Genomic DNA, 57,671 nt, shown 5'->3' with positions numbered 1-57,671 from the left:
CGCGGCCATATTTCTCCTGCACGTATTTTATCACCTCTTCGCGGCGATCCATGCAGAAGTCGATGTCGAAGTCGGGCATCGACACCCGTTCGGGGTTGAGAAAGCGTTCGAACAGCAAGCTGTAGCGCAGCGGGTCAAGGTCGGTAATCGTCAGCGCATAGGCCACGAGCGAGCCCGCACCGGAACCCCGCCCCGGCCCCACCGGAATGTCGTGATCCTTGGCCCATTGGATAAAGTCCGCAACGATCAGGAAATAGCCGGGGAACCCCATCCCCTCGATGATGCCCAGCTCAAAATCCAGCCGCTCCTGATACTCCTCGACGCTGACGGCATGGGGGATCACGGCGAGACGTTTTTGCAGCCCCTCATTGGCGATGCGGCGCAATTCGGCCACCTCGTCATCGGCAAACTTCGGCAGGATCGGATCGCGCCGATAGGCCATGAAGGCGCAGCGTTTTGCGATCTCTACGGTGTTTTCCAGCGCCTCGGGCAGGTCGGCAAACAGCGCGACCATTTCCTCCTGGCTCTTGAAGTAATGCTGCGCGGTCAGCCTGCGGCGCGGCTCCACCTGATCGACATAGGCGCCTTCCGCGATACAGATCATCGCATCATGGGCCTCATACATTTCCGTGTTGGGGAAATAGACATCATTGGTGGCAACCAGCGGCAGGTCCATCGCATAGGCCATCTCGATATGGCCCCGCTCGGTCAGCTGTTCAGCTTCAGGCTGGCCGTGTTCGCCCGGATGGCGCTGCAACTCCACATAAAGCCGATCCGGAAAGATCGCTTTCAGCCGCTGCATCAGGGCCTCTGCCGCCGGGCGCTGCCCCTGCTGCAACAGCCGCCCCACCGGCCCATCCGGCCCGCCGCTCAGACAGATCACATCGCCTGCATATTGCGCCAGCTCCTCCAACGTCACATGCGGCAGCTCGCTGCCCTGCCGCAGATAGAGGCAGGAATTGAGCTTCATCAGATGCTCATAGCCGGTCTCGCTCTGCGCCAGCAGCACCAGCGGCGCTGGCGGTTTGGGCCGCTCGCCCGGGGCAGGCTCGGCAGACCGCAGATCGACCTGGCAGCCGATGATCGGCTGCACCCCCGCGCCACTGGCCGACACCGAAAACTCCAGCGCCGAGAACAGGTTGTTGCTGTCGGTCACCGCAATCGCGGGCATCTCGTGCTTCTTGCACAGGTCCGGCAGCTTCTTCAGCCGCAATGCGCCTTCCAGAAGCGAATATTCGGTATGGGTGCGCAGGTGAATGAATCGGGGAGAGCTTGTCATCCCGCCAAGCTAGCGTCAGCGCCGCCAAGGTTAAAGCGGTTCCGCACCGGAGGAGCTGCGACCCTGCCCGTCCCCCGTTCCGCCGCGCAGGTTTCACCCGATGCCGTAATATTCAGCGATTATTATTCTGCTTTCTTTGAAAGTCTTATCGAACCCAACCATCAACGCCGCGACAATCTGACCTAAAGTCGTTCAAAAAGAACAGCATACGCCGGTATTCAGCAAGGATCTTGCGCCCCGCATCGACTCCATGGCAGAGTCACTTTTCCTTGCCAGAACAACAGCCTGCTTTCTAGGCTATCGGCAACGGAACCACCAAGGCCCGCCATGTCTTCTACGTCGCATCGAAGGGATGGCACCAAGGGAAAACCAGAGTAACGCGACGGGTTTCTGACATGACAATCACCTTTCGGCTGAACGGTGAAGAGGTCGCGCTGACGGAGGTTTCTCCGACGGCGACGCTGCTGGACTGGCTGCGCGAAGAACGCGGGCTGACCGGCACCAAAGAAGGCTGCAACGAGGGCGACTGCGGCGCCTGCACCGTGATGGTGACCGACGCCAAAGGCGCCAAACCGCTCAATGCCTGCATCCTGTTCCTGCCGCAGCTGCACGGCAAATCCATCCGCACCGTCGAAGGCGCGGCCGGCCCCGATGGCCAGCTGCATCCGGTGCAGGAGGCGATGATCACCCACCACGGCAGCCAATGCGGTTTCTGCACGCCGGGGTTCATCATGTCGATGGTGACCGCCCACAAAAATGGCGCCTCGGATCACGACGACCAGCTGGCAGGCAATCTCTGCCGCTGCACCGGCTATGCGCCGATCATCCGCGCCGCCGAGGCCGCCAGCGCCGAACCCGTCCCCGACTGGATCCACGGCGAAGATGCCATCAGCCTGCCTGACACAGGCGGCGATGCCACGTCTCTGCGCCCCACCTCCGCCGACCAGCTGGCCGCCGCCTATGCTGCCCGCCCGGACGCGACGCTGATTGCAGGCGCCACGGATGTCGGTCTCTGGGTGACCAAACAGCTGCGCGATCTGTCGGATGTGATTTTCCTCGATGGCTGCGATGACCTGAAAGGTATCTCCGAACAGCCCGACGGCAGCCTGCGTATCGGTGCGATGGTGGATATGAACCAGCTGCGCAGCGCCCTCGCCGCGCGGCATCCGTCTTATGGCGAAATGCTGCGCCGCTTTGCCAGCCAGCAGGTGCGCGCCGCCGCCACCATCGGCGGCAATATCGCCAACGGCTCCCCCATCGGGGACAATCCGCCTGCGCTGATCGCACTTGGTGCAACGCTGGAGCTGCGCAAGGGCGACAGCCGCCGCAGCCTGCCGCTTGAGGATTTCTTCATCGACTATGGCAAGCAGGACCGCCAGCCCGGTGAATTTGTCGAGGCGATCACCCTGCCCGCATGCCCGAAGGGGCAGACCGATGGCTTGCGCGTCTATAAGCTCTCCAAACGGTTCGATCAGGATATCTCCGCCGTTCTGGGCGCCTTTAACCTGACGGTCGACGCCGGCCGGATCACCGCCGCGCGCATCGCCTTTGGCGGCATGGCGGGCGTGCCCAAACGCGCCAGCCACGTGGAGGCCGCCCTGATTGGCCAAGACCTGTCGGCCGCAACACTCGCCACCGCGCGGGGCGAATTTGCCCGCGACTTCACCCCGATGAACGATATGCGCGCCTCTGCCGACTACCGGCTGGAGGCTGCGGCGAATATGCTCGCACGCTACTTTGACGATCTGGGCCAGACAAGCGCACCCACACATGTGCTGGAGGTGAAGTGATGGCTGTTGCAAAACCCCTCCCCCATGATGCGGCACGGCTGCATGTGACCGGTCAGGCGCGCTATGTCGATGACATCCCGACCCCGCGCGACACCCTGCATCTGGCCTTTGGCCTTTCAACCGTGGCCCATGGTGACATCACCGCACTGGAGCTGGACGCCGTGCGCCAGAGCAATGGCGTGGTTGCCGTGCTGACGGCAAAAGATCTGCCGTTTGACAATGACGTCTCGCCGTCTGCCCATGACGAGCCGCTGCTGGCCAAGGGGTCTGTCCACTATATCGGCCAGCCGGTGTTTCTGGTGGTGGCAACCTCCCATCGTGCTGCGCGGGTGGCCGCGCGCAAAGGTCAGGTCAGCTACGCCGAACGCCCGGCCCTCCTGACGTTGGAGGATGCGCTGGCCGCCGACAGCCGGTTTGAAGACGGCCCACGCATCTACAGCAAAGGCGACGCAGGCAGCGCCATCTCCGCCGCCGCCCATGTGGTCGAAGATACGTTCGACATTGGCGGGCAGGAGCATTTCTACCTCGAAGGTCAGGCCGCCCTCGCCCAGCCGCAGGAAGATGGCGGCATGCTGGTCAACTCCTCGACCCAGCACCCGACCGAGATCCAGCACAAGGTGGCCGAGGCCATCGGCCTGCCGATGCACAGCGTACGGGTTGAGACCCGGCGCATGGGTGGCGGCTTTGGTGGCAAGGAAAGTCAGGGCAACGCGCTGGCCGTCGCCTGCGCCATCGCCGCACGCGCCACCGGTCGGACCTGCAAGATGCGCTATGACCGCGACGACGACATGACCATCACCGGCAAACGTCACGCGTTTCGCATTTCCTACCGCGCGGGCTTTGACGCCGAGGGGCGCATTCTGGGGGTTGAGTTCACCCATCTGGTCGATTGCGGCTGGGCGCAGGATCTGTCGCTGCCGGTGGCCGACCGCGCCATGCTGCACAGCGACAACGCCTATGCAATCCCCGCGATCCGCATCGAAAGCCACCGGCTGAAGACCAACCGGCAGAGCGCCACCGCCTATCGCGGCTTTGGCGGTCCGCAGGGGATGGTCGGGATCGAGCGGGTGATGGATCACGCGGCCCATAAGCTGGGGCTGGATCCGGTCGATCTGCGCATGAAGAACTATTACGATGCCCCCCAAACGGCGGGCGACGGGGGCGCTGCCCCCCGGCCTGCGGCCTCCCCCCGGGATATTTCCGGCCAGAAGATATCCGGCCAGAAGACGGACAATACCACGCCCTACGGGATGGAGGTCACCGATTTCGAGCTGCACGGGATGACCCGGCAGCTGCTGGAGAGCGCGGATTATGCCGCGCGCAAGGTCGAGATCGCCAAATGGAACGCCGGGAATGAGCGGCTCAAGCGCGGGATTGCGTTTTCTCCGGTCAAATTCGGCATTTCCTTCACCCTCACCCATCTCAATCAGGCGGGTGCGCTGGTGCATGTCTATCAGGACGGCTCGGTCCATCTGAACCATGGCGGCACCGAGATGGGGCAAGGCCTGTTCCAGAAGGTGGCACAGGTGGCCGCCAGCCGTTTCGGCATCGGGCTGGAAAAGGTGAAGATCACCGCCACCGACACGGCCAAAGTGCCCAATACCTCGGCCACCGCCGCCTCCTCCGGCACCGATCTGAACGGGATGGCGGTAAAGGCCGCCTGCGACAGCATTCGCGACCGTATGGCCGATCATCTGGCCGAGCGCTATCAGGTCACCGCAGCGGAGGTGGTGTTTGCCGATGATGAGGTGCGGATCGGCGCCGAGGCCCTGCCCTTCGCCCGTGCAGCACAGATCTGCTATGAGGGGCGTATCAGCCTGTCGGCCACCGGGTTCTACAAGACGCCGAAACTGGAATGGGACCGCATTCAGGGCAAGGGGCGGCCGTTTTTCTACTTTGCCTATGGCGCTGCGATCACCGAAGTTGTCGTCGACCGCCTGACCGGCGAAAACCGCATTCTGCGCGCCGACGTGCTGCATGATGCCGGCGCCTCGCTGAACCCGGCGCTGGATATCGGCCAGGTCGAAGGCGCCTACGTGCAGGGTGCAGGCTGGCTCACCACAGAGGAACTGGTCTGGGATCAGACCGGCAATCTGCGCACCCATGCGCCCTCCACCTACAAGATCCCCGCCTGTTCGGATCGCCCCGATGTGTTCAACGTCGCCCTCTGGGATGGGCAGAACCGCGAGGACAGCATCTATCGCTCCAAAGCGGTGGGAGAGCCGCCCTTTATGCTGGGGATTTCCGCCTGGCTGGCGCTTGGTGATGCGGTCGGGCACTTCGCGCCCGCCTATCCTGCGCTCAATGCCCCCGCCACGGCGGAGGAGATCTGGCGCGCGGTGCGTCGCATCGCGCCGGGGGCCTGAGCCATGGGGTTCGATCTTCAGGATCTGCGCCGCAGGATCGGCGCCCATGGCACGGTGGTGCGGGTGGTGATTGCCGCCATCCGCGGCTCTTCCCCGCGTGAGGTGGGCGCCGCCATGCTGGTCTGGGACGACGGCCAGTCCGGCACCATCGGCGGGGGCGCGCTGGAGCATGAGGCCGCCGAGGCTGCCCGCCGCCAGTTGCAGGATGGCAAGACCCGTTTGCAGACCATCCGCGCGCTTGGCCCGGATCTGGGGCAATGCTGCGGCGGCTCCGTCACCCTGTGGAGCGAGATCTACCGCGCTGCCGATCTGGACCGGCTGGATGGCGATGTGATCCTGCGCGCCCTGTCCACCGAGCTGGGCGAGCCGGGCGAGCCACCCCTGAGCCTGCGCCGCAAGCTGGCGCTGGCCCGCAGCCAGGGGCAGCGGCCCGACGCGCAGCTGGCTGACGGCTGGCTGCTGGAACCGGTCCATCGTGCCGAAACCCCGCTGTGGATCTGGGGGGCGGGCCATGTCGGCCGCGCTCTGGTTGATGTGCTGGCGCCGCTGCCGGATCTCGACATCACCTGGGTCGATACCGGCCCTGACCGTTTTCCCGCCCAGATCCCGCCCTCAGTCACCATGGTTCCGGCGGCGGAACCTGCGGCACTGGTGCCGCATGCCCCTGAAAATGCACGGCATTTGGTGCTTACCTATTCCCATACGCTGGATCTGGCGCTATGCCACGCCTTATTGCTGCGCGGCTTTGCCTTTGCCGGGGTGATCGGATCTGCCACCAAATGGGCACGGTTCCGGTCGCGGCTGGCGGATCTTGGCCACCGGCCCGAGCAGATCGCCCGGCTCACCTGCCCGATCGGGGATCCCGGCCTTGGCAAACATCCGCAGATGATTGCGGTCGGGGTCGCGGCAGAGCTCTTGCGGATGGGCGCAACAGACGAGTTGAAGAAGGACAGACGCGCGTGACCCAACCTCTCCTGAGCCTGCAAGGTTTGACAAAGGCCTATCCTGGTGTTGTTGCCAACGATACGGTCTCCTTTGATATCGGCGCGGGAGAGGTTCATGCCCTACTCGGCGAAAACGGCGCCGGGAAATCGACGCTGGTCAAGATGATCTACGGGCTGGTGAAACCGGACAGCGGTACCATGCTGCTGCGCGGCGCCCCCTATGCCCCGGCCGAGCCGCGACAGGCACGGGCGGATGGCATCGCGATGGTGTTTCAGCATTTTTCGCTGTTTGACGCGCTGAACGTGGCGGAGAACATCGCCCTTGGCATGGAACAGCCGCCTGCCCTGCGCGATCTGGCCAGCCGCATCCGCGAGGTTTCGGAAACCTATGGCCTGCCGCTGGATCCCTATCGCACGGTGGGCGATCTCTCTGCCGGCGAACGCCAGCGGGTGGAGATCATCCGCTGCCTGTTGCAGGACCCCAAGCTGCTGATCATGGATGAGCCGACCTCGGTTCTCACCCCGCAGGAGGTGGATATCCTGTTCCAGACCTTGCAGAAGCTGCGCTCCGAGGGCACCTCGATCCTGTATATTTCGCACAAGCTGGAAGAGATCCGCACGCTCTGTGATCACGCCACCATCCTGCGGCTGGGCAAGAATGTCGGCGAATGTGTCCCCTCTGAAACCTCGGCCCGCGATATGGCCGAGCTGATGGTGGGCACCGCGCTGCAGACACCGGAGCGCGCGGGCCGCGATCTGGGCGATGTGGCGCTGGATATCACCGGCCTGTCGGTGCCTGCGCCCTCGGCCTTTGGCACGGCGCTGAAGAATGTGCATATGACCGTCCGCCAGGGCGAAATCCTCGGCATTGGCGGGGTGGCGGGCAATGGCCAGGACGAGCTTCTGGGCGTGCTGTCCGGCGAAACCACCACCGCTGCCGATGCGGTCAAGATGCATGGCGCGCCGGTCGGCCACCTTGGCCCTGTTGCGCGTCGTCGCCTGGGTATTCTGGCCGCGCCGGAGGAGCGTCTCGGCCATGCCGCCGCACCGGATATGAGCCTGACGGAAAATGCCATGCTGACCGCCGCCACCCGCGAAGGCCTGTCCAGCAACGGCTTTCTGAAATGGGGGCTGGCCAAGGAATTTGCCGAGAAGGTCATCAAGAATTTCGACGTGCGCACCCCCGGACCTGAAAACGCGGCGCGTTCGCTGTCGGGGGGCAATCTGCAGAAATTCGTCATTGGCCGCGAGGTGCTGCAAAACCCGGAGGTTCTGGTGGTGAACCAGCCGACCTGGGGTGTGGATGCCGCCGCCGCCGCCGCGATCCGCCAGTCGCTGCTGGATCTGGCCGCCGGGGGCACTGCGGTAATCTGCATCAGCCAGGATCTGGATGAGCTGATGGAGATTGCCGACAGTTTTGCCGCCCTGAACGAAGGCCGCCTGAGCGCGCCGCGCCCCACAACCGGGCTGAGCGTCGATGAAATCGGCCTGATGATGGGGGGAGCACATGGGATGGAGGTCGCGCATGTCTAGCCTCGCAGCCGGGCGTGCCCATCCCGGCCGCAGCGCGGGCTGCCGGGTCGGGAGTGTGAGTATTTTTGGAAAGATGACAGGCACGCAGGCACAGATCTGCGACCGGGGGGGACAACAACAATGATCCGGCTAGAAAAGAGACCACAGCCCTCGCGGGTCTGGTCGATGGCGACGCCGCTGGTGGCGGTGCTGGCGACCATGATCGCGGGCGGGCTTTTGTTTGCGGCCCTTGGCAAGAACCCGGTTGAGGCGATCCGCACCATTTTCTGGGATCCGCTGTTTGGCGAATTTGCTTTTTACTACCGCCCGCAGCTCTTGGTGAAGGGCGCACCACTGGTACTGATCGCCATCGGCCTGTCGCTGGGCTTTCGCGCGGGTATCTGGAACATCGGCGCAGAGGGCCAGTATATCATGGGCGCCATCTGTGGCGCCGGGGCTGGCCTTGCCTTTTACCCTACAGACTCAGCACTGATCTTTCCCTTGATGGTGGTGGCAGGCGCGCTGGGGGGCTGGGCCTGGGCGATGATCCCCGCAGTGCTGAAAACCCGCTTTGGCACCAATGAAATCCTGGTCTCGCTGATGCTGGTCTATGTGGCCGAGCAGTTCCTCGCCTCGGTCTCGCTGGGATTGCTGAAAAACCCCGAGGGCTTTGGCTTTCCCGGCTCGCGCAACCTGCAATCCTGGGACAGCGCCCATAACGCCGAGCTGATCACGGGCACCGGCATGCACTGGGGTGTTGTGGCGGCGCTGATCGCGGTGATCTTTGCCTATGTGCTGCTCAACCGTCACATGCTGGGTTATCACATCCGCCTGACTGGCGAGGCGCCACGTGCCGCGCGTTTTGCGGGCGTGAACCCCACCCGGCTGGTGCTGTTCTGCCTTGGCACCTCCGGCGCGCTGGCGGGTCTTGCGGGTCTGTTCGAGGTCTCCGGCCCCTCTGGCCAGATCTCCATCGATTTCAACGTCGGCTACGGGTTTACCGCCATTATCGTGGCCTTTCTGGGCCGGTTGCACCCTGTCGGCATCCTGCTGGCGGGTGGTCTGATGGCGCTGACCTATATCGGCGGCGATATCGCGCAGTCCAACATGGGCCTGCCTTCGGCGGCGATCCAGGTGTTTCAGGGGATGCTGTTGTTCTTCCTTCTGGCGCTGGATCTCCTGACCAATTTCCGCATTGCGCTCAGCAAACCCGAGGTGGTGTGACATGGATCTTTCTGCAATCAACCCGGTCCTGCTCATCGCCTCGCTGATGGTGGCGGCCACACCGATCCTGATCGCTGCCATTGGCGAATTGGTGGTGGAGAAATCAGGCGTTCTGAACCTTGGCGTCGAAGGCATGATGATCACCGGCGCCATCGCAGGCTTTGCCACCGCGGTGGAGACCGGCTCGCCCCTGATCGGGTTCCTTGCCGCCGCTGTTGCCGGGGCAGCGCTGTCGGTTCTGTTTGGCTTTCTAACCCTTGTGGCGCAGGCCAATCAGGTGGCCTCCGGTCTGGCGCTGACGCTGTTCGGCCTCGGCCTGTCGGCGCTGATGGGGCAATCCTACGTCGGTGTGAAACCGCCACAGATGAGCGACATCCACATCCCAGTCCTGAGCGACCTGCCGGTGATTGGCCCGATCCTCTTTGGCCATGACATCATCCTCTATTTCGGCATCGCGCTGACCGCCGCAGTCTGGGCGCTGCTGAAATTCTCTCGCGCCGGACTGGTGCTGCGCGCAGTGGGGGAAAACCACGATGCTGCCCATGCGCTGGGGTATAAGGTGATCCGCATCCGCCTGATGGCGATCATGTTCGGTGGCGCCTGTGCCGGTATCGGCGGGGCCTACATCAGCCTTATCCGGGTGCCGCAATGGACCGAAGGCATGACCGCGGGCGTGGGCTGGATTGCGCTGGCGCTGGTGGTCTTTGCCAGCTGGAAACCCTGGCGCGCACTCCTTGGTGCCTATCTTTTTGGCGGCGTCACCGTGGTGCAGCTCAATCTGCAAGCGGCAGGCGTTGCCATCCCGGTGGAGTATCTGGCAATGTCGCCCTACGTGATCACAATTATCGTGCTTGTCATTCTTTCGGCGGACAAAAGCAGCGCACCTGCCGCCCTTGGCCGCAACTTCCACGCCTCCCGCTGACGGGGGGCTTTTCACTGCCCCGCTGTCGGGGCCAATAGATGCAACTGGGGAGAACCTGATGAAACTGACCAACCTTCTGACCAGCGCCGCCGTGGCGCTTGGCCTGGCCACCGGTGCGGCCTTGGCCGAGGACAAGACCAAAGTGGGCTTTGTCTATGTCGGCCCTGTCGGTGACGGTGGCTGGACCTATGAACACGATCAGGGCCGCAAGGCCGTGGTTGCGGAATTCGGCGACAAGGTCGAAACCGTCTATGTCGAGAACGTCGCAGAAGGCCCCGATGCCGAGCGCGTGATGACCCAGATGGCGCTGGAAGGTGCGGATCTCATCTTCACCACCTCCTTTGGCTACATGGATCCCACCATCAACGTCGCCAAGAAATTCCCGAACGTGAAGTTCGAGCACGCCACCGGCTACAAGCGCGCCGACAACGTCTCGACCTACTCCGCCCGCTTCTACGAGGGGCGCGCGGTTCAGGGCCACATTGCCGGCCAGATGACGGAGTCGAACATCATCGGCTACATCGGCTCCTACCCGATCCCCGAAGTGATCCGCGGCATCAACTCGGCCTATCTGCACGCCAAGAAGGTGAACCCTGACGTCCAGTTCAAGATCGTCTGGGCCTTCACCTGGTTTGATCCCGCAAAAGAGGCTGATGCCGCCAAGGTGCTGATCGAACAGGGGGCTGACGTGATCCTGCAGCACACCGATTCCACCGCACCGCAGGCCGCCGCACAGGCCGCAGGCAATGTGATCACCTTTGGTCAGGCGTCTGATATGGCCGAATACGGGCCCAAGCCGCGCGTCTCCTCGATCATCGACAATTGGGCGCCCTATTACATCGCCCGCACCAAGGCCGTGATCGACGGCACCTGGACAAGCAGCGACACCTGGGACGGCATTGGCGCCGGCATGGTTGGCATCGGTGAAATCTCCGATGCGGTTCCCGCTGATGTGAAAGCCTCCGCACTGGAGCTGAAAGCTGCGCTGGCCGATGGCTCCTACCACGCCTTCACCGGCCCGATCAAAAAGCAGGACGGCTCCGACTGGCTGGCCGAAGGCGAGACCGCCGATGACGGCACCCTGGCCGGCATGAACTTCTACGTCGAAGGCCTGGAAGGCGACATTCCGCAATAAGCGGCCACCGCCTTCAGATGACCCGCAGCAGAAAGGCCCGCCAGTCCGGCGGGCCTTTTTCATAGCGGCCGTCGCTGTTCCTCTCGCGCGACCGCAGGGCAAATGCCGCCGTCTAGATGCTGCCCGCCGTTTCAATGACAAGCGCCCGCACCGGCCCGTCGGGATGCGCCAGATGTTCATCGCCGCTCTCGGCATGAAAGATGTCACCCGGCAGCAGGCGCAGGATACGCTCGGCCCCGTCGATGCGAACATGCATGTCGACCTCACCGTCCAGCACGACAAAGACCTCAGGGCCATCGTTGACATGCCATTTATACGGCGCGTCGGTCCAATGCAGCCGCACGGTTGCATCGCTTATGCGTTCGATATCCAGCGCGTCCCAGGCCTTTTCGCCCGTAAACGCCGTTGCGGTGATCTTCTTCATGCCCTACCCCCGGCTGCTGTGGTTGATGTGGTTCATCTCAACTGCGATGTTACGGCTGCGGCAACGGATCGGATACTTGCGGTCCGACGTGATCAGCCTGCCAATCGGGGAATTCAACGTGGATCGGACGGACAAACGGATATTGGCGGTTCTGGAACGGAACGCCCGCACCAGCGCTGCCGAAATCGGGCGCCAGATCGGCCTGTCCCGGACCGCGGTTCAGGACCGGCTGTCGAAGCTTGAGACACGTGGCGTGATCAGCGGATATCGGGTTCAGCTATCAGAGCCTCAGGACGACCTGATCCGGGCGGTCCTCTTCGTCAGAATTGCGGTCCGCCCATGCACCGATGCGCTGACCTGGATGGCCTCGCTCGAGGGCGTGCAGGAGGTGCTGTCTCTGTCCGGTGAGATCGACGCCATCGTCAGATGTGCCGTGCCGGATGTCGCCGCGCTGACGGCGCTCAATGACAGGATCGGGGCCAGCGACTGGATTGCCGGTTCGAACTCGAACGTGGTGCTGCGCACCCTCCGATAATCCCGCGCAGATGCCGGCCGCAGATCTCGGGTCCGCTCCCGTGTCCGTTCATGGGCCGAACCTCAAAGCGCGCGCGGCCCTGCCCGTCATCTTTCCATAAATACTCAAACCGCGCCGGCAGCGGTGCTGCCCATCAGTCGCGGCGGAACACCCGCAGCGCCAGGAGCACGCGGGAGGTGGCGGTCACCAGACAGAGCGCGCCAAACACCCAGGCCATCGGTGCAAACCACGCAGGCAGCAGGCACAAGAGCACGAAAAAACCGATCGTCTCCGCCCCCTCCAGCAGACCGCCGGTGAAATAAAGCGTTTTGACCCCGCGCGCCGTGCTTGTCATCTTGTGTTTCTCCGCCAGCACCGCATAGCCGAGGAAACTGGTGCCATTCACATAGAAGGTCATCAGCAAGAACGCCCCGGCCACGCCATTCTGCACAGGATCCGCCAGCACAAAAGCAAGGGGGACCGCACCGTAGAACAGGAAATCGCAGGTGATATCGAGATAGCCGCCAAAATCGCTTGGCTCGCTGGCGCGTGCCACCGCGCCGTCCAGACCATCGGCCAGCCGCGACAGAAGCAGCGGCAGCAGCGCCAGCGCAAAGAGCGAACAGGCGATCATCCCGGCCGCCAGCAGCCCCAGCGCCAGCCCAAGAAGCGTCACCTGATTGGCACTGATGCCCGCGCGCGCGATGACCTGCCCCTGGGCATTCAGCATCGGGTCGATCAGCGGGCGAATTTTTGAATCGAACATACTCTCCCCTACCCTGCGCACCGGGGCTTTGCCACTCACGATTATGATAGGGCAGAGCCGGTGTCTCGCGCAGATCTCTTTATGCCCCGCGCCGATATTTTGCGCTTTTGATTGCCGCAGATGCGTGCCACCCTCCGCCGCATGAGCACCGAACTGATCAGCCTCGACGGCACCCCCGCAAGCCCCCTTGCCTTTGGCACCATGCAATTTGGCGGCCGCGCCGATGCTGCCCAGTCGGCCGAAATGTACCAGGCCTGCCGCGCTGCGGGGGTGACCCATTTCGACACCGCCTGGGTCTATACCGAGGGCCGTAGCGAGGCGCTGCTGGGCCAGCTGATCCGGGAAGACCGTGACAGCCTGCTGATCGCCACCAAGGTCGCCTATACCGGCGGCGCAGGCCCTGACAATATCCGGCGCCAGCTCGATCAGTCGCGCGCGCGTCTGGGGCAGGACATGGTCGATATCCTCTACCTGCACCGCTACGACGAAGAGACGGACCTGCGCGAGACCCTTGCCTGTCTCGCCGAGCTGCGCGACGCCGGGCAGATCCGCTATCTGGGGCTGTCGAACTTTGCCGCCTGGCAGGTGATGAAGGCGATCATGATCGGGCAGGAATTCGACCTGAGGCCCGCCATCCTGCAACCGATGTATTCGCTGCTGAAGCGTCAGGTCGAGGTGGAGATCCTGCCGATGTGCGCTGATCAGGGCCTGCATGCGGCCCCCTATTCGCCACTGGGCGGCGGGATGCTGACGGGCAAATACAGCAGTGCCCAGCAGGCGGGTCACAGCCGGGGACGGCTGGACGAGGATCCGCGTTACGCCGAACGCTATGGTCAGCCCTGGATGCAGGAGAGCGCCCGTGCCCTGGCCGATCTTGCCGCCGAACTGGAGGTTGATCCGGCCAGCCTCGCCGTGGCCTGGGCCGCCGCCTATGGGCGCAATGTGACCCCCATTATCTCAGCCCGGTCACTCGCACAGCTGCGCCCCTCGCTGGCGGCGCTGGAGATCGAGGTGACGCCGGACCTCTACGCCCGCATGTCGGCGCTGTCACCGCGTCCGGCGCCCGCAACCGACCGGCTGGAGGAACAGCAATGACAGCGGTCGACTATCTGATCATCGGCGGCGGGCTTGCCGGTCTGAGCGCCGCCGCCGCCCTTGCGCCACGGGGGCGTGTTCTGGTGCTGGAGCGGGAAGAGGCGCTTGGCTATCACTCCTCCGGGCGCTCTGCGGCGATGTTTGAGGCCAATTACGGCCCCGCGCCGGTACAGGCGCTGAGCCGGGCCAGTGAGACCCACCACCGCGCCCATGGCTGTCTCAGCCCGCGCGGGCTGCTGCTGGTCGGGCGCGCCGATCAGGCCGCGCGTTTCGAGGCCGATTGCGCCGAGCTGGATCTGACGCCGATTTCGGTTGCGGCGGCCTGCCAGATGGTGCCGGTGCTTGATCCCGAGCAGGTCAAATTTGCGGCCAGCCATGATGCGGCGCAGGATCTGGATGCGGACCTGTTGTTGCAGGGCTTTGCCAGAGAGCTGCGCGCCCATGGGGGTGACATCCGCACCCGCGCCGCTGTCACCGGTCTGGACCGCAGCACCGCGGGCTGGCAGGTGAGCTGCGGTGACGATGTGATCACCGCCACAACGATTATCAATGCGGCCGGGGCCTGGGCGGATGAGCTGGCGCAGATGGCCGGGATCGCGCCCATCGGATTGCAACCCAAGCGCCGCTCCATGGCGCGGCTGCCCGCGCCCGGTGGCCACGATGTCACCACCTGGCCAATGATCATGGGCGTCGGTGAGAGCTGGTATGCCAAACCCGATGCCGGCAAGCTGCTGGTCTCGCCCGCTGACGCCGATCCGGTGCCGCCGCAGGATGCCTACGCCGATGACATGGTGCTTGCCCAGGGGCTGGCCCGCTATGAGGAGATGGTGAAAACCCCGGTCACCCGAGTTGAGCACAACTGGGCCGGCCTGCGCAGTTTTATAGCCGATGGCGTGCCGGTGCTGGGGCCGGATCCGGCGGTGGCCAGTTTTGTCTGGTGTGCAGGTCAGGGCGGCTATGGCGTGCAGAGTTCCCCCGCCGCCGGGCGGCTGATTGCCGATCTGGTCACCGGGCAGACACCGGACATCGACGCCACGAACGTGGCCGCGCTCAGCCCGGAAAGGCTGCGCTGATGGTTGTGCGCACGGTGCCCGGAGAGGCCTCCGTCACGCTGCCGGATGCAGGGGCAAAACTCTTTGCCCCGTCGGCGGCGCGCAATCTGGAGCCGATCGCGGATCTTCTGGCCCGGATTGCCCCGCAACCCGACAGTGCGGATGGCCCTCGCCCCCGCGCGCTGGAAATTGCCAGCGGCACCGGGCAGCATGTGGTCGGCTTTGCCGGCCGCTGCGCGCATCTGGACTGGCAGCCCAGCGATGTGAACCCGGCACGCCTGACCAGCATCAATGCCTATACCGGTGACAGCGGCTGTGGCAATATCGCGACGGCGATCCAGCTCGATGCCACCGAAGCCCCCTGGCCCGACGGGCTGGGCCGCTTTGATCTGATCGTGCTGTGCAATCTGCTGCACCTGATCAGCACGCCCGAGGCCCAGACCCTGATCCGCGAGGCCGCGCGCCATCTGGCGGCGGGCGGGCACTTCCTGATCTACGGCCCGTTCATGCGCGGCGGTGAGCTGACCAGCGAGGGCGACCGCAGCTTTCACGCCAAGCTGACCGCCCATGACCCGGAGGTCGGTTACAAGGATGATTTCGACGTGATGGACTGGCTGCAAGACAGCGGGCTGGAGATGCGCCAGGTGATCGAGATGCCCGCCAACAATCTGGCGCTGGTGGCGATACGTCAATCGAGGTGAGAGCTGGCACATAGGTGACCGCGTCGGCCCTGCGCCACGTCAGGCACCGGTCAGATATTCAGCTGCATCGTCGACTTGGTGCGGTCCATAGTGACAAAGGTGCGGAACTTCCGAATATTGTCATTCGGAAAAAACAGCCGTTGCGTCAGCGCTTCATATTCCGACATGTCCCCAACGATCACCACAAGGATGAAATCCACTTCGCCGGTGACATAGTAGCATTGCTGGATTTCCGGAGCGTCTTGGAAGCTGCGCTTGATATCGTCGATCCGGCCCGCTGTCTCGGCCCTCAGTTCGACCTCCACAAGAATGGTCAGCGGCAGGCCGACCGTCTTCGGCTCGATCTGGGCGGCCTGGGTCGAAATCACGCCATCCGCCTCCATACACCGGATACGCCGCTGGACCGATGCAGTCGACAGATTGACCATCTCGCCGATCTGACGCTGTGGCTTGGTGCAGTCCTGTTGCAGGATCCGCAGGATCGCCAGATCATAGGAATCCGGCCCCTGTGATAAATTTTCTTTTCCCATGCCATATCTGTGCGCAATTTTTGCACGGCGGTCCATGATTCCGAAGCCATAACCCATGTAAAGCGACGTATTTTTGCGCAGGCGCAAAAAAGGATCGTATGATGCTAGACATATTCAGAACCACCAAACCAGATGTCTTTACCACCCAACCAAGGTTGGGGCCGAAGGTACAGGACGCTCTGCCTCGTCGCGGATTTGACGAGGCTGCCCGCGAAATCGGCACCTGGGACGGCTACCAGCCGACCCCGATGCCAAATTTGACCAGCCTTGCGGACAGGCTGGGCATTCAGGCGATCCACTACAAACACGAAGGACCGAGGTTCGGTCTGGGCAGCTTCAAAGCCTTGGGTGGGGCCTATGCTGTTCTGCGCGTGCTTCAGCGCGAGCTGTCAGAGACCACGGGCCGGGCCATCACCGTCGAAGACCTGCACAGCGGCAGTTTCGCAGATCAGATTTCGGAGATCACCGTGATTTCGGCAACCGATGGCAATCACGGCCGGTCGGTGGCCTGGGGCGCGCAGCGGTTTGGCGCGACGTGCCGAATTTACATCCATGCCGAAGTGAGCCGCTTTCGCGCCGAAGCGATGCAGGCGCTGGGAGCCGAGGTTATTCGCGTCGATGGCGACTATGATGCAACGGTTGCGCAGACCCGTATTGATGCCGCGAAACACGGCTGGAAAATTGTGTCGGACACCTCCTGGCCCGGTTATAGGCAGCCACCGCTGGATGTCATGGCCGGCTACGGTGTGATGGCGCGGGAAATCGTGAGAGACCTGCCTGAACCGCCAACCCATGTGTTCCTTCAGGGCGGCGTTGGCGGGCTGGCTGCATCGGTGATTGCGGTTTTCCATCAGGAATGGGGCAATGCCGCTCCACGCAGCATCATTGTCGAGCCGGAACTGGCGCCCTGTCTGTTTGCCAGCGGCAAGGCCAATGCGGCGACCGCTGTTTCGATCACCTCGGAAACGCTGATGGCAGGATTGTCCTGCGGCGAGCCTTCGCAGATTGCCTGGGAGGTTCTGGGCGAGTCCGTCGATAGTTTCATGACCATTCCCGAAAGCCTGGTCGCCCCAGCCGTCCGATTGCTCGCAGGTGGAGCATGTGGCGATCCCGGCATCGACGCTGGCGAAAGCGCGGTTGCCGGTCTTATCGGGTTGATGTGCGGAGCGCTGGACCACGACCTGCGTGATGAGCTGAAGCTGGATACTGCGTCACGTGTTGTGATCATCGGCTCCGAAGGGATCACCGATCCAACTGTGGTCAAGGCGATCATGGAGGGACGTGTCTGACGGGGTTTGTCAGCCCTGTCAGGATCGCGCTGTTGGGTCCGGTACACATGAAAAAAAGCCCCGGCACAATGGCCGGGGCTTTCTCATCTCTTCCGTCAGACCTTAGCCATTCATGCGGATGGTTTCGTTCTTTGGATCATAGGGGCTGTCGCAGGTGACAACCGCATCCCACAACTTGTCCTGGATCTTCACCTTCAGCTTGGTGCCTTCCACCGCGTGCTCAGGCTTTACGTAGCCCATGCCGATGGATTTCTCGAAGGCCACCGAATAACCGCCGGAGGTCAGGCGGCCCACACGGGTGCCGTCTTCAGCATAAAGTGCCTCACGGCCCCAGGGATCGGCATCTTCCGGCCCGTCGATCAGCAGGGTGCAGCATTTCACGCGGACGCCGGTCTCGACCAGCTTGTCCTTGCCGTGGAAGTCCTTCTCCAGATCGACAAAGCGCGGCAGGTCGGCTTCCAGCGGGGTCGCGTCGCGGCCCAGCTCGTTGCCGAAGGCACGGTAGGATTTTTCCTGCCGCAGCCAGTTCTGGGCGCGGGCGCCGACCAGCTTCATGCCATGCTTCTCGCCCGCCTTCTCCAAGAGGTCGAACAGGTAGTTCTGCATCTCGATCGGGTGATGCAGCTCCCAGCCCAGCTCACCGGTGTAGGCCACGCGGATCGCATTGACCGGGCACATGCCCAGTTCGATCTGCTTGGCAGACAGCCAGGGGAAGCGCTTGTTGGACAGTGCGGTTTCCGGATCGGCGTCGACGATCACCTCTTTCAGCACATCGCGCGACTTGGGGCCTGCGATGGCGAAGACGCCCCACTGGGTGGTCACGTCCTGGATCTCGATGTAGCCGAACTCCTCCATCTTGTCCTCGGCCGCCTTGCGCAGGAAGTCGGCGTCATACTCGGACCAGGCACCGGCGGAGACCAGGTAGTAGTTGTTCTCGCCGTTGCGCACGATGGTGTATTCGGTGCGGGTGGTGCCGAAAGCTGTCAGCGCATAGGTCAGGTTGATGCGGCCGATCTTCGGCAGCTTGTTGCAGGTGAACCAGTCGAGGAACTGGGTCGCACCGGGGCCTTTGACGACATGCTTGGTAAAGGCCGTTGCATCCACCAGACCAACGCCTTCGCGGATGGCCTTGGCTTCGTCCACAGCGTGCTGCCACCATTTGCCACGACGGAAAGAGCGGCTTTCCTCGTCGAAATTGTCGGGGGCATCCAGCGGGCCGAAGTAGTTCGGGCGTTCCCAGCCGTTGACCCAGCCGAACTGTGCGCCGCGCGCTTTCTGGCGCTCATATGCGGGCGCGGTGCGCAGCGGACGGGCGGCGGGGCGCTCTTCATCCGGGTGGTGCAGGATGTAGACGTGCTCATAGCACTCTTCGTTCTTGCGGGCTGCGAACTCGGTGGTCATCCAGTTGGAGGAGTAGCGTTTCGGGTCGAGCGACGCCATGTCGATCTCGGCCTCGCCGTCCACCATCATCTGCGCCAGGTAGTAGCCGGTGCCGCCGGCGGCGGTGATGCCGAAGGAGAAGCCCTCAGCCAGCCACATGTTGCGCAGGCCCGGTGCCGGGCCAACCAGCGGGTTGCCGTCGGGGGTGTAGCAGATCGGGCCGTTGAAATCGTCCTTCAGGCCGCTCTCGGCGCAGGAGGGCACGCGTTCCGCCATCGCCATATACTGGTCGGCAATCCGGTCCAGATCCAGCGGGAACAGGTCGGCGCGGAAGCTGTCGGGCACGCCATGCTCAAAGCGCGCGGGCGCGCCGTGCTCATAGATGCCAAGGATCCAGCCGCCGCGCTCTTCGCGGGCGTAGGATTCATTGTCGGCGTCGCGGATCACCGGGTGCTCGGGGTTGCCGGCTTCGCGCCATTTGACCAGCTCGGGGTCCTTGTCCATGACGATGAAGGTGTGCTCGACCGGGATCGCAGGCATCTTGATGCCCAGCATCTTGGCGGTGCGCTGTGCGTGGTTGCCGGAGGCAGTCACGACATGCTCGGCGGTGATCACGACCTGCTCGTCGCTCTCCACCAGGTTGCCGCCTTTTTCGATCATCTTGGTGCAGGTGACTTCCCAGTGGGTGCCGGTCCAGTGGAAGGCATCGGCCTGCAGCTTGCGGTGGATCTCAACGCCGCGCTGACGGGCGCCCTTGGCCATCGCCTGGGTCACGTCTGCCGGGTTAATGTAGCCGTCTTCGGTGTGGTAGATCGCGCCTTTCAGGTCGGAGGTCTCGATCAGCGGCCAGCGCTCCTTGATCTGATCCGGGGTCAGCCACTCATAGGCCACGTCACAGGTCTCTGCGGTGGAGGCATAGAGCATGTATTCGTCCATGCGCTCCTGGGTCTGCGCCATGCGCAGGTTGCCCACCACGGCGAAACCCGCGTTCAGGCCGGTTTCCTCTTCCAGGGTCTTGTAGAAATCGACCGAGTACTTGTGGATGTGGGTGGTCGCATAGGACATGTTGAACAGCGGCAGCAGGCCGGCTGCGTGCCAGGTCGAGCCGGAGGTCAGCTCATCCCGCTCGATCAGCATGACATCGTCCCAGCCTGCCTTGGCGAGGTGATAGGCAATAGATGTCCCGACGGCACCACCGCCGACGACCAATGCTTTGACTTGGGTTTTCATGGGCCCGCTCTCCGGAAAATGATGACTCGTTTGCAGGGAGTTATGCCCCGCCTGCAAATTCCGCGCCAAATCCATCCGACCCAAAACATAACAAAACCGACCTAGCATCGCCCTGAATGCAGGTTTCTGCCCACCCCCTGTCGGTTTTCGCGGTCATGGCCGCGATTTGCCTCTTTGGGTTTGCACAGGCCGCGATGCGCATGGATATGGTCCGGTCGGGGCATATTGCCCTGCCGGAGTGTCCTTTTCTTGTTCTCTGCTGCGGCTGTTTGGTCGGTGGTGATATCCGGCCAGAACAAAGAGCAATAACAAGTGGCGGCGCCGCCAGAAGCGGAGGCGGGACGGAGCACTCTGCCCCGCACGCAAAACGTCGTCTGTGCGTGCCCATGCCAATGGGCCCTGTTCCATGGTGCCGGGGGTGTCAGGCCCGGCGGTGATCGCGATCAGTACAGATCCTGCCATTGCGCCATTGAGCAAAGGTAAGCCGACCGTGCGGCGGCTTCGCAACGGGCCAACTTCTGCCCCTGCGAGGGCAGCGCCGTGAGTATTTCAGGAAAGGTGACAGAGCGAGGTCCATCCCGTCACCTTTCTTCAAATACTCAAATTCCGCCGCCAGCCCGGCGCGGTGGCGGCGGCGGGCAGTCCTCAGATCTCCAGTATCTTGCCGGGATTGAGGATATTTTCCGGGTCCAGCGCCGCCTTGATCGCAGCCATATAGCGGGTGGTCTCGCCAAGTTCCTGCGTCAGATAGGGGCGTTTGCCCTGTCCGATGCCATGTTCGCCGGTGCAGGTACCCTCCATCGAGATCGCCAGCTCATTGAGCCAGCCCACATAGGCATCGGCTTTTTCGCGTTCTTCTGCGCTGTCCATATCTATCAGCAACAGCGCGTGGAAATTGCCGTCGCCGACATGGCCCACCATCGGTGCCAGAAGCCCCATCTCCTCGGCCTTTGAGCGCGCAGCGCTGACACATTCCGCCAGTTTCGAGATTGGCACGCAGACATCGGTGGAGATCCCCTTGGCACCGGGGCGCAGCTGCAGGCAGGCCCAATACATATCGTGGCGCGCCTGCCAGAGCTTGCTGCGGTCCTCCGCCGTTGAGGTGGCCGCGATGTCAAAGCCGCCGTACTCCTCGGCGATGGAGGCAAACATGTCGCTCTGCTCAACCACACCGGCCTCGGAGCCGTGGAATTCCAGCAGCAGCAGCGGCATTTCCGGCAGGTCGAGACCGGAATAGGCATTGGCCGCCTGCACGCTGAGCGCATCCAGCAGTTCGATGCGGGCGACGGGAATGCCGTATTGGATGGTCATCATCACCGCACGACAGGCATCATCGACGCTGCGAAAGGCGCAGCGGGCCGAGCGGATCGCCTCCGGGATGCCCTGCAGACGCAGGGTGAGTTCGGTGATCAGACCCAGCGTGCCTTCGGAGCCAACCAGAAGCCGTGTCATGTCATAACCGGCCGAGGATTTCCTGGCGCGCTGAGCGGTGCGGATCACCCCGCCGTCGGCCATCACCGCCTCAAGCGCCAGCACATTGTCCTTCATGGTGCCATAGCGCACCGCGTTGGTGCCGGAGGCCCGCGTCGCCGCCATGCCGCCGAGCGAGGCATTGGCGCCGGGATCGATCGGAAAGAACAGGCCCTGGTCGCGCAGGTAGGTGTTGAGCTGCTCGCGGGTGACGCCGGGCTGCACCACCACATCCAGATCCTCGGCATGGACGGCAAGGATCTGATCCATCCGCATCATGTCGATGCAGATGCCCCCGGCGGGGGCGTTTACATGCCCCTCAAGCGAGGTGCCGGTGCCATAGGGGATGACCGGCACGCCGTGGTCCACGCAGATCTTTACGATCTCGGCCACCTCGGCGGTGGAGGTGGGAAAGACGACCGCATCCGGCGCCTGATTGCTGATCCAGGTGGTGGTGTGGCCGTGCTGTTCGCGGATCGCCTGCCCGGTCTGTAGCTGTGTGCCAAAGCGCGCCTTCAACGCGTCAATGACGGCGGCAATCCCGGCGTCGTTGCGCGGCAGTCTTGTGGCTTGCACCATGGTTCAGTCTCCCCCCGTTCAGCGGCCGGGCTGACGCCCGGACCTGTCACCTGTCAACCTAAAGTCGGCGCGCGAGCCCGGACAATACCCAGAACAGGGTAGTTGCGGGATTATCCGCAAAAGACAACGCCCGCCCCGGTGTCCGGGGCGGGCGCGCAGTGTGCGGGCCCTGAGGCCCGGAGAGCCGATCAGCCCCCCAGCGCGATGCCTTCGCGGCGCGGATCTGCGCCGCCTTTCAGCCCGTCACCGATCTCGATGGCATGCAGGCCGGAGGTCAGATCGCGGGCGTTGACCTCAAACCCCATATCCATCAGCGGCTGGGCCATCTCCTCGGCGCTGGTGCCGACCTCGACATCATAGGTGCCAAAGCGGTTCACCGCATGGGGCAGTGCCACGGCCTGCTGCACATCCATGCCCCAATCCGCCCAGGCGACGATGGTCTTGGCGACATAGCCGATGATGCGGCTGCCGCCGGGGGAGCCGATGGCCAGAGCGGGCTTGCCGTCCTTCAGCACGATGGTGGGCGCCATCGAGGAGCGTGGGCGTTTGCCCGGTTCCAGCCGGTTGGCAATCGGCACGCCGTCGCTGTGGGTGCGGAAGGAGAAATCGGTGAGCTCGTTATTCAGCAGGAACCCAGCCGCCATCAGCCGCGAGCCAAAGCCGTTTTCAATGGTCGTGGTCATCGACAGAACATTGCCATACTGGTCGACGATGGAGATATGGGAGGTCGAGGGCAGCTCAATCGACTCATCATCGGCCAGCAGCAGCGCGTGATCGAACTCCGGCGCGCCTGCGTTCACCGCCGGCAGGGCGGCATCGCCCTCAAGCAGGGTTGCGCGGGTCGCGAGGTAATCCGGCGCCACCAGACCCTGCGTGGGCACCGGCACGTAATCGCTGTCGGCCATGTAGCGGCCGCGATCGGCAAAGGCGAGGCGCGAGGCATCGCCGATCAGGCGCCAGGACTGCGGGTTGTCGGCGCCCAGTTCCGCCAGGTCATAGTTGCCCAACATGCCGAGGATCTGCCCGACGGTCAGCGCCCCGGATGACGGCGGCCCCATGCCGCAGGCTTCGAACGCGCGGTAGGTGACGCAGACGGCGGGCCGCTCCTTTACCTGATAGAGCGCCAGATCCATCGCCGACAGCACGCCGGGGTTGCCCTCGGCGTTGCGCACCGCATTGGTGATCGCCTCGGCCACCGGGCCGGTGTAGAAACCGCGCGCGCCCTCATCCGCGAGGCGGCGCAGGGTATCGGCATAGGCCGGGTTCTTCAGCGTGCTGCCCACCGCCAGCGGCGTGCCGCCGGGCAGGAAGTAATCGGCGGTATCCGACCAGCGCGACAGCCGGTCGGCGTCATTTTCGATCAGGCCGGCCAGCCGGGGGGAGACGGCAAAGCCCTCTTCGGCCAGATCAATCGCGGCGGTGAACAGGCCCGGCCAGGCGGCACGGCCCCAGCGACGATGCGCCGCCTCCAGCAAGGCAGGCGTGCCCGGTGTGCCCACGGACCGGCCCCCGACCACGGCATCGTAGAATTTCAGCGGCTCGCCCGCGTCGTCCTGAAACAGGGTCGGCGTCGCTGCCAGTGGCGCGGTTTCGCGCCCGTCCAATGTCGTGACCTCGCCGCTGGCCGCATCATACCAGACCAGGAACGCGCCACCGCCCAGACCGGAGGATTGCGGCTCAACCAGCCCCAGCACGGTCTGCACCGCAACCATGGCATCGGCAGCGGTGCCGCCTGCGCGCAGCACCTCGGCACCGGCAGCCACCGCATGGGGATTGGCAGCGGCAATCATCCAGTTCTCGGACTCGACCGGGGTGCCTGCGGATTTGGCCTCAAGGGCGGCGGCGACATCGGCGCTGATGGCCGCAAAGCCGGCATCGGCGGTTTCTGCCGCGCCCTCTGGCGCCACGGCATCCGCCGCTTCCTGCGCCATAAGCGGCAGGGCAGCGCCCAACGTCGTGATCCAAACCCCTGCAATCAGTGTTCGTTTCATCGTCCCTCTCCTCTCGTCTGTGGTGATCTTCTGCGCATGCTGGCATTTCACAGAGCAACCCGGCAATGCTGAGATACCGCCATCGGCGCACAGATGCCTGTGCGTCCGCGACATATTGACATAGGGATGATGTTCCGAATCGAAAAGATAAACCGGAACACTATTCCAATAATTGAACTTCATTAAGGACGTTGATCCAGCCAGATCGCTGCAGATGGATACATTTCCTTCCTGAGATCCCTACAGCATGGAGGGGACAACCTGATCTGGTGGTCGATGGCCGTCCTCGAATGTCTTGATATTCAGCAGAACTTTCTCGCCCATCTCCAGACGTCCCTCAAGCGTGGCGGAGCCCATATGCGGCAGCAGCACGACGTTTTCCAACTCGCGCAATCGCGGGTTGATGTCAGTGCCATGTTCATAGACGTCAAGACCGGCGCCGGCGATTTCACCGGAGCGCAACATACGGGTCAGCGCGTGTTCGTCGATCACTTCCCCGCGCGAGGTGTTCACGATCACCGCATCGGGCTTCATCAGTTTCAGCCGCCGTGCGTTCATCAGATGAAAGGTCGAGGGCGTCGAGGGGCAGTTGATCGACAGCACGTCCATGCGGGCCACCATCTGATCGAGGCTCTCCCAATAGGTGGCTTCAAAGCGCTCTTCGATCTCCGGGCGCAGGCGTCGGCGGTTGTGGTAATGGACCTGCATACCAAAGGCCGCAGCCCGTTTGGCCACCGCCTGCCCGATGCTGCCCATGCCCAGAATGCCCAGACGCCGCCCGGCCAGCCGCCCGCCGAGCAGGGCTGTGGGCGACCAGCCCTGCCAGTCGCCTTTCTGCATGATCGCAAGCCCTTCGGGGATTCGGCGGGTCACCGCCATGATCAGCGCCATTGCCATATCGGCGGTATCATCGGTCAGCACGCCGGGCGTGTTGGACACCAGAACTCCCCGCTGGCGCGCAGTGGCCACATCAATGTGATCGACCCCCGCGCCATAGTTGGCGATCAGTTTCAGACGCTCACCGGCCTGCGCCAGCAAGGCGGCATCTATGGTGTCGGTCACGGTTGGAACCAGCACATCGGCGTCCTTCATCGCGGTGGCCAGCTCGGCGCGGGTCATCGGCGTGTCGTCCTCGCGCAGACGCACATCGAACAATTCGCTCAACCGGGTTTCGACCGGCTCCGGCAACCGTCGCGTAACGACAACACTCAGACGTTCTCTTGCCACTGCTGCTCTCCCTCGGCTTTGCAATCTCTCTGGCCTCATGGCATCGTGGCGCAGGACGCGGGCAGGCACAAGAACCCATCCCGCCCTCCGGCCTCTCTGACGCGGCTTTCTTTTTCCAGATGATCGGCACCCGGACATCAGATCAGGGGCAGGTCGGCAAAAAAACGCAGCGCTTTTGGATTGGTCAGGCAGGTAACAGGCAGCGACAATAAGAAGCGAGCAGGCAGTGAAAATTTCGGCATCATATCTGCGGTCCCGGCTGGCCGTGGTCGGCATGATCCTGATTGGCGTGACCGGTGCGGTGGCCCCTGCCCCCGGCCATGCCCGTGACGAACGCGGGCCGGTGACCAACCTGCCCCTGCCCCGGTTCGTGTCGATGAAGGCTGCCGAGGGCAACGTACGCCGGGGTCCGTCGCTGACGCATAAGATCGACTGGGTGTTCAAGCGGCGCGGGATGCCGCTGGAGATCACCGCCGAATACGGGCACTGGCGCCGCGTGCGTGATCGCGACGGGGCCGGCGGCTGGGTTCATTATGCGCTGCTGTCAGGGTCACGCACCGTGCTGATCGAAGAGGACATGCTGACGGTCCATGCCCGCCCGGACCCTAACGCCCCTGTGACCGCCGCCTTTGAGCTGGGCGTGGTGGCGCGGCTGGGCAAATGCGACATCAGCTGGTGTTCAATCTCTGCCGGTGGCTATCGCGGCTGGGCGCCCAAGGAAAAGCTCTGGGGGGTGGCCCCGGATGAGCTGCGCGACTGAGCCATCAGCCCGTCAGTCGCGGCGGGCGGCGGGGCGGATCGCAAGGCTGGTGCCGCCCAGTTCGCGAAAGCTCTTCTGACGGCAGGAAAACACCAGAATTTGCAGATCATTGGCCTGTAGCGTCAGCGCGTCAAACAGCGCCTCGATGCGGGCATCGTCGGTATAGGCCAGCGCATCATCCAGAATGACCGGGATGCCGCGCCCGGATTTCGCCAGGAGCCGGGCAAAGGCCAGCCGCACCATCAGCGCCAATTGTTCCTGTGTGCCACCGGAGAGCTGGGTCAGCTGCTCCTCTGCGGCGCCGCGCGCCAGCTGGCTGGGCAGCACGCTGTCGGCATCAACCTGCACCTGTGCCTCCGGCCAGAGCCTACGCAGCAGCGGCGTCAGCTCGGCCATCAACGGCCCCAGATATTGCGCCTGCGCGCCTGCTTGCGCGGCTTCCAGCGCCTGATCCAGACGGCGCAGGGTGGCCACTTCGAAATGCAGCGCCGCCAGCGTGGTTTCGGCAACCGCCAGCTGATCGGTGACCTCGGCCAGTTCTTCCTCCACCGCGTGGCTGGCATGGGCGCTGACACGCGCGTCCAGAACCGCCAGATCGCGCGCCAGCGCCTGCAGGCGCGCCTGCGCCGTCTCGACCACCGAACGGGCACGCTGGCAGGCCGCCTGAGCCTGTTCCAGATCCGGGGCCTCGGCGGTCAGGCGGGCCTCTTCGGCGCGGGCCTCAGCCACGGCCTGCTCCAGCGCGGGCAGCCCGGAGCGGAGGGTTGCCAGCTCTGCCGTGGCCGCCTCGGCATCTCCCAGCGCCACGGTGGCGCGGGCCAGCTCGGCCTCGGCAGCCTCGGCATGGGCCAGCGCGCCATGGGCCTCTTTCTGAGCGGCGGCCTCTTCGGTGCGGCGCTGTGCAAGTGTGGCATCTGCGGCCAGTTCGCCAGCCTCGGCCCCGGCATGCGCCGCGTCCAGGTCGGCCCGGTCCGGCTCGGCCTCGCCCTCCGCATCGGCCTGCCCATCCGACCCAACCGGCAAGGCTGCGATCGCCGCGACCAGCGCTTCGCGCCCCTCCGGCGCGAGCGCCCGCTGGGTGGCCTCGCCCTCTTTCAGGCGGGCCGTTGCGGCATTGCGGGCATGATGCGCCCTGCGGGCCTGTTCCAGCGTTTCGAAACCCTGGTCGGCCAGAGCCCGCGCCAGGGCGATTTCGGCCTCGGACAATGCGCCGCTATCGCTGCCGCGCGCGGGATGCAGGGTCACGGTGGCAAGGCCCGGGATCTCCAGCCTGCCGCCATCGGGCAGGGCCACCTCTGCCCCCTCGTGCAGCGGTTCACCGTCAAGGCTCAGCCGCGCCTCGGCGCCGGGCAGATAGGCAACGCTGAGTGCGGCAGCGGAGGCGGCGCGGGCGTGGCGGGCCAGAGCAACCGACTGTGCCAGATCTTCCAGCCGGGCCATCGCGGCGGCTGTGACAGCCTCCTTGGCCCGCTGGCGATCGCCCACCAGATCTGCCTCTAGCGCATCGAACTGGGCCAGACGCTCGGTCAGCTCGGCACGGCGCAATTGAGCCTGCTGCGCAGCCTCGGCGCGCAGGGTGGCGGCGATGGATTTGCGGATCGCGGCAACGGCATCGCGCGCCTTGGCGGCGGCGAGTTCGGCGGATTTCAACTGTGCGGCGGCCTGTTCGGCGGTGCGGGCGGCGTCCTCCCGCCGCTCCGTTGCCTGCGTCAGCGCCTTGCTGGCGCGGGCATGATCCGCGAGGCGCGCCGTCTGGGTTTCGATCCGCGCCGCCTGCCCGTCGCGGCGCGACAGCGCCAGATCAAGCGCGCGGCGAGCCTGTTCGCATTGCTCTCGGTGCCGCTTGGCGGCGAGCAGCGCGGCTTCGGCAGCTTTCAGCCGGGACTGGCGGGCCGCCGTTTCCTGTGGTGCCGAGAGATCGGCCTGTTCGCGGCGCAGGAGCTGGCGCTGGTTCAGCAGCTGGCGCAGATCGGCGACCTGCCCTGCCAGAGTGTCGCGCTGTTCAGCCAGCGCCGCGACGCGGGCCTCGGCCTCGGCCAGCGGGCCGCCCTTGCGGGCACCGCGACTGGTCACCAGCCGGTCCAGATCGGCGCGCAGGCGGCGGCGCAGGCTCTCCATCTGCTGACCGCCGGTCACCGCCTCGACCTCGCCGCTGAGCGAGGACATCAGATCGCGTCGCGCCTCCAGCGTGTCCTTGGCATCGGCAAAATCGGTCAGCCCCTGTCGCAGCCAGAGCATCCCCACCGGGCCGTCCTTTGGCGGTGCAATGAGGTCGCGCAGCCAGGCCTCGGCGGCATCGGCCTGATGCAGCAGCGCGCCCTCCCGCCAGATCCGCGCGGCGCCTTTGCCGGAGGCTTTGGTAAAGGTCTTGGCGATGCGGTAGTGGCTGCCCTGATGGTTCAGCTCGACCTCCACCTCCGGGTCGCCGCCGGCATAGGGGGCCAGCGCGCGCACGTCCTTGTCCCAGGATTTCGCGTCCTTGAAAAACAGCGCCTGAAGCGCGTCGAAGATGGTGGATTTGCCCTGCTCATTAGGCGCGCTCAGCAGGTTGAGACCGGGGCCGATGCCGGTGATTTCAACCGGATCGACAAAGCGGCGCACATTGGTCAGGCGAACGGCCGTCAGCTTCATTCCGCGCCCTCCTGCACCGCCGCATAAAGCCGGTTCAGCGCCGCTGCGGCCACGTCGCGGTCGTCCTGCGCCAGCGCGCTGTTCCGGCTTTCCGCCATCAGGGTTTCGGCGGCGACCCGCAGCGCGCCGGCGGTGGCGATCTGGTCCAGATCCTCGGCCCGGTGTTCGATCCGCAGCGCCTCCTCGTCGAGGCTGAGATGGCAGAAGGCCGGGGCCTGCTCGGCCACGAAACGCCGCAGCTGCATATGCTGATCGGCGGTGACCCAGCCCCGCGCGCGCAGGCGGATCAGACAGTCGGGCCAGTCCGGCGGGTCGGCGGGCAGCGCGGCCCTGATCAGGGCGGTGATATCCTGCCCCGGAGCCAGATCCAGCGCCAACTCCTGCCAGTGGTACTGGCCGATCTCGATCTGGCGCAGCTGTGGTGGCTGACCCGGCCCCGGCAGATCCACCAGCAGGCAGCTGCCGCGGCCCGGATGTTTGAAGCGGTCCCGTTCCGGCGTGCCGGGATAGCGGCTATGGGCATTGAGGGTAAAATCGCCATGCCAGTCGCCAAGCGCCAGATAATCCAGCCGCGCGCTGCTGGCGCGGGTGGTGGCGATGGTCTCGGCACCGTTCTGGTCGCGGTCGAAATCGAGCACTGCGCCATGGGCCAGCCCGATGCGCAGGTGGCCCTCGGGCGTCTCGGCGCTCTCCATCCAGATGGTGCGATCCTGACCGGCAAAACGATGCTGACAGGGGGCGGGCAACAGCGTGGCACCGGGAGCCATCTCGACCGGGTCGGGCTGCATCAGCAGATGGACATTGTCCGGCGCATGGCGCGCCATCTCCGCCCAGAGCGGCTCGGCCGCGCCGCTGTCGTGATTGCCGGGGATGATCCACCACTGCACCGGCTCGGCGGCGGCCATCGCGGCCAGCGCCTGCCGGATCACCCGCGCCGAGGGGGTTTCGGTGTCAAAGAGATCCCCCGCAATCAGCACATGTTCCGCGCCCTGCTCTGCCGCCGTCTGCGCCAGCCGGGGCAGGATCCCCTGCCGGGCCTGTTGCAGCGCGGCGCGGGTTTCCTCATCGAACTGGCCAAAGCGTTTGCCCAGGTGCAGATCGGAGGTGTGCAGCAGGCGCAGGCTGGTCATGCGGAATGGGTCCTCTGGTGGTGGGCTTCACAGGTGAGTGACGTTCAGAAGTGACAGAGCCGCGCCGGGGCGTCAACGCGGGTCTGCACGGCGGGCTCAGGGCAGGTGTCGGGCGGTCGGCAGGCTGGCGGCGGGCAGCCACGCGGCGGGCAGAAGGATTGACAGACCCGCAATCACCCGGCAAAAATATTGGAGATTTTCCAAAATAGGGATCAAAGCATGTTTGGTCGGCGCCCCCGCTCGGAGGAAGATACGGTTGTCGCCGTGCTGGCGGCAGCGCTGCGGCGGGATATTTCCTTTGGCGTGCTGCGACCGGACCAGAAGCTGAAGATCGAAGCGCTGCGCCAGAGCTATGGCGGCTCCAACCATTCGATGCGCGAGACCCTACGGATGCTCAGTGCCGAGGGGCTGGTGGAGGCCACCGCCCAGCGCGGTTTTCGCGTCACCTCGGCGACCGAGGATGATCTGCGAGACATTCTGTTCATGCGACTGGAGGTGGAACGGCTGGGCCTGAGGATGGGGCTGGAGCGCGGCAACGTCCAGTGGGAGGGCCGGGTTCTGGCGGCGCATCACGCGCTGCGCCGCACCGAGGAAGCGCTGGTTGAGGAGGCCAATGACGCGCTGGCGCTGGATTGGGACATGGCCTGCCGGAACTTTGCCGCGGTGCTGGTGGAGGCCGCGCAATCGCCCCGGCTGTCGGATATGCAGCTGAAATTCTACGATCAGTCCCGCCGGTTCCGACTGGCGCAACTGCGCGAGGGGCGGCTCGATTTCGCCACCCGCGCGCGACAGCAGCAGGTGCTGGTCGAGGCTGTGCTGGCCCGCAATACCGAGGCCGCCATCGCGGCGCTGGAGATCTATGTGACCGGCGATATGGGCGGCTAACAACGGGCTGCGGTCAACGTGCGCCGGAAACCGAGACTAGATATCAGCGGGCCTGACGGACCCGATGGGACACCAACATAAGAGGGAGGATTTGAGAGATGACCAATTGGACACGCCGCCGCACGCTTGCAGCACTTGGCGGTGCTGCCGCAGCTGCGGGGCTGGCGACACCGGCGCTGGCAAGCAATCGCAAGATCGTGCTGGGCGCGCTGCGCTTTACCAGCCATTCAGCCAGCTTCATCGCGCAGGAGCGCGGATATTTCGCTGATGCGGGCCTTGACGTGGAGCTGCGGTTTTTCCAGGCGGCCTCGCCGATGTCGGTGGCGATTGCCTCGGGCGATGTGGATTATGCGATCACCGCGATGTCGGGCGGGCTGATCTCGCTGGCCGATCGCGGTGCAATCAAGGTGATCGGTGGCGCCTTGTCGGAGGAGCCGGGTATCGACGGGCAGAAGATTCTGGTCTCTGACGCCGCCTATCAGGCCGGGGTCACCAGCCCGGCGGCGCTGGACGGCAAGAGCTTTGGCATGACCACCGCCGGTTCCTCGTTCCACTATATGGGGTCGCGGATGGCGCAGAAGGAAGGTGTCTCGCTGTCCTTCAAGCCGCTGCAAAAGGTCGGTGCGATCATCGGCGCGCTGAAATCAGGGCAGATTGATGCCTGGTCGATCGTGCCTCATATCGCCAAGCCGCTGGCAGGATCGGGCGCTGTGCATATCATCGGTGATGTGGCGGACTATCTGCCCGACTATCAGGTGACGACCGTGTTCACCTCGGCCAGCAATGCCAGCGGTGAGCAGCAGATGACCCGCGATTTCCTGAGCGCCTACAGCCGCGGTGTCTCCGATTACAACGCCACCATGATCGACCGGGCCAGCGGTGATGCAGGCGTCGACCAGATGGTCGATCTGATCCACAAATATGTCTACGCAGATCGCCCCCGCGAGAAAGCCGCCAAGTCGATCATCAATGGCACCATGCGTCTGAACGAAGGGGCGGCGATGAACACCAGATCGCTGGCGGATCAGCTGGCATGGTTCCAGGCCGAAAAGCTGGTGGATGCGGATATCACGCTGGAGACGATCATCGACTCCAGCTACGTCGACACCATCGGCTGATCACCGGACCGGTGACGCACAACTGACTGTGCCGGTGACCCAGACCGGCACCAGCGCCGGGGCGGCCTGCCCCGGCCCTCTCATGCGCGGAGCAAGACTATGGATATTCGCCTGTCCGGGGTGGGCCATGCCTATGACGACATCCCGGTCCTACGGGACATCACGCTGGAGATCCCCAGCGGCAAGATCGTCTGTATCGTCGGCCCCTCCGGCTGTGGCAAATCCACCCTCCTGCGGTTCATCGGCGGGTTGGAACGCCCTAGCCAAGGCGAGGTCCTGCAGGTGGGGCAGCCGCCCGAGGGCAGTCTTAATCCGCTGACTTATGTGTTTCAGGATTTTGCCCTGCTGCCATGGCGCACGGTCCGGGGCAATATCAGCCTGGTGCTGGAGGATCACGGCATTCGCGGCGCGGCAGCGGCACGGATCATCGACGATGTTCTGGCGCGCACCAAGCTGAGTGATTTTGCCGAGGCGCTGCCCAAGCAGCTGTCGGGCGGGATGAAACAGCGGGTGGCAATAGCACGGGCGCTTGCCGTGAACCCGGCAGTGATGCTGATGGATGAGCCGCTGTCGGCGCTGGACAGCCAGACCCGCGAACTGCTGATGGATGATCTGGTCGCGCTGTGGACGCGCACGCCCTTCACCGCCGTCTATGTGACCCATAATCTGGCCGAAGCGGTGCGGCTGGGTCATGCCATCGTGGTCTTGTCCCGCCGTCCCGGCCAGATCCGCGAGATCGTGGAACTGGACACACCGCTGGCCGAGCGCGAGTTTGGCGATGCTGAGCTTGAACAGAAACAGAAATACCTGTGGCAGCTGATGCGTGACGAGGCGCGGGCGGCGGATGCGGAGCTGATGAATGTCTGACACCCAATTGGCCGGGGCGCAGCCCGGCAAGACGGCGGGCACCCCCGCAACACCGACGATCCGCCCGGTCCAGTTTCGCGGCGGCGGCTTTGCCCCTCGCGGCGGGCGCTGGGTGGGCGGGCTGGTCTTTGTGCTGCTGTTGCTTCTGGCCGAACTTGGCACCCGTCAGGGCTGGATTTCCAACCTCACCCTGCCGCGCCCCAGCGATGTGCTGGCGACGTTGCAGGAACTCTATGCCACCGGCCTGCTGTGGACCCACGTCAGCGTCTCGCTGTCGCGATTGGTCGTGGGCGCGGCCTTGGGGGCCAGCGTCGGTATTGGCGTCGGGCTGATGATCGGGCTGTTTTCCTATGTGCGCGCTGGGCTGGTGCCCTTGGTGGCGGCGCTATTTCCGATCCCGAAGATCGCGCTTTTGCCGCTGTTTGTGATCTGGTTCGGCATTGATGAGGGGTCCAAATATGCGCTGATCGCCTTTGGCACCTTTACGCCCACCGTCGTGGCCACCTATGGCGCGGTGGACAATGTCGACCGCTCGCTGATCCGCATGGGGCAGAGTTTCAACCTGTCGTGGCTGTCGATTGTCCGCAAGATCGTGCTGCCGGGGGCGATGCCCGGTATCCTGTCCGGCCTGCGCATCAGTCTGGCCATTGCCATCATCCTGCTGGTGGCCGCTGAAATGCTGGGGGCGGAGCATGGCATTGGTGCGTATATTCTGGAGGCCGGGTCGCTCTATGATCTGGAGCGGCTGTTTGCCGGTGTGGCGATCCTGTCGGTGCTGGGGGTGCTGGTCAGCAGCCTGATCGGGCTGATCGAACGCCACCTGCTGCGCTGGCGCAGCTGAGCGCGACCGAGTCGCGCATGTGACCCGCCCCTGCCTGTCGCAATCGCATAGAATCGAGGCCAATGGCGCCAAAACGCGCCAATAATCTCAAAAGCGCGGCAATCTGCGCCTCACAAAGCCCATGCCGGCAATTGCACCCGCGCGCGACCTGATTTACACGGGGGCCATATGAATGGCTGTTGTCCTTGCGGGCTGCCGGTCTGTCAGACCAGTTCTGACCCAAGATGACCGCCCGCCGCATCCTCACCGGGCAGCAGCACCCCGTCCATCAGGTGCAGCGCCGACCGCTCACCCAAGTTTCCGATATCGCTGAAAAAAGGTTGTGGAATATGGCAGAAAATTCGACCCCCGACATTTTGTATACCATCGTAGACGAAGCCCCTGAGCTGGCCAGCGCCTCTCTGTTGCCGATCATCCGCAGCTTTGCGAATGCGGCGGGCGTCTCCGTCGGGACCAAGGACATTTCGCTGGCGGGCCGCATCCTTGCGACCTTCCCCGAAGCGCTGAGCGACACCCAGCGTCAGAGCAACGATCTGGCCGAACTGGGCGAGCTGGTGAAGACCCCCGAAGCCAATGTCATCAAGCTGCCGAATATCTCGGCCTCGGTGCCGCAGCTGACCGCCGCGATTGCCGAGTTGCAGGCGCAGGGGTTCGACATCCCCGACTATCCGGCGGACCCGGTGACCGATGCGCAAAAAGAGATCCGCGCGCGCTATGACACCATCAAGGGCTCGGCTGTGAACCCGGTTCTGCGCGAAGGCAACTCGGACCGTCGCGCCGCCCGCGCGGTGAAGAACTTTGCCCAGAACAACCCGCATTCGATGGGCAAATGGTCTGCTGACAGCAAGACCAAAGTCTCCTCGATGCCGGGCAATGATTTCTACGCCAACGAAGTCTCCGCCACCATCTCCGCCGCGCAGGCCGGGACCGCGAAGATCGAGTTTGTCGGCAAGGACGGCGCCGTTACCGTGCTGAAGGACAGCTGGCCGCTGGAAGAGGGCACCGTTGCCGATGCAACCTTCATGTCGGCCAAGGCGCTGTCGTCCTTCCTGACGGATGCGATTGAAGACACCAAATCCGATGGCACCATGTTCTCGCTGCACATGAAAGCCACCATGATGAAGGTCTCCGACCCGATCATCTTTGGCCACGCGGTGAAGGCATGGCTGGGCCCGGTCTGGGACAAATACGGCGCTGAAATCGAAGCGGCTGGCGGCTCGGCGAACTCGGGCCTTGGTGCGGTTCTGGCAACCATCGACGGCCTGCCCAATGGCGATGCGATCAAGGCAGAGATCGCCGCGCTGGACCGTCCGTCCATGTATATGGTGGACAGCGACAAGGGCATCACCAACCTGCATGTGCCCTCCGATGTGATCATCGACGCCTCCATGCCTGCGGTGATCCGTGCCGGTGGCAAGGGCTGGGACGAAGCGGGCAACAAGGGCGACACCAACTGCGTGATCCCCGACCGCTGCTATTCCACCGTCTATGACGAGAGCATCAATTTCTTCAAAGCCAATGGTGCGCTCGACGTGACCACCGCAGGCTCCGTCGCCAACGTCGGTCTGATGGCGCAGAAGGCAGAGGAATACGGCTCGCACCCGACCACCTTCGAAGCGGCCGCAGATGGCACCATCCGTATCGTGCTGGCAAATGGCGAGACGCTGCATTCGCACGAGGTCGAGGCCGGTGATATCTGGCGCGCCTGCACCGTGAAAAAGGCCCCGATCGAAAACTGGATCCAGCTGGCGATGGACCGTCAGCGGCTGACCGGCTCCGAGGCGATTTTCTGGCTGGACGCCAACCGCGCCCATGACGCCGAGCTGATCAAATACGTGCAGCCCGTGCTGAACGCAGCCGGCGTTGCGGACAAGTTCCAGATCCTGGCACCGCGCGAAGCGACCCGCCAGAGCCTGGAAACCATCACCGCAGGCAAGGACAGCATCGCCATCACCGGCAACGTGCTGCGCGACTATCTGACCGACCTGTTCCCGATCCTGGAGCTGGGCACCTCGGCCAAGATGCTGTCGATTGTGAAGCTGATGAACGGTGGCGGGTTGTTTGAAACCGGGGCCGGCGGCTCTGCGCCCAAGCACGTGCAGCAGCTGGTTGAGGAAAACCACCTGCGCTGGGACTCGATGGGCGAATTCTGTGCTCTGGGTGAATCGCTGAACTTCCTCGCCGACAGCAAGGGCAACGCCAAGGCTGGCGTGCTGGGTGCCGCTGCCGAGGCGGCGACGCAGGGCATTCTGGATCACAACCGCTCGCCCTCGCGCAAGGTGGGTGAGCCGGACAACCGCGCCAGCCACTACTGGTTTGCCCGCTACTGGGCCGAAGCGCTGGCCGCACAGGGGGATGACGCCGAACTGGCCGCGCATTTCGCGCCCATCGCCGCAGAGCTGGCGGCCAAGGAAGAGCAGATCCTGTCGGAGCTGGCCGAGGTTCAGGGCAAGGCGGTTGATCTGGGTGGTTATTTCCACACCGATCCGGTGAAAACCGCCGCCGTCATGCGCCCCAGCGCCACGCTGAACGGCATTATCGGCTGATCACGCATCGGCGTGTTCGGGCGACATGCTGCCCCTAGACCATAGAAAACGCCCGGAGTGATCCGGGCGTTTTTTTCGTTCAGACTGCAAAGCCTCGGGGAAAGTGTCAGGGCCGATCAGCCGGCCAGGTCCAGCGCTTCGACCGGGTCGTCGCGTTTCGATCTCGCCGCCTCGACCAGCGCGCGAAAGAGGTTCAGATGGGCGGGCTGGTAGAACAGATGCTCAGGATGCCACTGCACCCCGACTGCAAACCGACGGCCCGGATCCTCGATCGCCTGCACCATGCCGGACTGATCGCGCCCGGTGACACGCAGCCCCTGCCCGAGGCTGCTGACCGACTGACTGTGCAGCGCGTTGACCTTCAGCTCAGGCACCCCGAGGATACGCCGCAGTGTGCTGTTGTTGGTAATCGTGACCTTCTTGCGGGGGAGCACTGTCTTGTAGTTTTTCAACCCGTAAAAGGCATAGGCATCCTGGTAGAGCGCGCCCCCGCGGGCTACATTCAGCATCTGCGCCCCGCGACAGATCCCCAGAACCGGAACATCCTGTTGGGTTGCCTGCCGCACGATATCAGCCTCAAGCGCGTCGCGCTCGGGGTCCAGACGGACCTCCGGCATGATCTGCCCCTTGTAGAGCGTTGGGGCGATGTCGTCTCCGCCACCGATGACCACACCATCCACCTGCGCCAGATCGGCGGCGCGGCCGCTTTGCCAGCGCACGGCGCGGCCACCGGCCAGCCAGATGTTCAGGGCCATCAGCGGAAAGATCCGCCAGCCGCTGCGGCGCGAAACGGTGACTGCAATGACCGGTTTCATGCGGCATCTCCTCGTGCTGCGGTGTTCAGGACGTCGGCCGCGTGTTTGGCCCATTCGCGGTTCAGCAGCTGTTCGCTGCGCGGGCGGCTCCGCCAGGCCTTGATCAGCTGGTCGAGCCGACCGTCGCGGGCGATCTGTTCCAGCTCGGCCCAGCGGTTCCATTCCTGGCTGATGGACCACCCTGGCTGGCCCAGACGGCAATCCGGCAGACGGTAGTGATAGGCCGGACGGGCGGCGGTTTTGTCATCCTCGCCCAGCGCGGCGCGCACGCGATCGGGCGCGTAATCGGCCAGCAGTGGCAGCAGATCCAGCGCGTGGTTTCTATCCGCCGCATGGTCGAGATAGAGGTCGCAGAGCGCCTCCATCGTCTGTGGCGGGTGCTCACAGAGGGCATCAATCAGCGCCGCCGGATAGGGCGCGATAAAGGGCTGCACCCGGCGCGACACGTCGATGCCCGGGCTGCGGCGCAGCACCGGATCCAGCAGAGCAAAGGCGGTAAGCACCGGGACGATGTGATCCGCCGTCATATCCGCTACTTCGACATTCAGATGTACGCCGAAGCCGTTCAGCACGCCGTCCTGCGTGCCCGTGGCCCCCGCCTCTGCCAGTTTGGAACACAGCCGATCCAGCTGCGGCAGCTGCGATTGCGCCAGCGGCGGGGTCACGATTTCAACAGGGATTAGCGGCTCTGCGAGGGAGAACAGCGCCTTGCCCAGCCCGTGGACTTCGGTCCGGTAGCGGCTGTCCAGATAGACCTCGATATCGCCCAGCCGGGTGTTCTTGACGTGCGGTTTCGGGCCATCGGTATCATCCTGCGCGTAGATGTCGCCGCCAAGTTCGCGCTGGACAATGTCCTGCGCCTCGGCGGCGGAGAGGCCACCGAACTCGATCTCGACGCCGACCTTGCGATCATCGGCGGCGGTGCGGGCCCCAGACATCTGCGGCAGCGATTTGACAGCGTCCTGCGCATCCGCGCGTCCCGCCGACCGGCCGTCAAGGGGAGAGGCAAAACCCGCCTCGGTACTCAGATCACTTTCCAACATAATGGGCTCCGTGCTCGCTCACAGACCCAACGTCACCGATGCAAAAATGTTCCACCCCTGCGGGCGCGGACACGATCCTCTCACGTTTTTTACGCTGCTTTGTTGATCGGGCGATCGGTCGAAATCCGCCGCGGGCAAGACAGGCCCCGCCGGATTAGCAGTCAGATCAACAGCATCCAGAGGCCGACAGCCGCCAGCAGCAGGGCAAACCCCCGGTTCATCTTGCGCGCCCGATCATCGCGGAAGATCCATCGTGCAAGCCCCTCGCCGATCCATGTCCAGATCGAAAACGCCACCAGATTGTTCAGCGTGAAGATCAGCGTGATGATCATGACCAGCCCCAGCTGTCCCGAAAAAAGAAGGGGCGCTGCATCATCGGCGGTGCGCGCAGGATCAGCGGGCGCCAGAAACTGGCTGAACATCACCGCAATGATCACATAGGCCTTCGGGTTCAGCAGCAGCAACACCACACCATCACCAAAGCGCGCCGGTCGCGCCTGCGCCCCTGAGGCCGCCCCGTCGGCGCCCCACATGCCCCAGGCCAGCCACAGGACATAGGCCGCCCCGGCCAGCGTCAGCCATCGAAACACCTCCTGCGAGACCGCCTGAGCCAGCAGGGCGCTGGATCCGATCAAGAGGGTCACCAGCGCCGTGGCGATATGATAGCCGGCCGTGGCCGGGATCATGGCGCGCATCCCGAACCGCGCGCCGTTGGCGGCAAAGAACAGATTGCCCGGTCCCGGGCTATAGGCCAGCGGGAACAGAAACACGAGCAGGGCAAGCGTCGTCTCAAGGGTCATATCAGCCTCACATGGCAATGCTGATCCTGACCTAATTGCACCGGCCATGGGTCGCGACCCGGATCCTGCGTATAATATTGCGGTCTGCGGGAACACTCCGCCCGGCTGCGGCGTTCTTTCCCTGTCTCCCGGCGGCCAGAGCCCTGGCGGGGAGGCTCAGCCCAGATAGGTCAATCAACCGGAGAGCCGCTATGCCATCCATCTATGACGCCATCAAACAGGACCATGACGCCCACCGCGAGTTGCTCGCCTCGATCGAGGACAGCAAGGTTGAGGCGCGCGGCGCCCTCTGGAAACGCTTCTACGAGGATGTGAAAAGCCACGCCGCCGCCGAGGAAGAAACCTTCTACTCAAAGCTGATCAGCCAGACCTGGGGTCAGGATGCGGCCCGCCATTCCGTGCATGAGCACCAGCAGCTCGACGATCTGATGGAAGAGCTCAACGTGATGAAAATGTCCTCCGACCTGTGGATGAGCAAGTTCCAGCAGCTGAAGCACGACTACGAACACCACATGGAGGAAGAGGAAAACGAGGTGTTTACCCGGGCCAAGGAGATCATCTCCGATGAGGAGATCGAAGGCTATGGCACACGTTTCCAGAAGCGCAAGGAAGAGGAACGCGGCCTGATTGACGAAAAACGCGAGGATAGCCTCGAAGACTGACGGCAGCGATCCCGGGCAGCCCGGCGTCAAGCCCGACGTCCAGCCCGGTGCAGGGAGGCAGATCCGGGCGGGGACCTCTCGGCGCCGCGCGCATCATACCGCCGACAAGAGAGAGCCGGCTGCCGCGCGGCTCTCTGTGTTGTCTATCCATGAGAGCCTGCGGGTCGGCGGGCAGGACTGCCTCGGCCTTCAGCGGCGATCAGAGCTGTCGCGCAACCGCCAGCGTTGCCATGGCGGGAAGCGTCAACAGCTCTTTCGCCTGCGCAACCCGCGCCTGCGTGTAGTACCCCGGCTCGTGCAGGATATTGATGGTCGCGGCCAGTTCCCCCTCCAGCAGAACCGGCAGGTTGATCACCGCGCCACAGCCCAGCGCGCCGATCAGCTCAGCGTCGGGAAACACCGCGTCGATCTCTTCCAGCGTATTCGCAACGAAACTGCGGTGCTGACCGTGGACGATATCGAACCAGCTGTTCATCTCGATCGGTTTGGTGCCGGAGGTCGGGTAATTCACACTGTCGTCGGTATAGGTGCGACAGGCCAGCATCGCGCCCATATCCACCGTCATCACGGTGAACAGCTTTGCCCCAACGGTGGCCTTGGTCAGCGCGCAGATTGCATCATAGGCCGCCTCGGCCGTTGTGGCGGCGGCCAGCGCGTTGGTGAAATGGCGCAGCGCCTCGGCGGAGGCATCGTCTGTTCGGCGGCTGCGCATGTTATCGTCGGGCATCGGGTCTGTCCTTTGGCATGGGGTCGGGTCTGCTGTCGTGATTGATGGTCAGTCCGGCAGCTGTTACACGGTCAGCTCCGCGCCACCGCTGGCGGCATAGAGCGCCTGAGTATAGGGATCGCGAAAGGCGCCGTCATGCAGCGCCTCTGCCGGGGCGATCTCGACAATGCGCCCCTTGTTCATCACCGCCATACGGTCACACATGAAGCTGACAACCGGCAGGTTATGGGTGACCATCAGATAGGTCAGCCCCTGCGCATGGCGCAGCGCCTTCAGCAGGTTCAGGATCTCCGCCTGCACGGACACATCCAGCGCCGAGGTCGGCTCATCCAGGAGCATCACCTTGGGCTCCAGCATCAGCGCCCGCGCAATCGCGACCCGCTGGCGCTGCCCACCGGACAGTTGATGCGGATAGCGAAAGCGGAACCGCTGGTCGAGGCCAACAGCGGCCAGCACCTCTGCGACGCGGGCGTCACGCGCGCCGATGCCATGCACCCGCAGGGGCTCCCGCAACACCCAGTCGACCGGTTTGCGCGGGTGCAATGATCCGTAGGGATCCTGAAACACCATCTGGCAGCTTCGCGAAAAGGTGCGATCAATCCCGTGGCTGCGCGGCTGGCCCAGAACCGAGATCTCGCCGGTCCAGTCAGGCGCAAGCCCGGCAATCGCCTTCAGCACGGTGGATTTGCCAGATCCGCTTTCGCCGACCAGGGCAAAGCTCTCCCCCTCGGCCACATCCAGGGTGACGCCCTGCACCACCCTCGTGTCGCCGTAGGAAATATCGAGGTTTCTTAGAGATATCGCTGTCATGTGCCACTCCAGCTTGACCGGTCGAGCACAGGCAGCGTGTCGCGGGTTTCCTTCATCCGGGGCACCGCTGCCAGCAGACCTTGGGTATAGGGGTGGCTGGCCTTGTGCAGATCAGCAGCGGCGCAGCTTTCGACCACGCGGCCGGCATTCATCACCATGATCCGGTCGCAGTAGCGCGCCACCAGATTGAGATCATGGCTGATCAGGATCAAGCCCATTCCCTTGTCCCGCACCAGATCGTCGATCAGATCCAGCACCTGCGCCTGTACCGAGACATCCAGCGCCGAAGTCGGCTCATCCGCGATCAGCAGATCCGGGCGCGGGATCAGCATCATCGCGATCATCACCCGCTGCCCCATGCCGCCCGAGACCTGATGCGGATACATCTGCGCCACCAGTTCGGGGTCGTTGATGCGCACCGCCTCCAGCATCTCCAGCACGCGGGCGCGGGTGTCGCGGCGGCTGAGACGTTCGTGGACATCCAGCGCCTCGGCGATCTGTGCGCCGATGGTCATCACCGGATTGAGCGAGAATTTCGGATCCTGCATGATCATCGAAATCCGCGCGCCGCGGATATTGCGCATCTGACGTTCGCTGAGTGTTTGCAGCTCCTGCCCCTCCAGCGCCAGCCGGTCCGCCGTCATCTGGCCCGGGCGGCGGATCAGCCGCAGGATCGCACGGCCGGTCATGGATTTGCCCGATCCGCTCTCGCCCACGATACCCAGGCGTTCGCGGCCCAATGTGAAGCTCAGCCCCTTGACCACCTCTACCCGCCCCTGGGGTGTCGGGAAGCTGACGCGGAGGTTGTCGACCTCCAGCAGGGGTGTGGACGTGGATTGGCTCATGACTTGCCCCCCTGTTTGGGGTCCAGCACATCGCGCAACCCGTCACCAAGAAAACAGAAGCCAAGGCTGACAACGATGATGGCAATGCCGGGCATGGTCGCCACCCACCATTGGTCCAGAATGAACACCCGCCCGCGCGAGATCATCGCGCCCCATTCCGGCAGCGGCGGCTGCGCGCCCAGACCCAGAAACCCAAGACCCGCCGCCGTCAGAATGATCCCGGCCATATCCAGCGTCACCCGCACGATCATCGAGGAGGTACAGAGCGGCAGCACGTGGTGCAGGATGACCCGACTGTGTGAAGCCCCCAGCAGGCGCGTCGCGGCGATGAATTCGGCGTTGCGGAAGGTCAGTGTCTCGGCCCGTGCGATGCGGGCATAGGCAGGCCATGCGGTGATCGCGATGGCGATGATCGCGTTTTCGATCCCCGGCCCCAAGGCGGCAACAAAGGCCAGCGCCAGGATCAGCTTGGGCATCGACAGGAAGACGTCCGTGATCCCCATCAGGATGCGGTCGATCCAGCCGCCGAAATAGCCCGAAATCGCCCCGATGATCAGCCCCAGCGGCGCCGAGATCACCGCCACCAGCGCCACGATCATCAGCGTGATGCGCGCTCCGTAAACCACGCGGGAGAAGATATCGCGCCCCAGCTCATCGGTGCCCATCCAATGGGCGGCAGAAGGCGGTAACAGGCGCGAGGACAGGTCCTGCCCCACCGGGCTATGCGGCGCGATCCAAGGCGCCAGCGCCGCTGCAAGAATAAGGATCGTGATGATCAGTGCCCCCAGCACTGCCAGCGGGTTGCGCATCAGCGCCAGCGTCATACGATAGGCGCGCCCTGCGGTGGCCTGGGTCCGTGTGGTGGGGGAGTCGTCCAGCAACCAGTCGCGGCTCAGCATCACAGGCTCCTTGGATCAAGAACCCGGTACAGCACATCCGAGATCTTGTTGATGAAGATGAAGACCGCGCCAATCACCAGCGTCGAGCCAAGCACGGCGTTCATATCCGCATTCAGCAGCGCCACGGTGAGGTAATTGCCGATGCCGGGCCAGCTGAACACCGTCTCAATCATCACCGACCCTTCCAGCAGAGCGGCATAGGAGAGGCCGATTACCGTGATCAGCGGCACCCGGATCGGTTTGAACCCATGCACCCAGATCACTTTCCATTCCGGCACGCCTTTGACGCGGGCGGTGGTGATGAACTCCTGACTGAGCTGGTCCAGCATGAAGCTGCGGGTCATGCGCGCGATATAGGCGAGGCTGAAAAACCCGAGGATGGCCGCAGGCAGCACCAGATGCGAGAGCGCGTTCCAGAACACCTCGGTGTCGCCGACCAGCAGACTGTCCACCAGCAACAGGCCGGTGACCGGCTCAATCAGCCCATCATAGAAGATATCGACCCGCCCCGGTCCGGCGACCCAGCCCAGACCCGCATAAAACACCGCCAGACCAACCAGCCCCAGCCAGAAGGCGGGCACCGAATAGCCCAGCAGCGCAAAGACGCGAATGATCTGATCGACCCAGGTGCCCTGACGCGCGGCGGCCCAGACGCCCATGGGCACGCCCATCATCACACCAATCAGTATGCCCAGCGTGGCCATCTCCAGCGTGGCGGGAAACACCCGCGCGAGGTCGGACACGACGGGCCGGTTGGTGGAGACGGAACGCCCCAGATCGCCCTGAAACACATCGCCCACATAGGATAGGAACTGGATCACCAGCGGCCGGTCCAGCCCCATGGCAACCCGCGCCGCGTCATATTGATCCTGTGTGGCGCGGTCGCCGACCACGGACAGAACCGGATCAATCGGCACCACACGGCCAATGAAAAACGTGATCGCCAGAAGCCCGAGAAAGGTCAGCGTCGACACGATGGCAAAACCGGCAAGCCCCTGCCCCCAGCGCAGAATTGCGCGCCGTCTCTGTGCTGCTCTGGTCAAGATATCCTGCCCTCCACATGGTCGATCCGCACCGCATCCGATCGGCGGACGGTCGGCGCGACACCATCAGGCATAAATATTATTTTTCTCGATAGCAAAATTTTTTTGCTTCACAATAATTTTTTTTCCTAAGCTGCCCGAAGCAAGCCCAAACCGAGAGCCACCGATGACCCCTGCCAGCCCTGCCGCCAAACCCGCCAAGACCCGCAGCAGCACGGGGCCGATGCTAGGCGCGCTGATCCGCAAGCGGCGCAAGCAGATGGGGCTGACGCTTCAGGCGCTTGGTGATACCGCCGGGGTTTCGGTGGGCTATCTGAGCCAGGTGGAGCGCGACAACGCCACCCCGACGCTGGGCACGCTGGCGCAGATTGCCGCAGCGCTGGAGGTGGGGCTGGAGTATTTCATCGCCACGCCCAAGCCGTCGGATGCGCTGACGCGGGCGGCAACGCGCACGCAGTTTTCACTGGCGGGATCGTCACTCACCTATGAGGCGCTCGGCGCGCAGTTTCCGGGTGCGGAGCTGTCCAGCTACATCCTGTATGTCCCGCCCGGATACGTCTCCGAAGAGGTCAGCCACGAGGGCGAAGAGATGCTTTATGTGCTGGAGGGCGAGATCGACCAGTCGCTGGACGGGCAGGTGTTCCGCCTTACCGCCGGCGACAGCCTGCATTACAGCGGCCTTACCTCACATTCCTGGAGCAATCCGACCGAACAGCCCGCGCGGCTGTTGTGGACCGGCACGCTCAGCGTTTTGCACAGCAAGAATACCCCCAACCTGCCGTAACCCGGATCGCTCCCCAATGGGCAGAGCCGATGCGGCAGACAACAAGACATCAAAACAGGGAGACTGACATGAACCTCGTAAAATCCGCCTTGCTGGCCAGCGTGATGGCCCTGCCCCTGGCGAGCGGCGCTGTTGCAGATACGCCCGCCAATGCGCTGATCGTGGCGCAGAACATCGACGATATCGTCGCCATTGACCCCGCACAGGCCTATGAGTTCACCTCGGGCGAGCTGGTGACCAACCTCTACGACCGGCTGGTGCAATATGACGCCGAGGATCCCACCGTTCTGGCGCCGGGCCTTGCCAGCGCCTGGGACATCGACGCGGAAGCCAAGACCATCCGCTTTTCCCTGCGCGATGATGCGGTGTTCCACTCGGGCAATCCGGTGCGCAGCGAGGACGTGGTGTTCTCGCTTGCCCGGGTGATCAAGCTGAACCTGACCCCCGCCTTTATTCTGGCGCAGCTGGGCTGGACGGCGGAGAATGTCGATCAGATGGTCACCGCAGATGGCAATAGCATCACCATCAAATACGAAGGCGATTTCTCACCCGCCTTTGTCATGAACGTACTGGCCGCCCGCCCCGCCTCGGTGGTGGACAAAGAGGTGGTGATGGCCAATGCCGTGGACGGTGACATGGGCAATGGCTGGCTGAATGAAAACGCCGCAGGCTCCGGCCCGTTCAAGCTGCAGGGCTACCGCCCGGCGCAGATGGTGCGGCTGGCGGCAAACCCCGCCTATTTCAAAGGCGCGCCGAAGATGGAGAGCGTCATCATCCGCCATGTGGCCGAGGCGGCGACGCAGGAACTGCTGCTGGAATCCGGCGATATCGACATGGCCCGCAACCTGACGCCCGATCAGATCCGCGGCTTTGACAGCGACGCCATCAAGGTGGAGACCTACCCGCAGGCCGCGGTGCATTTCCTGTCCTTCAACCAGAAAACCGACAGTCTGACCGATCCGGCCGTCTGGGAGGCCGCGCGCTATCTGGTGGATTACAAGGGGATGACCGATACCATCATCAACGGCCAGATGGAGATCCATCAGGCGTTCTGGCCCAAGGGCTTTCCCGGCTCCTACGATGAGACCCCTTTCGGCTATGACCCGGAGCGGGCCAAGTCCATCCTCAGCGACGCCGGGATCAAAACCCCGATCACCGTCTCGCTGGATGTGATCAATGCAGCCCCCTTTACCGATATGGCGCAGTCCCTACAGGCCAGCTTTGCCGACGCGGGGATCAACTTTGAAATCCTCCCCGGCACCGGCAGCCAGGTGATCACCAAATATCGCGAGCGCAGCCATGAGGCGATGCTGCTCTACTGGGGCCCGGATTTCATGGACCCGCATTCCAACGCCAAGGCCTTTGCCTATAATTCCGACAACTCGGACGACAGCTATGCGGCGACCACCACCTGGCGCAACGCCTGGGCTGTGCCGGAGGAGATGAACGCCAAGACCAAGGCCGCCCTCACCGAGGCAGATCCTGAAAAACGGCTGGAGATGTACCGCGAATTGCAGGCCGACGTGCAGCAAAGCTCCCCCATCGTGATCATGTTCCAGGCGGCCTATCAGGTGGCGATGGACGCGGATGTCTCGGGCTATGTGAACGGTGCGACCTCTGATTTTGTTTTCTACCGTCTGGTGGAAAAGAACTGATCCCCGGCGCCCCCTGGTGCCTAGGCCTGTCCCCTGTCTGACGGGGGCAGGCCGCTCGGGGCCGGTGCTGACATGAGCCGGCCCCCTTTTTCCAATGTCGACCGCAATCAAGACGCCCCGCCCCTCACAACCGGGCGCGCGGCAGGAGCCAGATAGATGACAACGCCCCCCTATGCAGACCGGCTGAACCGGCTGCGTCACCGCATGACAGAAACCGCCACCGATCTGGTGGTGCTAGGCCCCTCCAGCCATATGATGTGGCTGTCGGGTGTGAACCCCCATGGCGACGAACGCCCGGTGATGCTGATGGTCAGCCAGAACCATGCGGGATTTCTGATGCCGGCGCTTAATGCTGATGCCGCGCGCACGGCAACCGACCTGCCATTTCGCTGCTGGTCGGATGACGAAGGCCCGGATGCGGCCCTTGCCACGCTGCTGAGCGACTGCGATGCCACAGCTGGCGGCCTGTCGGTGGTGCTGGATGAAACCATGCGCGCCGATTTTGCCCTGCGGGTTTTGGATGCGATGGACGCGCCCAGCCGCCGCTTTACCGATGATACAGTTGGCCTGCTGCGCGCGATGAAGGACGCCGCAGAATATGACGCGCTGAAGGCCGCGCATCTGTTGAATGATGCCGCCGTGACCGAAGCGTTCTCCCGTCTCGAAGAAGGCATGAGCGAGCTGGATGTGCAGGCCATCCTGCATGAATATTACAAGGCCCATGGCGCCAGCGCGGAATTCACTATCGTCGGCTTTGGCGCCAATGGCGCCTTCCCGCATCACCACACCGGGGACACAAGGCTGAGCCGCGATATGGCTGTGCTGATCGACACGGGATGCCGTCTGAATGGCTACCCCTCTGACATGACCCGCTGCGGCTGGTTCGGCACACCGGAAGCGGAATATGAGCAGGTGTTCGAAGTGGTCGAGGCCGCGGTAAAGGCAGCTGTTCAGGCGGCAAAACCCGGCGTGCGCGCCAGTGAGGTCGACCGTGCCGCCCGCGATACCATTGCCGCCGCCGGCTATGGGGCGCACTTCCTGCATCGCACCGGCCACGGGCTGGGCATCGACGTGCATGAACCGCCCTATATCACCGCGACATCGGAGGTTGAGCTGCGCGCAGGCAATGTGTTCTCCATCGAACCGGGGATTTACCTCAAGGACCGTTTCGGCGTGCGTCTGGAGGAGATCGTGATCCTGCGCGAAGATGGCGCCGAGATCCTGTCAGAGATGCCCCGCAGCATGCAGCGGCGCTGACTGATCAGGCTCCGAAAAAACGGTCGGCGCCCCGGTTTCTGGTGGCGCCGATCAGACTTCGCTCTCCAGCAGCTCGTCGATCAGGGACAGCAGCTCGATTGGTTCAAAGGGTTTGGTCAGCGAAGCCGTGGCCCCAAGATCACGTGACGTGACCAACAGATTCTCCAGCCCCGGGGCTTTGGTTGCACCGGACATTGAGATAACCGGCGGGATCTTGTGGCCCTCTCGGGCACGCCCCTGCAGGAAGGCAAGCAGGATCACGCCGCCATCCGGCACCGAACGGTTGTTTTTCTTTACGATCAGATCGGCGATTACCAGATCGAAGTCATATTCATCGTATTGAGCAATGGCCTGAGTTGCGTCCGCGCAGAAGATCGGGAAATGCCCGGCCCGCTCCAGCGAGACCTGCAACAGGTCGGCAAAAACCTCGTCGTCTTCGAGAACCAGAAGATTTGCCATCGCATTCCCTTTTCAAACGGACCAGTACCACATAACTGCGCCGAAACGCCGACCGGATTGCTGATGTTTCCCATGCCGCATCGGTTTTAACGGCCAGCCCGGGATTGATCAATTGTGTTGGCTGCGACAATTCGTTTTGATTGCAACTGTTGGTCGGTTTGATCCGACATTGCGCCCGGACAGGTGGTAGCCTGACGGCATCGGACCGGCGATATCAGGCGGGCAGCATCAGGCGGGCAGAGGCAAGGCGGAGCGTTCGAGACATGATCAGACAGGTTTGGCGCGGCGTGGCCTTACTGGCGGTTCTTGCCATAGCCCCGCCCGTGTGGTCGCAGCAGGCCCCGGAGCCGTTCCGGATCGGTGTGCTGCCGATCCCGCCTTTCGCGCAGCTGGATCCTGATGGGCAGGCAAACGGGTTCCTGGTTGAGCTCGCCGAGGAGATCGCGGGCGAACTCGGCACCGGCATCACGCTGGTTCCGCTGTCCACCAGCCGCGAGTTCGTCGAGTCACAGGCCACCGGGCGGACCGATATGATCGCGGGCATTGCACAGCTGCCCGCACTGCGTGACACCAATGTGTTTTCCCGCAGCATTTCGCGTGAAACCCTGCGCCCGATGGTCCGTATCGCACAGGCGCAATCCCTCTCGACCACCTCGCTCAGCGGCAGGCGGGTGGGCATCGTGCCCCCGGCTGTCGGATCGGAGCAGCAGGCCTTTCTCGCGCGCAACACGGCCGTGGAGTTCGAATCACCCGAGGCCGCAATCATGGCGCTGCTGTCAGAGCGGGTTGACGCCGTGCTGATCCCGGAGCCCGTCGCTTTCAACATCGCGAAACTGGCGTCCGTTGATGGCCGGGTCAGCTTCCTGAACCCGCCCTTGCGGCAGTTCGAGAGGTTCATCGCCCTGCATCAAAGCCGTGCCGACCTGCTGCCTGACATCGAAGCCGCGCTAGATCGGATCGAAGGCGACCGTCGACTAGATAATCTGCTGCGCAAGTATTTTCTGGACATTCCACTGCCCGCCCCCGAGGTGCTTCGCGTCGGCGTGCGCCACGCGCCGCCCTATCAGGTGATCGAACCGGATGGCAGCTTTTCAGGTTTTGGCGTCGAGACCCTACGCGATCTGGCAGGGCGCACCGGGCTGAAACTGGCATTCCACAGCATCAGCGACGACGACTGGCGGCGTGGGCCGCAGTCGGACACCTACGATATCCTGCCCGCCGCCAGCATCACGACCGAACGTTCTGCAAGGATGGATTTTGCCCATCCCATTCTGGCCACGGATCAATCCGTCTTTACCCGTCCGGCGGATGCCGCAGAGCTGAGGCGGCCCGAGGATTTGCAAGGGCGCCGCATCGGCCTGCGCTCAGACAACGCAGCCGCGATCGCGCTGGCAACCGCCAATGGCTGGACCATCGTTGCGATGGCAGAGGCCAGGGACCTGCTGGCGGCGTTGCAGGATCGGCGGATCGACGCGGTGATCTATCAATCTGACACCCTGCCCCTGGCGGCGGCGCGATGGGGCGATCCTGAGAGCATAACCGAGGCGCTCCCCGCGCTGCTGACCACGGAACGCGCTGCCGCGCTGCGCTTTGGTCTGGGCGAGATCCGCGACAAGCTGGATCTGGCCCTGCCGCAATATCTGGTGTCCGCCGATTACGCCGAGCTGCGCCGTCAGTATTTTGAACCGGCAGTGTTCTGGACCTCGGACCGGCTTGCGCTGCTGGGCTATGGCCTTGTGGGCGGTGTTCTGGGCCTGCTGGGTATTCTTGGCACTGGCCAATTGCGCGCCCGACGCCGCACCGCCGCTGAAAAGGCCAGACAAGCCGCTGAGGTGGCCGAGATCCGCGACGAGCTGGAAACCGTGCTGAATGCCGCCACCAGCGGTATTGTCGCACTGGATCGCGACGGCCAGATCATTCGCATCAACCGCCGCGCCCGTCGCATGTTGGGGGGTGTCTCGCAACCGGTGCCCTTCGCCTGGCCGCAGGACATCGATTTTCTCGACAGTGAAAGCAACACCCCGCTTGAAGACAGCGCCGACCCGATCCGCCGCGCCCGCTCAGGCCATGTGTTGACCGGCGAAACCCATCTGCTGCGCCGCCACGCCGACAGCGAGGACTATCGCTATGTCCGCGTCACAAGCGCCGTTCTGGACAATGAGGAACACGGTATCTCGCTGGTTCTGGTGATCGACGATATTTCCCGCGAAGAACGCAACCGACTGGCAAGCGAACGCAAGAATCGGCTGGATGCCCTCGGCCAGCTCACCGGCGGGATCGCCCATGATTTCAACAATCTGCTGGCCTCCATGCTCTACGCCGTGGAACTGGCGCGCAACTCCGAGACGCCGGACAGCAGGGCGCGGTTTCTCAACGTTGCAGCTGGCGCAATCGACAAGGGCCGCGCGCTGACAGCTCGGCTGCTGGCTTTTGCCAAACGCCAGCCGGGGCTTGCCGTGGCCAAACCTGTCGATGAGGTTTTTGCAGATTTCGAGGAGCTGATCGGCTCCATGATCGAGGAACGGATCCAGCTCGCCTGCGATCCGGTTGACCCCGGATTGCGGGTCTATTGTGATCCGGCCCAGCTGGAAACGGCACTGATGAATCTGGTGCTGAACAGCCGGGATGCGATACTGCACAGCGGTCGCGGTGACAGGATCACACTGACGGCCCGCGCGGTGCTCTCGACCGACGACGACCTAGACGCGGACCAGAGCGATCATGACAACAGCGCCGCACCCGGCTCAGAACCCGGCATCTATCGCTACGTGGAACTGTCGGTCACCGACAATGGCCCCGGCATGGACGAGGCAACGGTGGCCCGCTGCACCGACCCGTTCTTCACCACCAAAGGCAGCGTTGCGGGCACCGGGCTGGGCCTGTCGATGGTCTACGGCTTTGCCCGCAATGCCAATGGTGATCTCAGGATCTATTCCGAACCCGGCATCGGCACCACCGTGCAAATGATCCTGCCGCGCGGGACCGAACAGGGCGAGCGTGAAGCGCCCGTCAGCGACGGTGCGGCGATCCGCGGCAATGGCGAGACCATTCTTCTGGCGGAGGACGAACCCGAGCTGCTGTCGATGATGAGCGGCGTGCTGGAGGAGCTTGGCTATCAGGTGCTTGCGACGTCATCGGCGCAGCAGGCGCTGGATCTGGCAGGGCGTGAGGCGTCTATTGATCTGCTGCTGACCGATGTGGTGATGCCGGGCTCCATCAGTGGTTTTGAACTGGCCCGCCGCATCCGCGCCCTGAGACCGGGCGTCCCGGTTGTCTACACGTCGGGCTACATCGGTTTCACCGCCGCCGAGATGGGCCCGGTTGAGGCCCCGCTCCTGCAGAAACCTTCGCACCCGCACGATCTGGCAGCCACCGTGGCAGCCGCACTTGGGCGGGGCGCCACCGCCTGAGTGCCCGCCCCAGCTAAGCACCACCCGGCGCTCGATCCCGACACGCATAGGTCTGTCATAAGCTGAGGCAGGCAACCACCGCTGCCTGCCTCATTGGATCGCAGTTGATCTACATTTGCCGCGCCTGATCTGGCCGCTCATGCCCGTGGCGTTGAGCTGGCGCTAGGCCCGGGCGGCGACAGCGCCCGGTTCCGGCCGCGCGGCGGCTTCTGAGGGGGCCATCGACGGGCGCACCCATCTGAGCCGCAGCGCGTTGGTCAGGACAAAAACGCTCGACAAGGCCATCGCCCCGGCGGCCAGCACCGGCGACAGAAGCGGTCCACCGAACGGGTAGAGCACCCCCGCTGCAACCGGGATCAGCAGGGTGTTATAGCCAAACGCCCAGAACAGGTTCTGACGAATATTCTTCATGGTCCGCTGCGACAGGTTGAACGCATTCACGACCCCGGTCAGATCGCCCGACATCAGGACAACATCGGCAGCTTCGATGGCGACATCCGTGCCTGTGCCAATGGCGATGCCAACATCGGCGGCAGCCAGGGCGGGCGCGTCGTTTATCCCATCGCCGACAAAGGCCAGTTTGCCGCTCCCCATGCGCAGATCGTCCAGCGCGGCAACCTTGCCTTCGGGCAGAACCTCGGCCACCACATGATCAATCCCGAGATCCGCAGCGATCGCTTTTGCGGTGACCTCATTGTCGCCGGTGATCATCGCCACCTTCAGCCCAAGCCGGTGAAGCTCCGCGATGGCCTGCGGGGTGGTGGGCTTTACTGGGTCGGCCACTGCGATCACGGCGGCAATCTTGCCGTCGATGGCGGCAAAGAGCGGTGTTTTCCCCTTGCCCGCCAGCGCCCTGCCCTGCTCGGCGAGGGCGCCAAGTTCCACGCCGTCCCGGACCATCAGCCTGTCGGCACCAACAAGCACCTGATGCCCGTCAACCTCCGCCCTCACCCCATAGCCGGTGATGGACTGAAAGGATGTCGTTGCAGGTATCTGAAGCCCGCGCGACTGGGCGGCTTGCACGATGGCCTCGGCGATCGGGTGTTCGGAGTGCTGCTCCACTGCGGAAACCAGCGCCAGCACATCGGTTTCCTGCCGGCCCTCCGCCAGTCTCAGATCCGTAAGCGCCGGTTTCCCCGCTGTCAGCGTGCCGGTCTTGTCCAGCGCCACAACGGTGGTTTCCTGCAGCATTTGCAGCGCATCGCCCTTGCGGAACAGGACACCCAGTTCTGCGGCGCGCCCGGTGCCAACCATGATCGAGGTTGGCGTGGCCAGCCCCATCGCGCAGGGGCAGGCGATGATCAGCACCGCAACACCCGCAACCAGAGCCAGGCTCAACGCCGGATCCGGCCCGAACAGGAACCAGATCGCAACCGTCAGCGCCGCAACCGCGATGACAGCAGGGACGAACCAATGTGTGATCCGGTCCACAAGTCCCTGAATAGGCAATTTCGCACCCTGCGCCTGTTCCACCATGCGGATGATCTGGGCCAGCATGGTGTCGCTGCCGACCTTCTCGGCCCGGAACGTCAGCGCACCTGTGCCATTGACGGTCGCACCGACGACCTGCGCGCCCTCGGTCTTTTCAACCGGGACCGGTTCGCCGGTGATCATGCTTTCGTCGACATAGGAGGCCCCGCTGAGCACAACCCCGTCCACGGCGATCTTTTCCCCGGGGCGCACATGCACGGTATCGCCCGCCACGATGTCGTCGATTGGCCGTTCCACGACCCTGCCGTCACGTTCAACCCGCGCGGTTTTTGCCTGCAATCCCACAAGTTTGCGGATCGCTTCACCGGTCCGACCCTTGGCTCGTGCCTCCAGCAGACGACCCAGCAGGATGAGGACGACGATAACCGCCGCCGCCTCGTAATAAACATTGGCGGTGCCCGTCGGCAGGAGATCGGGCGCAAATGTGGACACCAAAGAAAACCCGAAAGCGGCAGAGGTTCCCAGCGCAACAAGCGAGTTCATATCCGGTGCCCCCTTGAACAGCGCCGGGAAGCCTTTGGTATAGAACTGCAAGCCCGGTCCGAACAGCACAATCAGGGTCAATGCAAACTGGAGGTAATAGCTGGTCTGCAACCCGATGGTAGAGGAGATCAGGTGGTGCATCCCCGGAATGACATGGCTACCCATTTCTATGATGAACACCGGCAGGGCAAGCGCCGCGGCCAACAGGGTGCGTCGTGCCAGACTGCGGATTTCCTCCGCTTTCCGGTCCTGCTGGTCAGACATCTCCGCCGATTTCACCTGCGCCGGGTAGCCCGCTTCGGTTGCGAGGGCTGCAATTTCTGCCGGGGTGATCGCCGCCGCCGCATAGCGGATCGTGGCCGTCTCTGCCGCCAGATTGACGGATGCGGTCAGCACACCATCACCGCTCTGCAATGCCCGCTCCACACGACCGACGCAGGACGCGCAGGACATATCCGCAATCTCCAGCGTGACTTCCTCGGTCACGGCGGGATAGCCTGCCCCCTCCAGAACATCGGCCAGATCCGCAGCCGTGACATTTGCATCATGGCTGACGCGGGCGCTTTCGCTGGCCAGATTGACGGTCGCCTCCGACACACCGGGGACGGCCGCCAGCGCACGCTCCACGCGGCCCACGCAGGAGGCGCAGTTCATGCCCGTAATTTGAAATCGGGTAGTAAGATTTTCCGTCATGACAACACCAATAAACTCTATGTTGCTGCTGATGTAGGGCCTCCAGCGACTGGAAGGTCAATACCAGAGTTGCAGTTTTTCGCCCTCACCGGCAATACGCCCAAAGCGGCACTGACCCGCCGGTGCAGACACCTCCCCCCCTTAACCGCACCAGCCAAGGGTCTGGCCGGAGCGGTCTGTTCTGCTTCGGACGTGTTTCGTCATCTGACACGCAGCCAGGTCTTCATACCGGCGGCCTGATGCGAAAGCATGTGACAATGCAGCAGCCAGTCGCCCGGATTATCCGCGATAAAGGCGATTTCGCGGGTTTCCTGACGTGCCATCAGCAGGGTGTCCTTCAGCGGGCCGAAACCTCCGTCTGGCAGCACCTCCTGGAAATGTGTGCCATGCAGATGGATCGCATGGGGAAAGGCGGTGTTGTTCTCGATGGGGATCCGGATGATTTCGCCTCTCTCGGCTGTCACCATCGGTTCGGCCGGCAACCCTGCCTCGCCATTGAATGTCCAGATCTGCCCGGCCGCGACCAGCTCGCGCGATGTCAGCAGTTCCCCCTTGTAACGGCCCTGGCGCAGACCGCCCATCGCGCCTCCCTCCATGACCAAGGGAACACTGCGCGCCTCTGTCAGACTGTCCAGCCGTGTGACCGGATTGTCCGGCAATGCCGCGACCGCGCCGCGCGCGGCGTCGGCATGACGGCCGCTTACGTCGATCTCCTGCAACAGATAACCGGTCTCGCCTTCATGGAGAACGATCTGGACGTTCTCACCCGGTGCCGCCGAAACATCCGCGATGATATCCAGCCGTTCCGCCGGCCCCAGAACCATGATGCCGGGATCCTCGGGGGTTTGCAGCGGCATCCCGTCGCGGGCCACAATTCTGCCGGTCACGCCACGCAGCGATACCGCCATGATCCTGTCCGTCGCCACATTGACGAGCCGCAGCCTGAGGCGCTGATTTTGCTGAACCTCAGAGACCTGCGGCGTCAAGGCGGCATGGATGAAATTGCCCAGCCGCCCCGCGTGGGTCCAATCGTGCATCGCGCCGAAATCATCGGTGATCTGCGCCGTCTCGCTCAGACGCCAGTCATCAAGGACAACCACGATATCCTGGTCAATATCCGGGGCGTCGGCCTCATCGACAACCAACACGCCGTAGAGCCCCCGCGCCACCTGTTCGGTCGACTGATTGTGCGAATGATACCAATAGGTCCCCGCATCCCTCATCGGAAATTCATAGAGAAACCCATCGCCGGGCAGGACGGCATCCTGTGTCATCCCGGGCACGCCATCCATGGCATTGGGAACCCGCAGCCCATGCCAATGTACGGCTGTTGGCTGCGGCAGGCTGTTGGTCAGGCGGACCTGCAGCAGCTCGTCCTGGCGGGCACGGATGAGGGGGCCGGGCACGGTGCCATCAAACCCCCAGACTTCTGTCTCCGGGTGGTCGCCAAATTCCGGCGGCACCAGCTGCACGCGGCTTGGTCTCGCTTCAAGAAGGCGCGGCGCGGCAGCCGCAGCGCTGGTCCGGGGCCAAAGCGCCATGACACTGGCGCCCCCCAGGAATTGTCGGCGGTTAAGGATCATACCGTCTCTCCTTCTATCTCTGGAACTGCTGTTCGGCGCGCTCATCACGCACCGGGCTGGTCATCAAGCAGGTAGGTCGCCATGGCCCTGCGGTCCGTGTCGGTCAGGAATGCGGTTCCATATAGGACAACTTCGCCCATCGTCCCGCCAAAGACGTCGCCATCCGGCATCACCCCCGTACCAAGGGCATAGGCCAGGCTGTCGACGCTCCAACCGCGTGCCAGAAGAGATGGGGGATCAATGGCAGGTGCCTTTCCTCCCCCCGGCAAGGCATCATTGCCCTTGAAACGTGCGGTGCCCGTCTTCCGCGCGCCGAGTAGATTGCGGCCCGTATGACAGGCGCCACAATGCGCGGCCCCCTCGACCAGCAGCCGACCACGTGACCAGAGATCATCCTTTCCGGCGACCGGATCTGTCCGCGGCGGTTCAAGAAACGCCAGACGCCAGAGCTTCAGCCCCCATCGCTGGTCGAAGGGAAACGCCATTTCCGGCGGCCTCGATGGCTGCGCCACCGGGGGAACGGTCTGAAATGCCGCCCAGAGATCGGCAATATCCTGATCGGTGAAATTACCGTAGAACGGGTAGGGAAACGCCGGATAATAGGGCAGCCCCTCCGGAGACACGCCTTGGCGAACAGCCTTTGCAAAGACGTCGACCGTCCAGCTGCCCAGCCCATGATCGCGATCCGACGTGAGGTTGGGCGCGTAGAGATCCCCGAACGGCGTTTCGATCTTCGCCCCACCCGCAAGCGCTGCGCCACCGTTGGAAAAATCTGTATGGCACGCGATACATCCCGACGCCCTTGCCAGATAGGCTCCGCGGGCGACGTCGCCGTCCAGATCAAGCGCACTCGGCCTCGTGCCGATCGGCCAGGCCGCCACCGCGGCAAGCCCGGCCGTCACCGTCACCGAGGCAGCAAGGAGATAACGGAACATATGTCTCCCCCTCTCACTCTTTACGAAAACGGGTGTGACAGGCCGAACAGGTTTGGCTCAGCATGGTGAAGACAGCATCGGCAGGCATCTGCTGCAGGGCCTCGGCGCTTCGTGGTCCCCCCATCATCTGACCGCCCATCATGCCTCCTGCTCCCATCGCAGTGGCCCCCATCATCGCCCCGCTCGACATCATTCCCGTCCCCTCGGCACCGGCCATCATCAAGCCGTTCTCGGCTGCCAGGGCCAGACCTTCGGAATAGGTCTCCAATTGCAGCGCAAGATCGGCAAACCCCTCCCAATCGGCCCAAATCTCGGGTTTGGCGTCTGAGGGATGCCCGTCGGATCCCTTGGGAAACAGCCCCGTCAGGACCTCCCCTGCGTGGGTCTGAATTGTCTGCGCCTCTTCGCGAACCACCGCAGCATCATAGGGCGTCTGCCCCTGCATCATCGGCGCCAGCAGCTTCATGCTGGCTTTCATGGCATCCATGCCATCCATTCGTTCTTTTACAACGCCTGTGGCGCCGCTATGCGCATAGGCAGCCACGGAAATGAGCGACGCCAATGCAGCGCCGGTAAGCAGTTTGGAACATGTCATCTTGTTTTCCCGATTGAGGTCCAGAATGCGCGTCACATGCGCAGGATCAGTCTTCAGGACCGGCCACGCGGCGGCGGTGGTTCAAACCCGGTGATGGCCAGCGGTCGCAGCAGCATCAACGGCAGATCAGGACGAAAGTTCCGCGGATCGGGCTGCATCGACGGCCAGCTGCCCAACAGAACCGCAACCCCACCACAAAGCGAGCTGCCATGACAATGATCCGCAGGGCGGCTACCCGCCACATCTTGATCCATGTCCTGAACCGAGACCGCGATCTGCGCCTCCCCGCTGGCACCATGGGCCTCTGCCCGATTTGCCGACAGGACGAGCACCGCTATCAGCAGGCAGGCTGCCAGCAGCACGGAGCCGATTGCCGATCTGGCCCCGGTTGCAACTCCGGCTCCGGTTTCTACTCTGGAAAAGAGGCACAAGGCTCCGTTCATCCCATTGTCGCGGCCAGGTTCAGCGGCTGAAACAAAGATGC

47 protein-coding genes (1 of these 47 running past the window's edge) are annotated in these 57,671 nt (G+C 63.9%); 23 read left to right on the top strand and 24 right to left on the bottom strand.

The window, feature by feature from the left end; genetic code table 11:
- On the bottom strand, positions 1-1,279 hold the start of the coding sequence (dnaE, locus tag VXL81_RS11940; protein ID WP_340547458.1) for a DNA polymerase III subunit alpha. The gene continues 2,234 nt to the left of window position 1, outside the view; the window shows 1,279 of its 3,513 coding nt (coding positions 1-1,279); the start codon lies at positions 1,277-1,279; its stop codon lies off the left edge, out of view.
- Positions 1,280-1,674: 395 nt separating this feature from the next.
- On the opposite strand from dnaE, the gene xdhA reads away from it, so the two are divergent.
- The 7 genes from xdhA to VXL81_RS11905 all read left to right on the top strand — a co-directional run bounded on the left by xdhA (position 1,675) and on the right by VXL81_RS11905 (position 11,172).
- Positions 1,675-3,069 carry a xanthine dehydrogenase small subunit gene (gene xdhA / locus VXL81_RS11935; protein WP_340547459.1) on the top strand — a complete coding sequence of 465 codons (1,395 nt, stop codon included), beginning with the start codon at positions 1,675-1,677 and terminating at the stop codon, positions 3,067-3,069.
- The gene (xdhB, locus tag VXL81_RS11930; protein WP_416554408.1) at positions 3,069-5,435 is read left to right on the top strand and encodes a xanthine dehydrogenase molybdopterin binding subunit; all 2,367 of its coding nucleotides are present in this window, start codon (positions 3,069-3,071) and stop codon (positions 5,433-5,435) included. The genes xdhA and xdhB overlap by 1 nt, the downstream gene beginning before the upstream one ends.
- A 3-nt stretch (positions 5,436-5,438) precedes the next feature.
- Complete coding sequence (gene xdhC, locus VXL81_RS11925) at positions 5,439-6,398, top strand: xanthine dehydrogenase accessory protein XdhC (RefSeq protein ID WP_416554406.1); 960 nt, start codon at positions 5,439-5,441, stop codon at positions 6,396-6,398.
- Positions 6,395-7,912 carry an ABC transporter ATP-binding protein gene (locus VXL81_RS11920; RefSeq protein ID WP_416540906.1) on the top strand — a complete coding sequence of 506 codons (1,518 nt, stop codon included), beginning with the start codon at positions 6,395-6,397 and terminating at the stop codon, positions 7,910-7,912. Before xdhC ends, VXL81_RS11920 begins: the two co-directional genes overlap by 4 nt.
- Before the next feature lie 120 nt (positions 7,913-8,032).
- A complete protein-coding gene (locus tag VXL81_RS11915; RefSeq protein WP_416536578.1) occupies positions 8,033-9,115 on the top strand; it encodes an ABC transporter permease in 1,083 nt (360 codons plus the stop codon).
- A 1-nt stretch (position 9,116) separates the two neighbouring features.
- Positions 9,117-10,037 (top strand): ABC transporter permease, encoded by a 921-nt coding sequence (locus VXL81_RS11910; protein WP_340547464.1) that lies wholly within the window; start codon positions 9,117-9,119, stop codon positions 10,035-10,037.
- 58 nt (positions 10,038-10,095) lie between these two features.
- On the top strand, positions 10,096-11,172 hold the full coding sequence (locus VXL81_RS11905) for a BMP family ABC transporter substrate-binding protein (RefSeq protein WP_416537545.1): 1,077 nt from the start codon (positions 10,096-10,098) through the stop codon (positions 11,170-11,172).
- Between the two features lie 112 nt (positions 11,173-11,284).
- Here VXL81_RS11905 and VXL81_RS11900 read toward each other — a convergent pair whose 3' ends face one another.
- Entirely contained in the window at positions 11,285-11,596 is a 312-nt protein-coding gene (locus VXL81_RS11900) for a cupin domain-containing protein (protein WP_416554404.1), read from the bottom strand.
- On the opposite strand from VXL81_RS11900, the gene VXL81_RS11895 reads away from it, so the two are divergent.
- A complete protein-coding gene (locus VXL81_RS11895) occupies positions 11,595-12,131 on the top strand; it encodes an Lrp/AsnC family transcriptional regulator (RefSeq protein ID WP_231739530.1) in 537 nt (178 codons plus the stop codon). The two genes, VXL81_RS11900 and VXL81_RS11895, sit on opposite strands and share 2 nt — an antisense overlap.
- A 133-nt stretch (positions 12,132-12,264) precedes the next feature.
- Here VXL81_RS11895 and VXL81_RS11890 read toward each other — a convergent pair whose 3' ends face one another.
- On the bottom strand, positions 12,265-12,876 hold the full coding sequence (locus VXL81_RS11890) for a CDP-alcohol phosphatidyltransferase family protein (RefSeq protein ID WP_340547467.1): 612 nt from the start codon (positions 12,874-12,876) through the stop codon (positions 12,265-12,267).
- A gap of 141 nt (positions 12,877-13,017) precedes the next feature.
- Here VXL81_RS11890 and VXL81_RS11885 point away from each other — a divergent pair, with 141 nt between their 5' ends.
- From VXL81_RS11885 to VXL81_RS11875, 3 genes are read left to right on the top strand one after another with little or no spacing between them, the layout of a single operon-like run.
- Positions 13,018-13,971, top strand: coding sequence for an aldo/keto reductase (locus VXL81_RS11885; RefSeq protein WP_416554568.1), 954 nt, complete (start codon positions 13,018-13,020; stop codon positions 13,969-13,971).
- Entirely contained in the window at positions 13,968-15,044 is a 1,077-nt protein-coding gene (locus tag VXL81_RS11880) for an NAD(P)/FAD-dependent oxidoreductase (RefSeq protein WP_416554402.1), read from the top strand. Before VXL81_RS11885 ends, VXL81_RS11880 begins: the two co-directional genes overlap by 4 nt.
- A complete protein-coding gene (locus tag VXL81_RS11875; RefSeq protein WP_416554400.1) occupies positions 15,044-15,724 on the top strand; it encodes a DUF938 domain-containing protein in 681 nt (226 codons plus the stop codon). Before VXL81_RS11880 ends, VXL81_RS11875 begins: the two co-directional genes overlap by 1 nt.
- A gap of 50 nt (positions 15,725-15,774) precedes the next feature.
- Here VXL81_RS11875 and VXL81_RS11870 read toward each other — a convergent pair whose 3' ends face one another.
- Positions 15,775-16,254 (bottom strand): Lrp/AsnC family transcriptional regulator, encoded by a 480-nt coding sequence (locus VXL81_RS11870; protein ID WP_416554398.1) that lies wholly within the window; start codon positions 16,252-16,254, stop codon positions 15,775-15,777.
- 98 nt (positions 16,255-16,352) lie between these two features.
- Here VXL81_RS11870 and VXL81_RS11865 point away from each other — a divergent pair, with 98 nt between their 5' ends.
- On the top strand, positions 16,353-17,543 hold the full coding sequence (locus VXL81_RS11865) for a diaminopropionate ammonia-lyase (RefSeq protein WP_416554396.1): 1,191 nt from the start codon (positions 16,353-16,355) through the stop codon (positions 17,541-17,543).
- 102 nt (positions 17,544-17,645) lie between these two features.
- Here VXL81_RS11865 and VXL81_RS11860 read toward each other — a convergent pair whose 3' ends face one another.
- From VXL81_RS11860 to VXL81_RS11845, 4 genes are all read right to left on the bottom strand, one after another.
- The gene (locus tag VXL81_RS11860; RefSeq protein ID WP_416554394.1) at positions 17,646-20,153 is read right to left on the bottom strand and encodes a GcvT family protein; all 2,508 of its coding nucleotides are present in this window, start codon (positions 20,151-20,153) and stop codon (positions 17,646-17,648) included.
- 645 nt (positions 20,154-20,798) lie between these two features.
- Positions 20,799-22,202 carry an FAD-binding oxidoreductase gene (locus tag VXL81_RS11855; protein WP_416554392.1) on the bottom strand — a complete coding sequence of 468 codons (1,404 nt, stop codon included), beginning with the start codon at positions 22,200-22,202 and terminating at the stop codon, positions 20,799-20,801.
- A 188-nt stretch (positions 22,203-22,390) separates the two neighbouring features.
- Complete coding sequence (gene ggt / locus VXL81_RS11850) at positions 22,391-24,193, bottom strand: gamma-glutamyltransferase (protein ID WP_416554390.1); 1,803 nt, start codon at positions 24,191-24,193, stop codon at positions 22,391-22,393.
- A 240-nt stretch (positions 24,194-24,433) separates the two neighbouring features.
- On the bottom strand, positions 24,434-25,420 hold the full coding sequence (locus VXL81_RS11845; protein ID WP_340547475.1) for a 2-hydroxyacid dehydrogenase: 987 nt from the start codon (positions 25,418-25,420) through the stop codon (positions 24,434-24,436).
- A 274-nt stretch (positions 25,421-25,694) separates the two neighbouring features.
- Between VXL81_RS11845 and VXL81_RS11840 the strand changes: the two genes are divergently transcribed.
- Positions 25,695-26,180, top strand: coding sequence for an SH3 domain-containing protein (locus VXL81_RS11840; RefSeq protein WP_340547537.1), 486 nt, complete (start codon positions 25,695-25,697; stop codon positions 26,178-26,180).
- Between the two features lie 12 nt (positions 26,181-26,192).
- Here VXL81_RS11840 and VXL81_RS11835 read toward each other — a convergent pair whose 3' ends face one another.
- Both VXL81_RS11835 and VXL81_RS11830 read right to left on the bottom strand, forming a co-directional pair.
- The gene (locus VXL81_RS11835) at positions 26,193-28,811 is read right to left on the bottom strand and encodes an AAA family ATPase (protein ID WP_416554388.1); all 2,619 of its coding nucleotides are present in this window, start codon (positions 28,809-28,811) and stop codon (positions 26,193-26,195) included.
- A complete protein-coding gene (locus VXL81_RS11830; protein ID WP_416536569.1) occupies positions 28,808-29,941 on the bottom strand; it encodes a metallophosphoesterase family protein in 1,134 nt (377 codons plus the stop codon). Before VXL81_RS11830 ends, VXL81_RS11835 begins: the two co-directional genes overlap by 4 nt.
- Positions 29,942-30,160: 219 nt before the next feature.
- On the opposite strand from VXL81_RS11830, the gene VXL81_RS11825 reads away from it, so the two are divergent.
- The 5 genes from VXL81_RS11825 (at position 30,161) to VXL81_RS11805 (ending at position 36,198) form a co-directional block, all read left to right on the top strand.
- On the top strand, positions 30,161-30,826 hold the full coding sequence (locus VXL81_RS11825) for a GntR family transcriptional regulator (protein WP_340547478.1): 666 nt from the start codon (positions 30,161-30,163) through the stop codon (positions 30,824-30,826).
- Between the two features lie 98 nt (positions 30,827-30,924).
- Complete coding sequence (locus VXL81_RS11820) at positions 30,925-31,944, top strand: ABC transporter substrate-binding protein (protein ID WP_416540916.1); 1,020 nt, start codon at positions 30,925-30,927, stop codon at positions 31,942-31,944.
- Between the two features lie 99 nt (positions 31,945-32,043).
- Positions 32,044-32,811 carry an ABC transporter ATP-binding protein gene (locus tag VXL81_RS11815; RefSeq protein ID WP_416540917.1) on the top strand — a complete coding sequence of 256 codons (768 nt, stop codon included), beginning with the start codon at positions 32,044-32,046 and terminating at the stop codon, positions 32,809-32,811.
- Positions 32,804-33,652 carry an ABC transporter permease gene (locus VXL81_RS11810; protein ID WP_416554386.1) on the top strand — a complete coding sequence of 283 codons (849 nt, stop codon included), beginning with the start codon at positions 32,804-32,806 and terminating at the stop codon, positions 33,650-33,652. Before VXL81_RS11815 ends, VXL81_RS11810 begins: the two co-directional genes overlap by 8 nt.
- Before the next feature lie 329 nt (positions 33,653-33,981).
- Complete coding sequence (locus tag VXL81_RS11805; RefSeq protein ID WP_416554384.1) at positions 33,982-36,198, top strand: NADP-dependent isocitrate dehydrogenase; 2,217 nt, start codon at positions 33,982-33,984, stop codon at positions 36,196-36,198.
- 116 nt (positions 36,199-36,314) lie between these two features.
- Here the strand turns inward: VXL81_RS11805 and VXL81_RS11800 are convergent, their stop codons facing one another.
- The 3 genes from VXL81_RS11800 to VXL81_RS11790 all read right to left on the bottom strand — a co-directional run bounded on the left by VXL81_RS11800 (position 36,315) and on the right by VXL81_RS11790 (position 38,856).
- Positions 36,315-37,013: a gamma-glutamyl-gamma-aminobutyrate hydrolase family protein gene (locus VXL81_RS11800; RefSeq protein ID WP_416554382.1), complete on the bottom strand. Its 699-nt coding sequence runs from the start codon at positions 37,011-37,013 to the stop codon at positions 36,315-36,317.
- Entirely contained in the window at positions 37,010-38,056 is a 1,047-nt protein-coding gene (locus VXL81_RS11795; protein ID WP_416554380.1) for an amidoligase family protein, read from the bottom strand. Before VXL81_RS11795 ends, VXL81_RS11800 begins: the two co-directional genes overlap by 4 nt.
- Before the next feature lie 161 nt (positions 38,057-38,217).
- On the bottom strand, positions 38,218-38,856 hold the full coding sequence (locus VXL81_RS11790; RefSeq protein WP_416554378.1) for a LysE family translocator: 639 nt from the start codon (positions 38,854-38,856) through the stop codon (positions 38,218-38,220).
- Positions 38,857-39,047: 191 nt separating this feature from the next.
- On the opposite strand from VXL81_RS11790, the gene VXL81_RS11785 reads away from it, so the two are divergent.
- Positions 39,048-39,518, top strand: coding sequence for a hemerythrin domain-containing protein (locus VXL81_RS11785; protein ID WP_340547486.1), 471 nt, complete (start codon positions 39,048-39,050; stop codon positions 39,516-39,518).
- A 199-nt stretch (positions 39,519-39,717) separates the two neighbouring features.
- On the opposite strand, the gene VXL81_RS11780 is transcribed toward VXL81_RS11785, so the two are convergent.
- From VXL81_RS11780 to VXL81_RS11760, 5 genes are all read right to left on the bottom strand, one after another.
- Positions 39,718-40,245 (bottom strand): GAF domain-containing protein, encoded by a 528-nt coding sequence (locus VXL81_RS11780; protein WP_416544700.1) that lies wholly within the window; start codon positions 40,243-40,245, stop codon positions 39,718-39,720.
- A 63-nt stretch (positions 40,246-40,308) separates the two neighbouring features.
- Positions 40,309-41,055: an ABC transporter ATP-binding protein gene (locus tag VXL81_RS11775; protein WP_416544701.1), complete on the bottom strand. Its 747-nt coding sequence runs from the start codon at positions 41,053-41,055 to the stop codon at positions 40,309-40,311.
- On the bottom strand, positions 41,052-41,900 hold the full coding sequence (locus VXL81_RS11770; protein WP_340547489.1) for an ABC transporter ATP-binding protein: 849 nt from the start codon (positions 41,898-41,900) through the stop codon (positions 41,052-41,054). The genes VXL81_RS11775 and VXL81_RS11770 overlap by 4 nt, the downstream gene beginning before the upstream one ends.
- The gene (locus VXL81_RS11765) at positions 41,897-42,799 is read right to left on the bottom strand and encodes an ABC transporter permease (RefSeq protein ID WP_416540923.1); all 903 of its coding nucleotides are present in this window, start codon (positions 42,797-42,799) and stop codon (positions 41,897-41,899) included. The genes VXL81_RS11770 and VXL81_RS11765 overlap by 4 nt, the downstream gene beginning before the upstream one ends.
- Positions 42,799-43,842: an ABC transporter permease gene (locus VXL81_RS11760; protein ID WP_340547491.1), complete on the bottom strand. Its 1,044-nt coding sequence runs from the start codon at positions 43,840-43,842 to the stop codon at positions 42,799-42,801. Before VXL81_RS11760 ends, VXL81_RS11765 begins: the two co-directional genes overlap by 1 nt.
- 166 nt (positions 43,843-44,008) lie before the next feature.
- Between VXL81_RS11760 and VXL81_RS11755 the strand changes: the two genes are divergently transcribed.
- From VXL81_RS11755 to VXL81_RS11745, 3 genes are all read left to right on the top strand, one after another.
- The gene (locus VXL81_RS11755) at positions 44,009-44,626 is read left to right on the top strand and encodes a helix-turn-helix domain-containing protein (RefSeq protein ID WP_416536559.1); all 618 of its coding nucleotides are present in this window, start codon (positions 44,009-44,011) and stop codon (positions 44,624-44,626) included.
- Between the two features lie 68 nt (positions 44,627-44,694).
- Positions 44,695-46,281 (top strand): ABC transporter substrate-binding protein, encoded by a 1,587-nt coding sequence (locus tag VXL81_RS11750; RefSeq protein ID WP_416554375.1) that lies wholly within the window; start codon positions 44,695-44,697, stop codon positions 46,279-46,281.
- A gap of 156 nt (positions 46,282-46,437) precedes the next feature.
- Complete coding sequence (locus VXL81_RS11745) at positions 46,438-47,538, top strand: M24 family metallopeptidase (protein ID WP_416554373.1); 1,101 nt, start codon at positions 46,438-46,440, stop codon at positions 47,536-47,538.
- 51 nt (positions 47,539-47,589) lie between these two features.
- Here the strand turns inward: VXL81_RS11745 and VXL81_RS11740 are convergent, their stop codons facing one another.
- A complete protein-coding gene (locus VXL81_RS11740) occupies positions 47,590-47,997 on the bottom strand; it encodes a response regulator transcription factor (protein ID WP_416540927.1) in 408 nt (135 codons plus the stop codon).
- 263 nt (positions 47,998-48,260) lie between these two features.
- On the opposite strand from VXL81_RS11740, the gene VXL81_RS11735 reads away from it, so the two are divergent.
- Positions 48,261-51,407, top strand: coding sequence for a transporter substrate-binding domain-containing protein (locus tag VXL81_RS11735; RefSeq protein ID WP_416554371.1), 3,147 nt, complete (start codon positions 48,261-48,263; stop codon positions 51,405-51,407).
- Positions 51,408-51,569: 162 nt separating this feature from the next.
- On the opposite strand, the gene VXL81_RS11730 is transcribed toward VXL81_RS11735, so the two are convergent.
- The 5 genes from VXL81_RS11730 to VXL81_RS11710 all read right to left on the bottom strand — a co-directional run.
- A complete protein-coding gene (locus tag VXL81_RS11730; RefSeq protein WP_416554369.1) occupies positions 51,570-54,074 on the bottom strand; it encodes a heavy metal translocating P-type ATPase in 2,505 nt (834 codons plus the stop codon).
- Between the two features lie 200 nt (positions 54,075-54,274).
- Complete coding sequence (locus tag VXL81_RS11725; protein WP_416554367.1) at positions 54,275-55,657, bottom strand: multicopper oxidase family protein; 1,383 nt, start codon at positions 55,655-55,657, stop codon at positions 54,275-54,277.
- A 44-nt stretch (positions 55,658-55,701) separates the two neighbouring features.
- Complete coding sequence (locus VXL81_RS11720) at positions 55,702-56,592, bottom strand: c-type cytochrome (RefSeq protein WP_416554365.1); 891 nt, start codon at positions 56,590-56,592, stop codon at positions 55,702-55,704.
- A 13-nt stretch (positions 56,593-56,605) separates the two neighbouring features.
- Positions 56,606-57,187: a c-type cytochrome gene (locus tag VXL81_RS11715; RefSeq protein ID WP_416554363.1), complete on the bottom strand. Its 582-nt coding sequence runs from the start codon at positions 57,185-57,187 to the stop codon at positions 56,606-56,608.
- A 53-nt stretch (positions 57,188-57,240) separates the two neighbouring features.
- Positions 57,241-57,671, bottom strand: a 431-nt coding sequence (locus tag VXL81_RS11710; RefSeq protein WP_416554361.1) for a hypothetical protein, incomplete at its 5' end; no start/stop codon positions are given.

This window comes from Phaeobacter sp. JH204B (assembly GCF_048055755.1).
In the GTDB taxonomy this organism is placed as follows: domain Bacteria; phylum Pseudomonadota; class Alphaproteobacteria; order Rhodobacterales; family Rhodobacteraceae; genus Phaeobacter; species Phaeobacter bryozoorum.
This window is presented reverse-complemented; position numbering and strand designations above follow the sequence as displayed.

Excerpts from the sequence above, each read along its gene's own strand:
- VXL81_RS11860 (WP_416554394.1), bottom strand. The coding sequence starts at position 20,153 with ATGAAAACCCAAGTCAAAGCATTGGTCGTCGGCGGTGGTGCCGTCGGG.
- VXL81_RS11805 (WP_416554384.1), top strand. The coding sequence starts at position 33,982 with ATGGCAGAAAATTCGACCCCCGACATTTTGTATACCATCGTAGACGAA.
- VXL81_RS11820 (WP_416540916.1), top strand. The coding sequence starts at position 30,925 with ATGACCAATTGGACACGCCGCCGCACGCTTGCAGCACTTGGCGGTGCT.
- xdhC (WP_416554406.1), top strand. The coding sequence starts at position 5,439 with ATGGGGTTCGATCTTCAGGATCTGCGCCGCAGGATCGGCGCCCATGGC.
- VXL81_RS11745 (WP_416554373.1), top strand. The coding sequence starts at position 46,438 with ATGACAACGCCCCCCTATGCAGACCGGCTGAACCGGCTGCGTCACCGC.
- xdhA (WP_340547459.1), top strand. The coding sequence starts at position 1,675 with ATGACAATCACCTTTCGGCTGAACGGTGAAGAGGTCGCGCTGACGGAG.
- VXL81_RS11780 (WP_416544700.1), bottom strand. The coding sequence starts at position 40,245 with ATGCCCGACGATAACATGCGCAGCCGCCGAACAGACGATGCCTCCGCC.
- VXL81_RS11750 (WP_416554375.1), top strand. The coding sequence starts at position 44,695 with ATGAACCTCGTAAAATCCGCCTTGCTGGCCAGCGTGATGGCCCTGCCC.
- VXL81_RS11830 (WP_416536569.1), bottom strand. The coding sequence starts at position 29,941 with ATGACCAGCCTGCGCCTGCTGCACACCTCCGATCTGCACCTGGGCAAA.
- ggt (WP_416554390.1), bottom strand. The coding sequence starts at position 24,193 with ATGAAACGAACACTGATTGCAGGGGTTTGGATCACGACGTTGGGCGCT.
- VXL81_RS11890 (WP_340547467.1), bottom strand. The coding sequence starts at position 12,876 with ATGTTCGATTCAAAAATTCGCCCGCTGATCGACCCGATGCTGAATGCC.
- VXL81_RS11785 (WP_340547486.1), top strand. The coding sequence starts at position 39,048 with ATGCCATCCATCTATGACGCCATCAAACAGGACCATGACGCCCACCGC.
- VXL81_RS11825 (WP_340547478.1), top strand. The coding sequence starts at position 30,161 with ATGTTTGGTCGGCGCCCCCGCTCGGAGGAAGATACGGTTGTCGCCGTG.
- VXL81_RS11870 (WP_416554398.1), bottom strand. The coding sequence starts at position 16,254 with ATGGGAAAAGAAAATTTATCACAGGGGCCGGATTCCTATGATCTGGCG.
- VXL81_RS11770 (WP_340547489.1), bottom strand. The coding sequence starts at position 41,900 with ATGAGCCAATCCACGTCCACACCCCTGCTGGAGGTCGACAACCTCCGC.
- VXL81_RS11775 (WP_416544701.1), bottom strand. The coding sequence starts at position 41,055 with ATGACAGCGATATCTCTAAGAAACCTCGATATTTCCTACGGCGACACG.
- VXL81_RS11720 (WP_416554365.1), bottom strand. The coding sequence starts at position 56,592 with ATGTTCCGTTATCTCCTTGCTGCCTCGGTGACGGTGACGGCCGGGCTT.
- VXL81_RS11735 (WP_416554371.1), top strand. The coding sequence starts at position 48,261 with ATGATCAGACAGGTTTGGCGCGGCGTGGCCTTACTGGCGGTTCTTGCC.
- VXL81_RS11900 (WP_416554404.1), bottom strand. The coding sequence starts at position 11,596 with ATGAAGAAGATCACCGCAACGGCGTTTACGGGCGAAAAGGCCTGGGAC.
- VXL81_RS11740 (WP_416540927.1), bottom strand. The coding sequence starts at position 47,997 with ATGGCAAATCTTCTGGTTCTCGAAGACGACGAGGTTTTTGCCGACCTG.
- VXL81_RS11725 (WP_416554367.1), bottom strand. The coding sequence starts at position 55,657 with ATGATCCTTAACCGCCGACAATTCCTGGGGGGCGCCAGTGTCATGGCG.
- VXL81_RS11855 (WP_416554392.1), bottom strand. The coding sequence starts at position 22,202 with ATGGTGCAAGCCACAAGACTGCCGCGCAACGACGCCGGGATTGCCGCC.
- VXL81_RS11880 (WP_416554402.1), top strand. The coding sequence starts at position 13,968 with ATGACAGCGGTCGACTATCTGATCATCGGCGGCGGGCTTGCCGGTCTG.
- VXL81_RS11765 (WP_416540923.1), bottom strand. The coding sequence starts at position 42,799 with ATGCTGAGCCGCGACTGGTTGCTGGACGACTCCCCCACCACACGGACC.
- VXL81_RS11915 (WP_416536578.1), top strand. The coding sequence starts at position 8,033 with ATGATCCGGCTAGAAAAGAGACCACAGCCCTCGCGGGTCTGGTCGATG.
- VXL81_RS11730 (WP_416554369.1), bottom strand. The coding sequence starts at position 54,074 with ATGACGGAAAATCTTACTACCCGATTTCAAATTACGGGCATGAACTGC.
- VXL81_RS11795 (WP_416554380.1), bottom strand. The coding sequence starts at position 38,056 with ATGTTGGAAAGTGATCTGAGTACCGAGGCGGGTTTTGCCTCTCCCCTT.
- VXL81_RS11810 (WP_416554386.1), top strand. The coding sequence starts at position 32,804 with ATGTCTGACACCCAATTGGCCGGGGCGCAGCCCGGCAAGACGGCGGGC.
- VXL81_RS11800 (WP_416554382.1), bottom strand. The coding sequence starts at position 37,013 with ATGAAACCGGTCATTGCAGTCACCGTTTCGCGCCGCAGCGGCTGGCGG.
- VXL81_RS11815 (WP_416540917.1), top strand. The coding sequence starts at position 32,044 with ATGGATATTCGCCTGTCCGGGGTGGGCCATGCCTATGACGACATCCCG.
- VXL81_RS11835 (WP_416554388.1), bottom strand. The coding sequence starts at position 28,811 with ATGAAGCTGACGGCCGTTCGCCTGACCAATGTGCGCCGCTTTGTCGAT.
- VXL81_RS11715 (WP_416554363.1), bottom strand. The coding sequence starts at position 57,187 with ATGACATGTTCCAAACTGCTTACCGGCGCTGCATTGGCGTCGCTCATT.
- VXL81_RS11895 (WP_231739530.1), top strand. The coding sequence starts at position 11,595 with ATGCCCTACCCCCGGCTGCTGTGGTTGATGTGGTTCATCTCAACTGCG.
- VXL81_RS11875 (WP_416554400.1), top strand. The coding sequence starts at position 15,044 with ATGGTTGTGCGCACGGTGCCCGGAGAGGCCTCCGTCACGCTGCCGGAT.
- VXL81_RS11840 (WP_340547537.1), top strand. The coding sequence starts at position 25,695 with ATGATCCTGATTGGCGTGACCGGTGCGGTGGCCCCTGCCCCCGGCCAT.
- VXL81_RS11910 (WP_340547464.1), top strand. The coding sequence starts at position 9,117 with ATGGATCTTTCTGCAATCAACCCGGTCCTGCTCATCGCCTCGCTGATG.
- VXL81_RS11885 (WP_416554568.1), top strand. The coding sequence starts at position 13,018 with ATGAGCACCGAACTGATCAGCCTCGACGGCACCCCCGCAAGCCCCCTT.
- VXL81_RS11865 (WP_416554396.1), top strand. The coding sequence starts at position 16,353 with ATGATGCTAGACATATTCAGAACCACCAAACCAGATGTCTTTACCACC.
- VXL81_RS11905 (WP_416537545.1), top strand. The coding sequence starts at position 10,096 with ATGAAACTGACCAACCTTCTGACCAGCGCCGCCGTGGCGCTTGGCCTG.
- VXL81_RS11790 (WP_416554378.1), bottom strand. The coding sequence starts at position 38,856 with ATGACCCTTGAGACGACGCTTGCCCTGCTCGTGTTTCTGTTCCCGCTG.
- xdhB (WP_416554408.1), top strand. The coding sequence starts at position 3,069 with ATGGCTGTTGCAAAACCCCTCCCCCATGATGCGGCACGGCTGCATGTG.
- VXL81_RS11755 (WP_416536559.1), top strand. The coding sequence starts at position 44,009 with ATGACCCCTGCCAGCCCTGCCGCCAAACCCGCCAAGACCCGCAGCAGC.